The 55,349-nt window shown below is 71.5% G+C and carries 49 protein-coding genes; 23 read left to right on the top strand and 26 right to left on the bottom strand.

What is annotated here, in order from left to right; genetic code table 11:
- Positions 1-136: 136 nt before the first annotated feature.
- Positions 137-1,609, bottom strand: a complete 1,473-nt coding sequence (locus tag ACZ4SW_RS24455; protein WP_468249379.1) for a vanadium-dependent haloperoxidase — start codon at positions 1,607-1,609, stop codon at positions 137-139.
- A gap of 120 nt (positions 1,610-1,729) precedes the next feature.
- A complete protein-coding gene (locus ACZ4SW_RS24450; RefSeq protein WP_468249376.1) occupies positions 1,730-2,254 on the bottom strand; it encodes an NUDIX domain-containing protein in 525 nt (174 codons plus the stop codon).
- 226 nt (positions 2,255-2,480) lie between these two features.
- Between ACZ4SW_RS24450 and ACZ4SW_RS24445 the strand changes: the two genes are divergently transcribed.
- A complete protein-coding gene (locus ACZ4SW_RS24445; protein WP_468249373.1) occupies positions 2,481-2,978 on the top strand; it encodes a hypothetical protein in 498 nt (165 codons plus the stop codon).
- A gap of 116 nt (positions 2,979-3,094) precedes the next feature.
- Here ACZ4SW_RS24445 and ACZ4SW_RS24440 read toward each other — a convergent pair whose 3' ends face one another.
- Positions 3,095-4,165, bottom strand: a complete 1,071-nt coding sequence (locus ACZ4SW_RS24440) for an ADP-ribosylglycohydrolase family protein (RefSeq protein ID WP_468249370.1) — start codon at positions 4,163-4,165, stop codon at positions 3,095-3,097.
- Positions 4,166-4,319: 154 nt separating this feature from the next.
- Here ACZ4SW_RS24440 and ACZ4SW_RS24435 point away from each other — a divergent pair, with 154 nt between their 5' ends.
- Complete coding sequence (locus ACZ4SW_RS24435; RefSeq protein ID WP_468249365.1) at positions 4,320-5,480, top strand: glycerate kinase; 1,161 nt, start codon at positions 4,320-4,322, stop codon at positions 5,478-5,480.
- Between the two features lie 441 nt (positions 5,481-5,921).
- On the opposite strand, the gene pssA is transcribed toward ACZ4SW_RS24435, so the two are convergent.
- The 9 genes from pssA to ACZ4SW_RS24390 form a co-directional block, all read right to left on the bottom strand.
- Positions 5,922-6,743: a CDP-diacylglycerol--serine O-phosphatidyltransferase gene (gene pssA, locus ACZ4SW_RS24430; protein WP_366027545.1), complete on the bottom strand. Its 822-nt coding sequence runs from the start codon at positions 6,741-6,743 to the stop codon at positions 5,922-5,924.
- 22 nt (positions 6,744-6,765) lie between these two features.
- Entirely contained in the window at positions 6,766-7,413 is a 648-nt protein-coding gene (locus ACZ4SW_RS24425) for a phosphatidylserine decarboxylase (RefSeq protein ID WP_468249361.1), read from the bottom strand.
- Positions 7,414-7,584: 171 nt separating this feature from the next.
- Entirely contained in the window at positions 7,585-8,790 is a 1,206-nt protein-coding gene (locus tag ACZ4SW_RS24420; protein WP_468249357.1) for an acyl-CoA dehydrogenase family protein, read from the bottom strand.
- 3 nt (positions 8,791-8,793) lie between these two features.
- A complete protein-coding gene (locus ACZ4SW_RS24415; protein ID WP_365244883.1) occupies positions 8,794-9,306 on the bottom strand; it encodes a MaoC family dehydratase in 513 nt (170 codons plus the stop codon).
- A gap of 5 nt (positions 9,307-9,311) precedes the next feature.
- The gene (locus ACZ4SW_RS24410) at positions 9,312-10,277 is read right to left on the bottom strand and encodes an HpcH/HpaI aldolase/citrate lyase family protein (protein WP_388572816.1); all 966 of its coding nucleotides are present in this window, start codon (positions 10,275-10,277) and stop codon (positions 9,312-9,314) included.
- Positions 10,274-12,301 carry a protein meaA gene (locus ACZ4SW_RS24405; RefSeq protein ID WP_468249348.1) on the bottom strand — a complete coding sequence of 676 codons (2,028 nt, stop codon included), beginning with the start codon at positions 12,299-12,301 and terminating at the stop codon, positions 10,274-10,276. The genes ACZ4SW_RS24410 and ACZ4SW_RS24405 overlap by 4 nt, the downstream gene beginning before the upstream one ends.
- Before the next feature lie 9 nt (positions 12,302-12,310).
- The gene (gene ccrA / locus ACZ4SW_RS24400) at positions 12,311-13,648 is read right to left on the bottom strand and encodes a crotonyl-CoA carboxylase/reductase (RefSeq protein WP_468249343.1); all 1,338 of its coding nucleotides are present in this window, start codon (positions 13,646-13,648) and stop codon (positions 12,311-12,313) included.
- Positions 13,649-14,049: 401 nt separating this feature from the next.
- Complete coding sequence (locus ACZ4SW_RS24395; protein ID WP_468249339.1) at positions 14,050-14,862, bottom strand: TetR family transcriptional regulator; 813 nt, start codon at positions 14,860-14,862, stop codon at positions 14,050-14,052.
- A gap of 136 nt (positions 14,863-14,998) precedes the next feature.
- Positions 14,999-16,804: a 3-hydroxyacyl-CoA dehydrogenase family protein gene (locus ACZ4SW_RS24390; RefSeq protein ID WP_468249336.1), complete on the bottom strand. Its 1,806-nt coding sequence runs from the start codon at positions 16,802-16,804 to the stop codon at positions 14,999-15,001.
- A gap of 361 nt (positions 16,805-17,165) precedes the next feature.
- Between ACZ4SW_RS24390 and ACZ4SW_RS24385 the strand changes: the two genes are divergently transcribed.
- A complete protein-coding gene (locus tag ACZ4SW_RS24385; RefSeq protein ID WP_468249332.1) occupies positions 17,166-17,741 on the top strand; it encodes an adenylosuccinate lyase in 576 nt (191 codons plus the stop codon).
- Between the two features lie 36 nt (positions 17,742-17,777).
- Here ACZ4SW_RS24385 and ACZ4SW_RS24380 read toward each other — a convergent pair whose 3' ends face one another.
- From ACZ4SW_RS24380 to ACZ4SW_RS24370, 3 genes are all read right to left on the bottom strand, one after another.
- Positions 17,778-18,176, bottom strand: coding sequence for a RidA family protein (locus ACZ4SW_RS24380; RefSeq protein ID WP_468249326.1), 399 nt, complete (start codon positions 18,174-18,176; stop codon positions 17,778-17,780).
- A gap of 70 nt (positions 18,177-18,246) precedes the next feature.
- Positions 18,247-19,836, bottom strand: coding sequence for an alpha/beta hydrolase (locus tag ACZ4SW_RS24375; protein WP_468249321.1), 1,590 nt, complete (start codon positions 19,834-19,836; stop codon positions 18,247-18,249).
- 140 nt (positions 19,837-19,976) lie between these two features.
- Positions 19,977-21,023, bottom strand: a complete 1,047-nt coding sequence (locus ACZ4SW_RS24370) for an Rv2578c family radical SAM protein (RefSeq protein WP_468249316.1) — start codon at positions 21,021-21,023, stop codon at positions 19,977-19,979.
- Positions 21,024-21,220: 197 nt separating this feature from the next.
- Between ACZ4SW_RS24370 and ACZ4SW_RS24365 the strand changes: the two genes are divergently transcribed.
- The 3 genes from ACZ4SW_RS24365 to ACZ4SW_RS24355 all read left to right on the top strand — a co-directional run bounded on the left by ACZ4SW_RS24365 (position 21,221) and on the right by ACZ4SW_RS24355 (position 25,341).
- On the top strand, positions 21,221-22,099 hold the full coding sequence (locus tag ACZ4SW_RS24365) for an alpha/beta hydrolase (protein WP_468249311.1): 879 nt from the start codon (positions 21,221-21,223) through the stop codon (positions 22,097-22,099).
- Positions 22,100-22,192: 93 nt separating this feature from the next.
- Positions 22,193-22,636, top strand: coding sequence for an SRPBCC family protein (locus tag ACZ4SW_RS24360; RefSeq protein WP_468249305.1), 444 nt, complete (start codon positions 22,193-22,195; stop codon positions 22,634-22,636).
- 299 nt (positions 22,637-22,935) lie between these two features.
- Entirely contained in the window at positions 22,936-25,341 is a 2,406-nt protein-coding gene (locus ACZ4SW_RS24355) for an MFS transporter (RefSeq protein WP_468249299.1), read from the top strand.
- A gap of 176 nt (positions 25,342-25,517) precedes the next feature.
- Here the strand turns inward: ACZ4SW_RS24355 and ACZ4SW_RS24350 are convergent, their stop codons facing one another.
- On the bottom strand, positions 25,518-26,675 hold the full coding sequence (locus ACZ4SW_RS24350) for an FAD-dependent monooxygenase (RefSeq protein WP_468249295.1): 1,158 nt from the start codon (positions 26,673-26,675) through the stop codon (positions 25,518-25,520).
- A 75-nt stretch (positions 26,676-26,750) separates the two neighbouring features.
- Between ACZ4SW_RS24350 and ACZ4SW_RS24345 the strand changes: the two genes are divergently transcribed.
- Positions 26,751-27,335: a TetR/AcrR family transcriptional regulator gene (locus ACZ4SW_RS24345; protein WP_468249288.1), complete on the top strand. Its 585-nt coding sequence runs from the start codon at positions 26,751-26,753 to the stop codon at positions 27,333-27,335.
- Positions 27,336-27,441: 106 nt separating this feature from the next.
- Positions 27,442-29,892 carry an ATP-binding SpoIIE family protein phosphatase gene (locus ACZ4SW_RS24340; protein ID WP_468249282.1) on the top strand — a complete coding sequence of 817 codons (2,451 nt, stop codon included), beginning with the start codon at positions 27,442-27,444 and terminating at the stop codon, positions 29,890-29,892.
- Between the two features lie 30 nt (positions 29,893-29,922).
- Here the strand turns inward: ACZ4SW_RS24340 and ACZ4SW_RS24335 are convergent, their stop codons facing one another.
- Positions 29,923-30,924, bottom strand: coding sequence for a LacI family DNA-binding transcriptional regulator (locus tag ACZ4SW_RS24335; RefSeq protein ID WP_468249275.1), 1,002 nt, complete (start codon positions 30,922-30,924; stop codon positions 29,923-29,925).
- 110 nt (positions 30,925-31,034) lie between these two features.
- Between ACZ4SW_RS24335 and ACZ4SW_RS24330 the strand changes: the two genes are divergently transcribed.
- Complete coding sequence (locus tag ACZ4SW_RS24330; protein ID WP_468249268.1) at positions 31,035-32,189, top strand: Gfo/Idh/MocA family protein; 1,155 nt, start codon at positions 31,035-31,037, stop codon at positions 32,187-32,189.
- 67 nt (positions 32,190-32,256) lie between these two features.
- Positions 32,257-32,463, top strand: coding sequence for a hypothetical protein (locus ACZ4SW_RS24325; RefSeq protein WP_468249263.1), 207 nt, complete (start codon positions 32,257-32,259; stop codon positions 32,461-32,463).
- Here the strand turns inward: ACZ4SW_RS24325 and ACZ4SW_RS24320 are convergent, their stop codons facing one another.
- The 6 genes from ACZ4SW_RS24320 to iolC form a co-directional block, all read right to left on the bottom strand.
- Positions 32,464-33,264, bottom strand: a complete 801-nt coding sequence (locus ACZ4SW_RS24320; protein ID WP_468249254.1) for a GntR family transcriptional regulator — start codon at positions 33,262-33,264, stop codon at positions 32,464-32,466.
- A 78-nt stretch (positions 33,265-33,342) separates the two neighbouring features.
- Positions 33,343-34,836 carry a CoA-acylating methylmalonate-semialdehyde dehydrogenase gene (locus ACZ4SW_RS24315; RefSeq protein WP_468249249.1) on the bottom strand — a complete coding sequence of 498 codons (1,494 nt, stop codon included), beginning with the start codon at positions 34,834-34,836 and terminating at the stop codon, positions 33,343-33,345.
- 34 nt (positions 34,837-34,870) lie between these two features.
- Complete coding sequence (iolD, locus tag ACZ4SW_RS24310) at positions 34,871-36,745, bottom strand: 3D-(3,5/4)-trihydroxycyclohexane-1,2-dione acylhydrolase (decyclizing) (RefSeq protein ID WP_468249244.1); 1,875 nt, start codon at positions 36,743-36,745, stop codon at positions 34,871-34,873.
- Positions 36,745-37,629, bottom strand: coding sequence for a 5-deoxy-glucuronate isomerase (gene iolB / locus ACZ4SW_RS24305; protein ID WP_468249240.1), 885 nt, complete (start codon positions 37,627-37,629; stop codon positions 36,745-36,747). Before iolB ends, iolD begins: the two co-directional genes overlap by 1 nt.
- A gap of 70 nt (positions 37,630-37,699) precedes the next feature.
- Positions 37,700-38,578, bottom strand: a complete 879-nt coding sequence (locus tag ACZ4SW_RS24300; RefSeq protein WP_468249235.1) for a Cgl0159 family (beta/alpha)8-fold protein — start codon at positions 38,576-38,578, stop codon at positions 37,700-37,702.
- 61 nt (positions 38,579-38,639) lie between these two features.
- Positions 38,640-39,596 (bottom strand): 5-dehydro-2-deoxygluconokinase, encoded by a 957-nt coding sequence (gene iolC, locus ACZ4SW_RS24295; protein ID WP_468249231.1) that lies wholly within the window; start codon positions 39,594-39,596, stop codon positions 38,640-38,642.
- Between the two features lie 314 nt (positions 39,597-39,910).
- Between iolC and ACZ4SW_RS24290 the strand changes: the two genes are divergently transcribed.
- The 5 genes from ACZ4SW_RS24290 to ACZ4SW_RS24270 are packed head-to-tail and all read left to right on the top strand — an operon-like array spanning position 39,911 to position 44,871.
- Positions 39,911-40,933, top strand: coding sequence for a sugar ABC transporter substrate-binding protein (locus ACZ4SW_RS24290; RefSeq protein WP_468249227.1), 1,023 nt, complete (start codon positions 39,911-39,913; stop codon positions 40,931-40,933).
- 4 nt (positions 40,934-40,937) lie between these two features.
- Positions 40,938-42,008, top strand: coding sequence for an ABC transporter permease (locus ACZ4SW_RS24285; protein ID WP_468249222.1), 1,071 nt, complete (start codon positions 40,938-40,940; stop codon positions 42,006-42,008).
- A gap of 5 nt (positions 42,009-42,013) precedes the next feature.
- The gene (locus tag ACZ4SW_RS24280) at positions 42,014-42,916 is read left to right on the top strand and encodes an ATP-binding cassette domain-containing protein (RefSeq protein ID WP_468249218.1); all 903 of its coding nucleotides are present in this window, start codon (positions 42,014-42,016) and stop codon (positions 42,914-42,916) included.
- Position 42,917: 1 nt separating this feature from the next.
- Positions 42,918-43,826: a sugar phosphate isomerase/epimerase family protein gene (locus tag ACZ4SW_RS24275; protein ID WP_468249212.1), complete on the top strand. Its 909-nt coding sequence runs from the start codon at positions 42,918-42,920 to the stop codon at positions 43,824-43,826.
- Positions 43,827-43,851: 25 nt separating this feature from the next.
- The gene (locus tag ACZ4SW_RS24270) at positions 43,852-44,871 is read left to right on the top strand and encodes a Gfo/Idh/MocA family protein (protein WP_468249208.1); all 1,020 of its coding nucleotides are present in this window, start codon (positions 43,852-43,854) and stop codon (positions 44,869-44,871) included.
- 114 nt (positions 44,872-44,985) lie between these two features.
- Here ACZ4SW_RS24270 and ACZ4SW_RS24265 read toward each other — a convergent pair whose 3' ends face one another.
- On the bottom strand, positions 44,986-45,222 hold the full coding sequence (locus tag ACZ4SW_RS24265; protein WP_468249204.1) for a hypothetical protein: 237 nt from the start codon (positions 45,220-45,222) through the stop codon (positions 44,986-44,988).
- Between the two features lie 203 nt (positions 45,223-45,425).
- On the opposite strand from ACZ4SW_RS24265, the gene ACZ4SW_RS24260 reads away from it, so the two are divergent.
- The 6 genes from ACZ4SW_RS24260 to ACZ4SW_RS24235 all read left to right on the top strand — a co-directional run bounded on the left by ACZ4SW_RS24260 (position 45,426) and on the right by ACZ4SW_RS24235 (position 51,342).
- Positions 45,426-46,259, top strand: coding sequence for a M55 family metallopeptidase (locus ACZ4SW_RS24260; protein WP_468249199.1), 834 nt, complete (start codon positions 45,426-45,428; stop codon positions 46,257-46,259).
- The gene (locus ACZ4SW_RS24255) at positions 46,252-47,556 is read left to right on the top strand and encodes a M20/M25/M40 family metallo-hydrolase (RefSeq protein WP_468249194.1); all 1,305 of its coding nucleotides are present in this window, start codon (positions 46,252-46,254) and stop codon (positions 47,554-47,556) included. Before ACZ4SW_RS24260 ends, ACZ4SW_RS24255 begins: the two co-directional genes overlap by 8 nt.
- 14 nt (positions 47,557-47,570) lie before the next feature.
- Entirely contained in the window at positions 47,571-49,535 is a 1,965-nt protein-coding gene (locus tag ACZ4SW_RS24250; protein ID WP_468249190.1) for a prolyl oligopeptidase family serine peptidase, read from the top strand.
- Positions 49,532-50,455 (top strand): S66 peptidase family protein, encoded by a 924-nt coding sequence (locus tag ACZ4SW_RS24245; RefSeq protein ID WP_468249186.1) that lies wholly within the window; start codon positions 49,532-49,534, stop codon positions 50,453-50,455. The genes ACZ4SW_RS24250 and ACZ4SW_RS24245 overlap by 4 nt, the downstream gene beginning before the upstream one ends.
- 65 nt (positions 50,456-50,520) lie before the next feature.
- Positions 50,521-50,772, top strand: a complete 252-nt coding sequence (locus ACZ4SW_RS24240) for a LapA family protein (protein WP_468249182.1) — start codon at positions 50,521-50,523, stop codon at positions 50,770-50,772.
- A 24-nt stretch (positions 50,773-50,796) separates the two neighbouring features.
- Entirely contained in the window at positions 50,797-51,342 is a 546-nt protein-coding gene (locus ACZ4SW_RS24235) for a GNAT family N-acetyltransferase (protein WP_468249177.1), read from the top strand.
- A 35-nt stretch (positions 51,343-51,377) separates the two neighbouring features.
- On the opposite strand, the gene ACZ4SW_RS24230 is transcribed toward ACZ4SW_RS24235, so the two are convergent.
- Both ACZ4SW_RS24230 and ACZ4SW_RS24225 read right to left on the bottom strand, forming a co-directional pair.
- On the bottom strand, positions 51,378-53,072 hold the full coding sequence (locus tag ACZ4SW_RS24230; protein ID WP_468249173.1) for a purine-cytosine permease family protein: 1,695 nt from the start codon (positions 53,070-53,072) through the stop codon (positions 51,378-51,380).
- Positions 53,073-53,194: 122 nt separating this feature from the next.
- Positions 53,195-53,548: a VOC family protein gene (locus ACZ4SW_RS24225; protein WP_468249168.1), complete on the bottom strand. Its 354-nt coding sequence runs from the start codon at positions 53,546-53,548 to the stop codon at positions 53,195-53,197.
- Between the two features lie 104 nt (positions 53,549-53,652).
- On the opposite strand from ACZ4SW_RS24225, the gene ACZ4SW_RS24220 reads away from it, so the two are divergent.
- Both ACZ4SW_RS24220 and ACZ4SW_RS24215 read left to right on the top strand, forming a co-directional pair.
- A complete protein-coding gene (locus ACZ4SW_RS24220; RefSeq protein ID WP_468249163.1) occupies positions 53,653-54,132 on the top strand; it encodes a phage holin family protein in 480 nt (159 codons plus the stop codon).
- A gap of 6 nt (positions 54,133-54,138) precedes the next feature.
- A complete protein-coding gene (locus ACZ4SW_RS24215) occupies positions 54,139-55,173 on the top strand; it encodes an SDR family oxidoreductase (protein ID WP_468249159.1) in 1,035 nt (344 codons plus the stop codon).
- Positions 55,174-55,349 lie beyond the last annotated feature (176 nt).

Below are 55,349 nucleotides of genomic sequence, written 5' to 3'. Positions count from 1 at the left end.
GGGGTTTTCTCTGGGGGGCGGAGCTCGTCAACGGGGTTCCAAACCGTACTGCCCGGCACTCCGCAGAGGTACAGGAGATCTTCCCGGGACCGCGCCGCGGTCCCGGGAAGCTCTCCGGCAGCGAGGTGTGCGCCGCTCACCGCCGCGGCGGACGGCCGGAGCCGGTCGGCAGCATCGTGTGGGCGACCAGGTAGTCGGCGACGTCGCCGCCGACTGCGAGCCCGTCGGCGATGTCCCAGCGGTAGTGCACGCCCAGCCAGAGCCGGCTCAGCGCCTCCTCGCGGGCGGCCTGGCTGAAGCCGGCGTACGACCGGGTCGTCATGAGTGCGTGCGGATCCTCGGTGTGCGCGGTGAACGAGACGCTGTCACGGCCGAAGAAGTGCCGCATGGCTCCCGCCCACGCGGCCGCGAGGCCGGCGTGCCCGGACGCCCAGGAGGGGAAGCACGGCGTGAACGGCGCCCCCGAGCGGTCGGCGCTGAGAGGCTGCCAGGCCGTGTTCGCGCCGCCCAGGGCGTGGATCGCGGTCACCGGCCGCCACAGCTTGATCGGGGTGTCGTACTTGGTGTCCCACACCGCGATCACGGCATCCGCCATCGCCAGGGACACCAGGGCGTACAAGCGGGCGGTCTCGTACGTGTCGAGCCGGAGCTTTCCGGCGACGATCCCGGTGAGCTCGAGCAGTTGTCCCGGGGGTTTGTAGGTGCCGTCCAGGTCGTTGGCCCAGAACCAGGCTGCGGCCGTTTGGTCGGGGGTGCGCTCGGTGGAGTCCACGGCACCGAGCCGTCGTACCTCGTCGACCTGGGCCGGGTAGTCCCGGCGGGCCAGCACATCGGCGTAGGTGGCGCCCAGGGGGGCGGGCCGGAACTGCGAGCCCCGCCGCAGCACGAACGGCCTGACCATGCCCCAGTAAGGGGTGACCGCGTCGCTCGGCTGCCGGCAGCTTCCGCCGGTCGGTCGCCAGGCGCCGGGGGTGGTGGTGTCGCCGTTGTAGACCTGCGTGTTGTCCGAGCCGTCGCCGGCGCGGGCTTCGTTGATCTGCTCGACCACCGGGTCGACCACGAGTCGGTCGAGGATGTCGAAGGAACCGGGCGCGGAGCCGGTCCGGGCGGTGAACCGGGCGTCGATGTAGGCCTGGTCGCCCGGGAAGAGCTGCGAGATCATCCGGTACGCCGTGCGGTCGATCAGCCGCTCCTCCTCGTCCGGACGCCGCTGCGGCGGCCGATCCGCATACCTCAGCGGCCGGTCGAGGTACGGCTGGTACTTCATGGTTCCGTACGTGTACTGGTACGCGCTCTCCGCGTTGTAGATCGCCGCGTGCACCATCGCGGCGGCCCTGGTGAGCTTCCCGGGCGAGGCGTCCATGCCCCGGGCGTCACGGAAGGTCTGGAGCAGGACGTCGTCCCAGTACCGCGTCGGATCGTCGTTGCTGTTCGGCGCCGCGGCAGCCGCCGGCTGCGCACCGGAGGCCGCCGGACTCAGCCCGGCGAGCAGGCAACCGGCCACGACGGCGGTCCCCAGCCGTCCCAGGCGCCTGCCGACAGGGGACTTCACGCGTGCGGGCTCGGACTGCGCCGCCGACCGCTGACTGTACTCGGGCTCAAGGGGCACGACATTTCCTCTCCACGTCGGTGATCACCAACGGGAGCGTAATGTCGGGCAGATAGGTAGAAAGTGGGACACGCCATAACGACTGGCGCATCATCCTTTGATGTGATCTTTATATGAACGTCACCGTGCCCGCGCGTCGGCCGGGTCACCGGGTCGGCCGACGCGGTGGCCGTTCTCCAGCTCCGCCGTGCCCGAGCCGTCCGTCAGCACGTCGAGCGCGGCGAGCACACGGCGGCCGAGGGCGCCCGGCAGGTAGTCCGTGAGTTCCTCGCGCGGCACCAGTCGCCAGGAGAGCAGCTCCTCCTCCTGGAGCCGGATCGCCTTCAGGTCGTCCTCGCGGAGGACCCCGCCGTCGTAGAGGTAGGCGACCAGGGGCGGGCGTCCCGTCCCGTGCACCCAGTCGACCGCCAGCAACCGGCCCAACTCGCGATCGAGGCCGATCTCCTCCAGCGTCTCCCGGTGGGCGCCCTGACGCGGGGTCTCCCCGTCGTCCGACTCGATCGTGCCGCCCGGAAGCGCCCAGCCCTCCCGGTAGTTGGGCTCGACGAGCAGCACCCGGCCGTCGGCGTCGCGGAAAAGGGCGGCCGCGCCGGACAGGACGCGGGGGAGGGACGCGATGTATGCGGCGAAGTCTGGAGTGGTCATCCAGGAAGCGTAACCAGTGCCCGTCGGCAGACGGCGGACGTCAGGCGCCACCGCGGCCACCCGTCGGTCACCTGCGGCACATCGGCACATCAGGCACATGAGGTGTGGAGACACCTCCCGCAGGTCACGCGTCACTGACGAAATTCCCAACAACGCGCAAAGCGCGGGGAGTTGCGGAGGGGCGGGGTCCGGGAGAGGATCTGTGGTCACCATGCTCATCAGGAGCATGCCAAGGTCTCAGACCGAGACCAAGACCAAGACCACGGACATGGGGGATCACGTGCCGAACATCAAGGCGCGCCTGGCAGCGATGGCGGGGGCCGCTGCGCTCACCGCCGGCCTGCTGGCGGCGGGGGCAGGACCGGCCTCGGCCGCGGAGGACAGCTTCCACTTCGAGCTCCAGCACGTGGGGAGCGACACCTACGTCAACGTCTTCAACGACTCCATGGAGGGCCGGCTGGCGGGGTGGGGCGGCTGGTGGGCCGACCCGGGCACGGGCGGTGAACCCGGGGACACCCTGGTGGCGTACGACAATCTGGCGGACGGCTACGGCATCGAGGCTCACCTGAGTACGGGACGGACCGCGACCACCCGTGGCCACAGCGCCAAGTACCAGGACACGACTTCCGGCAACCTTCCCGAGGGCAACCACTACCTCCTGTGGGCCTGCGTGGTGAAGGGCTCGTGGTCGAAGTGCTCCGGGAAGGAAGACGTCTGGGCGTGAGGGGTTGCCGGCCTCGCGGCTGCACGGGTCGCCGATGAAGCCGATCTGACGACCAGTGCCGCCACGCGGATCAACGGCCCCGGCTTCCCTGGGAGCCGGGGCCGCTGCCGACGGGATCAGCCGGCCTCCGCTGCCGCGAGCCGCAGGGTCCGTTCCGCCAGTTCGCTGATGCGGATGCCGTCGAAGCCGAAGACCGCGCTGCGGACCGTGTCCCGCAGAGGGTCCTTCCAGCGCGCCGGGATCGCCTCCGCGCCGGTGAGGACGCCCGCGACCGAGCCGGCGGTCGCCCCGTTGGAGTCGGTGTCCAGGCCGCCGCGCACGGTCAGCGTGACGGTGCGGGTGAAGTCGCCGTCGCCGTACAGCAGCCCGGCCGTGAGGACGGCGGCGTTCGGCACGGTGTGGATCCAGCCGAGCCCTGCGGTTTCCTCCGAGACCGCCTCGAGCGTCTCCTCCCAGCTCAGCCCGGTCTCGTGCAGCGAGCTCACCCGGCGTACGGTGCGGGCGAGGCGGCTGCTCGCCGGGATCACCGTCAGCGCGGTGTCGAGGGCGTCCCGCACGGTCGGCGCGGTGAAGGCCGCCGAGATCAGAGCCGCCGCCCACATGGCCCCGTACACCCCGTTGCCGGTGTGCGACAGGACCGCGTCCCGGCGGGCCAGCAGGGCGGCGCGGCGCGGGACGCCCGGGCAGGTCCAGCCGTAGATGTCGGCGCGGATCAGGGCGCCGATCCACTCCTGGTACGGGTTGTCGTAGGTGGCCGTGAGCGGGGGTTTGAGGCCTTGGGTGAGATTGCGGTACGCGGCCCGCTCGGCCGTGAAGGTCTGCAGGTACGGCAGTCTGAGCAGCCACAGGTCGCCGACCTGCTCCGTGCTGAAGCCGAAGCCGTGCGTCTCCAGCAGGTCCAGGCCCAGGACGGCGTAGTCGACGTCGTCGTCGCGGCAACTGCCGTGGATGCGGCCGCGCACGCACTGGCGCCACTCGGGGCGCAGGTCGAGGGCGTCGCTCTCGGTGGCCGGCTCGGGCAGGTAGTCCGTGAGCGGCAGCGCCGAGGCCTGCCGCAGATAGCGGTCGATGCGCTCCCGCGTCCACACATCGCCCCGCTCGACCGGCTTGCCGAGCATGTTGCCGGCGATCCGGCCCAGCCAGCCGCCGAAGACGCGGTCCGCGAGATCGGTGCCCACAGGGGTCATGGCTGAAGGTCTACCCGATTCCGGCGGCGCTCGCGCGTATTCCGGGGGCCGGACGGAGCATGACGGGCCAGGCGCGCTGCGGCTAGGGTCACAGCGGCGCGACCGCCCCGGCGCGTTCGGCGTGCGCGGGGCTCGGAGAGCGAGGGGATTGCAGGTGGCGGACGCTGCAGTGGACGACACGCGAACGGCACAGCGGGTGCTCATCGCCGCGGACAAGTTCAAGGGATCGCTGACGGCCGTTCAGGTCGCGGAGCGGGTCACCGCGGGGCTGCGCAGAGTCGTGCCGGGCCTCCAGGTGGAGGCGCTGCCCGTGGCCGACGGCGGTGACGGGACGGTGGCCGCGGCGGTCGCGGCCGGGTTCGAACGGCGTGAGGTGCGGGTCGCCGGGCCGCTCGGGCACGAGGTGACGGCGGCGTTCGCGCTGCGCGGCGACACGGCGGTCGTGGAGATGGCGGAGGCGAGCGGGCTGCAGCGGCTGCCGGCCGGGGTCTTCGCGCCGCTGACGGCGTCCACGTACGGGTCCGGGGAGCTGCTGCGGGCCGCGCTGGACGCGGGGGCGCGGACGATCGTGTTCGGGGTGGGCGGAAGCGCGACGACGGACGGGGGCGCGGGCATGCTGACCGCGCTCGGGGCGCGGTTCCTGGATGCGGAGGGGGAGCCGGTGACGCCGGGCGGCGGGGGGCTGGCGGAGCTCGCTCGTGCGGACCTCTCGGACCTGGACCCGCGCCTGGCCTCGGTCGATCTGGTCCTGGCGAGCGACGTGGACAACCCGCTGACGGGTCCGAAGGGGGCACCGGCGGTCTACGGCCCCCAGAAGGGGGCCTCGCCGGACGACGTGGAGACGCTGGACGCGGCGCTCGCGCACTACGCGAAGGTGCTGGCGGAGACGATCGGATCCCGGGCCGCGGAGCACGCTCTGGCGCCGGGCGCGGGGGCCGCCGGCGGCATCGGGTACGGGGCCCTGCTGCTCGGCGCGCGGTTCCGGCCCGGGATCGAGGTCATGCTCGACGTGCTGGGCTTCGCGCCCGCGCTGGAGCGGGCGACGCTCGTGATCACGGGCGAGGGGTCCCTGGACGAGCAGACGCTGCACGGCAAGGCGCCGGCCGGGGTCGCGGCTGCGGCGCGCGCGGCGGGCAAGGAGGTCGTCGCCGTGTGCGGTCGCCTCCTGCTGCCGCCCCGGGAGCTGGAGCGGGCCGGGATCAGCCGGGCCTACGCCCTGACCGAGGTCGAGCCGGACGTGGTGCGGTGCATCGCGGAGGCGGGGCCCCTTCTCGAACGGGTCGGGGAGAGGATCGCGCGGGACGCGTTGATCTGAGGCGCGGCCCGGCGTGTGGAGCGCCGGACCCGGTCGGTCGCCCGGGGCCCGGCGCCGTGGCGGCTCAGCAGTGGCTCTGGGCCGTGCGGCCGGCGAACCGGTCGCCGAGCCAGGAGACGACGTCGCCGACGCGTCCCTTCGCAACAGGCGATGTCATCGAGGTGTCCGACGCCAGAAGCGACGCGGAGGTCACTGATAGTCACCGGCGGCGCACGTTCGCCGCCGTATCTGTGCGCGGGCGACAAAGGGGCCGCGCACCGCGGGGGGCCACGGGCCCGGAGCGGCTCCGGGGCCGCCCCGGTGGTCGTACGCCGTCCGCGGGTGGTCCGTGGCCGGTCGTGCAGTTCCCCGCGCGCCTTACGGGACGGGGGCCTGGCGCCCATGCGAAAGGGCCCCGAACCAACCCGGTTCGGGGCCCTCGGCCGAGTACGGCGCCGCGCGCTACGGCAGTTGCGCCGCCCGCGCCTCGCGCCGGTTGTCACGGAAGTTGTTCACCCGGCGTGCCGTGGCGAACAGCGGGATCACCGCGCCCATGACCAGTTGCAGCGCGCACCCCGTCTGGAGCAGCAGCTGGCCGCTCGGGGCGTCGAAGGCCCACGCCGCCAGCAGGCCCATCGACAGGACGATCCACGACAGCATCGCCACCGCCAGACGGCCCCGCGGCTTCGGGTACTCCACCCGGCTCACCATCAGCCACGCCGTCCCCAGGATCGCCAGCAGCGTCGCGAAGAACGGCAGCTCGAGCAGCACGATCGAGACCACCGTCAGCGCGCCGAACGGCGACGGCATCCCCTGGAACATCCCGTCCTTCATCGTCACGCACGAGAAGCGGGCCAGTCTCAGCACCACCGCCAGCAGCACCACGATCGCGCCGACCGCCGCCACCCGCTGGTGCGCGTCGTCCGCCACCATGCCGTAGACCAGGACGAAGTACGCCGGCGCCAGACCGAAGCTGATCAGGTCCGAGAGGTTGTCGAGCTCGGCGCCCATCGGGGACGACCGCAGCTTCCTCGCCACCAGGCCGTCGAACAGGTCGAAGACCGCCGCGCAGAGCATGAGGATGACGGCCGTGGCGGCGCTGTGGCGCGCCATGCCCGCCGATTCGTCGTTGCCCGTCAGGTGCGGGATGAGGATCCCGGTGGTGGTGAAGTACACCGCCATGAACCCGCACGTGGCGTTGCCGAGGGTGAGGGTGTCCGCTATTGAGAGGCGGAGCGAGAGCGGCATCTCCTCCTCGTCGTCCACCTCGTCGGCCTCCGGCACCCAGCCGGACTGGGTATCGGGATCAATCACGGTCAAGGCGCGTCACCCCAGCCACGGTCTTCTGGCCGACCTCCACCGCGATCTCGACACCCTCGGGGAGGTAGACGTCGACACGCGAGCCGAAGCGGATCAGGCCGATGCGGTCGCCCTGCTCCACCTTCGTGCCCTGCGGGACGTAGGGCACGATGCGACGGGCCACCGCGCCGGCGATCTGGATCATCTCGATGTCGCCGAGCTCGGTGTCGAAGTGCCAGACGACGCGCTCGTTGTTCTCGCTCTCCTTGTTGAAAGCGGGAACGAAACCGCCCGGGATGTGCTCGACCGACGTGACCGTGCCGGACAGCGGCGCGCGGTTCACGTGGACGTTCAGCGGGCTCATGAAGATCGCGACGCGGGTGCGGCCGTCCTTCCACGGCATGATGCTCTGCACCACACCGTCGGCGGGCGAGATGACCCGGCCCTGGGTGATCTCGCGCTCGGGGTCGCGGAAGAACCACAGCATGCCCGCCGCGAGTGCGGTGGCGGGCACGGCCACGGCCTTGGCGGCGCCGGAGCGGCGCGCCCGGGCCAGGCTGAGGGCTGCGGTGGCAACGGTCGGGAGAAGCCACGGCGATGCTCCGCGCGCGAGGCGGACCCGGCCGCGTGGTGCAGAGGTTTGGCTGTGGGGCATGGATGACCTTCGTAGCGGATGATGCCGCGCTTCAACGGGGGGACGGCGGCTTTCCGGCGATCGTACCGGTCGCAGGCCGCAACTGGGCAAGCGAGAGGCCCGAGTCGACGGCCGAAGAGTGTTGACGGGGTGTGATCTTCTTCGCGAAGAAAACACCCCGTACCCGGACATCTAGCCCTGGAGCCGATACTCTTCGAGCAGTCGGCGACCGATGATCATTTTCTGGATTTCGGCGGTACCTTCACCGATCAGCAGCATCGGGGCCTCACGGTAGAGGCGCTCGATCTCGTACTCCTTGGAGAAGCCGTAGCCGCCGTGGATCCGGAAGGCGTCCTCCACGACCTCCTTGCAGTACTCGGAGGCGAGGTACTTCGCCATCCCTGCCTCAAGGTCGTTTCGTTCCCCGGAGTCCTTTTTGCGTGCCGCATTCACCATCATGGCATGCGCCGCCTCGACCTTGGTGGCCATTTCCGCCAGTTTGAACTGGATGGCCTGGTGCTGGGCGATCGGCTTGCCGAAGGTGTGCCGCTGCTGCGCGTACGACACGCCGAGCTCGAAGGCACGCTGGGCGACGCCGCAGCCACGCGCGGCGACGTTCACCCGGCCGACCTCGACGCCGTCCATCATCTGGTAGAAGCCCCGGCCGGTGACCCCGCCGAGCACCCGATCGGCCGGAATGCGCAGGCCGTCCATGATGAGCTCGGTGGTGTCGACCCCCTTGTAGCCCATCTTGTCGATCTTCCCGGGGATGGTGAGGCCGGGGCGGACCTCGCCGAAACCGGGCTCCTTCTCCACGAGGAAGGTCGTCATCGACTTGTGGGGCGCGGTGCCCTCGGGGTGTCCTTCGTCACTTCGCACGAGCACGGCGACGAGGGACGACGTGCCGCCGTTCGTCAGCCACATCTTCTGGCCGGTCAGGACGTACTCGTCGCCGTCCTTGACCGCCTTCGAGGTGATCGCCGACACATCGGAGCCGAGGCCCGGCTCCGACATCGAGAAGGCGCCGCGGATGTCGCCGGCCGCCATCCTCGGCAGGAAGTGGTCCTTCTGCTCCTGCGTGCCGTGCTGCTTGAGCATGTACGCCACGATGAAGTGCGTGTTGATGATGCCGGAGACCGACATCCAGCCCCGGGCGATCTCCTCCACGCACAGCGCGTAGGTCAGCAGCGACTCGCCCAGGCCCCCGTACTCCTCGGGGATCATCAGACCGAACAGGCCCAGCTCCTTCAGGCCGTCCACGATCTGCTGCGGGTACTCGTCGCGGTGCTCCAGCTCGGTCGCGACCGGGATGATCTCTTTGTCGACAAAGTCCCGGACGGTGGAGATGATCTCCTGCTGGACGTCCGTCAGACCGGCGGTCTGGGCGAGTCGGGCCATGGCCTACTTCTCCTGCTGCTTCAGTTCCGGGCGGCCGGGCTGCTCGCCGCCGCGCTCCTTGATGTACGTCTCGGTCGGCACCATCACCTTGCGGCGGAACACGCACACCAGCGTGCCGTCCTGCTTGTAGCCCTTTGTCTCGACGTGGACGATCCCGCGGTCGTTCTTCGACTTCGACGGCCACTTGTCGAGCACGGTCGTCTCGCCGTAGATCGTGTCGCCGTGGAAGGTCGGCGCCACGTGCTTGAGCGACTCGATCTCCAGGTTGGCGATCGCCTTGCCGGAGACGTCCGGCACCGACATGCCGAGCAGCAGCGAGTAGATGTAGTTGCCCACGACGACGTTCTTGCCGAAGTCCGTCGTCTTCTCCGCATAGTTCGCGTCCATGTGGAGCGGGTGGTGGTTCATGGTGAGGAGACAGAACAGGTGGTCGTCGTACTCGGTGACCGTCTTGCCCGGCCAGTGCTTGTACGTCGCCCCGACCTCGAACTCCTCGTAGGTCCGTCCGAACTGCATGCCGCTCACGCCTCCGGGATCTCGAACTTGCTGGTGCGCTGCATGCCGGCGGCGCGTCCCTTGCCCGCGATGACCAGGGCCATCTTGCGGCTGGCCTCGTCGATCATCTCGTCGCCGAGCATCGCGGAGCCCTTCTTGCCGCCCGCCTCCGACGTGTAGTACTCGTACGCGTCCAGGATCAGCTCGGCGTGGTCGTAGTCCTCCTGGGACGGCGAGAACACCTCGTTGGCGGCGTCCACCTGACCCGGGTGGAGCACCCACTTGCCGTCGAAGCCGAGCGCGGCGGCGCGTCCGGCGACCTCGCGGAAGCCGTCGACGTTGCGGATCTGCAGGTAGGGGCCGTCGATCGCCTGGAGGTTGTTGGCGCGGGCGGCCATCAGGATCTTCATCAGGATGTAGTGGTAGGCGTCCGCCGGGTAGCCGGGCGGCTGCTCGCCCACGACGAGCGACTTCATGTTGATGGACGCCATGAAGTCGGCGGGGCCGAAGATGATCGTCTCGATGCGCGGGGACGCCTGGGCGATGGCGTTGACGTTGTTGAGGCCCTGGGCGTTCTCGATCTGCGCCTCGATGCCGATGCGGCCGACCTCGAAGCCCATCGTCTTCTCGATCTGCGTCAGCAGCAGGTCCAGGGCGACGATCTGCTCGGCGCTCTGCACCTTCGGCAGCATGATGCAGTCGAGGTTGGGGCCCGCGCCCTCGACGACGGTCACGACGTCCCGGTACGTCCACTCGGTCGTCCAGTCGTTGACCCGGACCACCCTGGTCTTGCCCGTCCAGTCGCCCTCGTTGAGGAACTTGACGATGGTGTGCCGCGCCTCCGGCTTGGCGAGCGGCGCGCACGCGTCCTCCAGGTCCAGGAAGACCTGGTCGGCGGGGAGGCCCTGCGCCTTCTCCAGGAAGCGCGGGTTCGAGCCCGGTACGGCCAGGCAGGAGCGCCGCGGGCGGAGGCGGTTGACGGGCGTGGTCATGCGGGGACCTCCAGGGGGTCGAGCTTGTTCGCTTTCCGGATCTCGTCGACGATACGGCCGATGATCCCGGTGATGTCGAAGTCCTTCGGGGTGAAGACCGCGGCCACTCCAGCGGCCCTGAGCTGCTCGGCGTCGCCGTTCGGGATGATCCCGCCGGCGATCACCGGTATGTCGGCCGCGCCGGCCTCGCGCAGCCGCTCCAGCACGTCCGGCACCAACTGGGCGTGCGAGCCGGAGAGGATGGACAGGCCGACCGCGTGCACGTCCTCGGCGAGGGCCGCGTCCACGATCTGCTCGGGGGTGAGCCGGATGCCCTGGTAGACCACCTCGAACCCGGCGTCACGGGCCCGCACGGCGATCTGCTCGGCGCCGTTGGAGTGCCCGTCCAGGCCCGGCTTGCCCACCAGGAAGCGCAGCTTGCCGACGCCCAGGTCGCGGGCGGTGGCGTCCACCCTGCGGCGGACCTCGGCCAGCTTGGTGCCCTCCTCGGCGGCCACGGCGACGGGTGCGGAGGACACGCCGGTCGGGGCGCGGAACTCGCCGAACACCTCGCGCAGGGCTCCGGCCCACTCGCCGGTCGTGACCCCGGCGCGGGCGCACTCCAGGGTGGCCTCCATGAGGTTCTCGGTGCCCTTCGCGGCCTCCTTCAGCCGCTCCAGCGCCTTGCACGGGCGCGGGTGGTTGAACGGAGGCTGGTAGCGGGTGTCGCGCCAGCGCTGGAGGGACTCGATGACACGGGCCTCCACCGCCGGGTCCACCGTCTGGATCGCCGTGTCCAGGTCGGCCGTCAGCGGGTTCGGCTCGGTCCCCTCGAATATGTTGACGCCGACGATCTTCTCCTGGCCCGACTCGATACGGGCCCGGCGTGCCGCGTGCGAGGCGACGAGCTGTGACTTGAGGTAGCCGGACTCGACGGCCGCCATCGCGCCGCCCATCTCCTGGATGTGCTCGATCTCGGCGAACGCCGCCTCGACCAGCTCGTCCACCTTCGCCTCGATCACCTTCGAGCCCTCGAAGATGTCGCCGTACTCCAGCAGGTCGCTCTCGTAGGCGAGCACCTGCTGGATGCGCAGCGACCACTGCTGGTCCCAGGGGCGGGGCAGGCCCAGCGCCTCGTTCCAGGCCGGGAGCTGCACGGCACGCGCGCGTGCGTCCTTGGAGAGGGTGACCGCCAGCATCTCCAGCACGATCCGCTGGACGTTGTTCTCCGGCTGGGCCTCGGTCAGTCCGAGGGAGTTGACCTGGACGCCGTAGCGGAAGCGCCGGTGCTTGGGGTCCTGGATGCCGTACCGCTCACGCGTGATGCGGTCCCAGATGCGCCCGAACGCCCGCATCTTGCACATCTCCTCGATGAAGCGGACGCCCGCGTTCACGAAGAAGGAGATGCGGCCGACGACGTCGCCCATGCGCTCCTGCGGCACCTGGCCGCTGTCGCGCACGGCGTCCAGGACGGCGATCGCGGTGGACATCGCGTACGCGATCTCCTGCACCGGCGTGGCGCCCGCCTCCTGCAGGTGGTAGCTGCAGATGTTGATCGGGTTCCACTTGGGGATGTGGGAGACCGTGTACGCGATCATGTCCGTCGTCAGGCGGAGCGACGGCCCCGGCGGGAAGACGTGCGTCCCGCGGGACAGGTACTCCTTGACGATGTCGTTCTGGGTCGTCCCCTGGAGCTTGGTGATGTCCGCGCCCTGCTCCTCCGCGACGACCTGGTAGAGCGCCAGCAGCCACATGGCCGTGGCGTTGATGGTCATCGAGGTGTTCATCTGCTCCAGGGGGATGTCCTGGAACAGCCGGCGCATGTCACCGAGGTGCGCGATCGGGACGCCGACCCGGCCGACCTCGCCGCGGGCGAGGATGTGGTCGGGGTCGTAGCCGGTCTGCGTCGGCAGGTCGAACGCCACCGACAGACCCGTCTGCCCCTTGGCGAGGTTGCGCCGGTACAGCTCGTTGGACGCCTCGGCCGTGGAGTGACCGGCGTAGGTCCGCATCAGCCACGGCCGGTCCTTCTGACGCTCGCTCATGTGCGCCTCTCAGACGTTCCGGAAGCGGTTGATGGCGTCGAGGTGCTTGGCGCGCATCTCCTGGTCGCGCACGCCCAGGCCCTCCTCGGGCGCGAGGCACAGCACGCCGACCTTGCCCTGGTGGACGTTGCGGTGGACGTCGTGGGCGGCCTGGCCGGTCTCCTCCAGCGGGTAGACCTTCGACAGCGTCGGGTGGATCTTGCCCTTGGCGATGAGCCGGTTGGCCTCGTACGCCTCGCGGTAGTTGGCGAAGTGCGAGCCGATGATCCGCTTCAGCGACATCCACAGGTAGCGGTTGTCGTACTGGTGCATGTAGCCGGAGGTCGAGGCGCAGGTGACGATCGTGCCGCCCTTGCGGGTGACGTAGACCGAGGCGCCGAAGGTCTCGCGGCCCGGGTGCTCGAAGACGATGTCCACGTCCTCGCCGCCGGTGAGCTCGCGGATGCGCTTGCCGAAGCGCTTCCACTCCTTGGGGTCCTGGGTGTTCTCGTCCTTCCAGAACCGGTAGTCCTCGGCGTTGCGGTCGATGATCAGCTCGGCGCCCATCTTCCGGCAGATCTCCGCCTTCTGCGGCGAGGAGACGACACAGATCGGGGTGGCGCCGCCGGCCAGCGCGAACTGGGTGGCGTACGAGCCGAGGCCGCCGCTCGCACCCCAGATCAGGACGTTGTCGCCCTGCTTCATCTGGGCGCCGTTGCGGGAGACGAGCTGCCGGTACGCGGTGGAGTTGACCAGGCCCGGGGCCGCGGCCTCCTCCCAGCTCAGGTGGTCCGGCTTGGGCATGAGCTGGTTGGACTTCACCAGGGCGATCTCCGCGAGACCGCCGAAGTTGGTCTCGAAGCCCCAGATGCGCTGCTCCGGGTCGAGCATGGTGTCGTCGTGGCCGTCCGGGGACTCCAGTTCGACGCTCAGGCAGTGCGCGACGACCTCGTCACCGGGCTTCCAGGCGTTCACGCCCGGGCCGGTGCGCAGCACGACGCCCGCCAGGTCGGAGCCGATGATGTGGTACGGCAGGTCGTGCCGCTTGGTCAGCGGCGACAGCTTGCCGTAGCGCTCCAGGAAGCCGAACGTCGACAGCGGCTCGAAGATCGACGTCCAGACCGAGTTGTAGTTGACCGAGGAGGCCATGACGGCCACCAGGGCCTCGCCCGGGCCGAGCTCGGGCAGCGGGACCTCGTCCACGTGCAGTGACTTGCGGGGGTCCTTGTCGCGGGTGGGCATGCCCGCGAACATCTCCGTCTCGTCCTTGTGCACGGTGACCGCGCGGTAGGACTCGGGGAGGGGGAGGGCGGCGAAGTCGGCGGACGTGGCGGTCCCCGACTGAATGGCGTCCAGGATGTCCTTCACGATGGTGCCTCCGGCGAATGGCGTCTTGAGGGGAGACGCTGAGGGTTACGTCGGTGCTGCTGCTGGTGAGAGGGGTGCCGTCGGTTCGGCGGAGGTGGTGCTCGGCAGCGCTTGGTGGCGCGGAAGTTGCCTGTGACGCAGGCGTCCGGGCGCGCTCGCCCAGGGGGCTTGCGGGGACAGCCGGCGTACGAAGGGTCTCTGCACGCCGGCCGCCCGGACCCCTTCACCGTATGGCACCCCGTGTCACCCCGCAAGGCACTGGGTGCCAGAAAGTCCACTCAGATGAAATCTTTACGTAACAAATGAGCGATGATCGATCAAAGCTACCGCCGGGTAGAGACAAGCGAACGGGCCGGTGGCGGCATCAGTGCCGCCACCGGCCCGTCGCCGGCCGCGAAGAGTTACGACCGTTCCTTCAGCGCCTGCTCGATGGTCCGCATCACCTCGTCCAGCGGCGCGTCGGTCCGCGCCACCGTCACCAGGACCTCCCCCTGCGAGGCCACGGAGGCCCGGGGTGTCCGGGGAGCGGCCTTGCGCCCCGCCCCGATCCCCGTGCCGAACGTCTTGCGGACGATCGCGAAGGCGTGGTCCAGCTGGGCCTCGACGTCCCCCTGGCCGCCCGCCCGCAGCCAGCGCCGCAGCACGTGGTTGTGCGCGGTGACCACCGCGGAGGCGGCGACCTCGGCGAGCAGCGGGTCGTCGTTCGCGTCGTCGTCGTGCGCGTGCTCGTCGAAGTGGCCGAGGAGGTAGCGGGTGAAGAGGCGCTCGTAGCGGGCGACCGAGGCGATCTCCGCCTCGCGCAGCGTCGGCACCTCGCGGGTCAGCTTGTAGCGCTGCACGGAGATCTCCGGCCGGGCCGCGTACATCTTCATGACTTCCTTGATGCCGCGGCACACCGTGTCGAGCGGATGCTCGTGCGCGGGCGCGGCGTTGAGCACCGCCTCGGCCCGGATGAGGGTGTCGTCGTGATCCGGGAAGATCGCCTCCTCCTTGGAGCGGAAGTGGCGGAAGAAGGTGCGCCGGGCGACCCCCGCGGCTGCCGCGATCTCGTCGACGGTGGTCGCTTCGTACCCTTTCGTGGCGAACAGCTCCATCGCCGCGGCCGCCAGCTCCCGGCGCATCTTGAGCCGCTGGGCGGCGGCGCGAGAGCCTGCGGCGCTCTCGGGCGCGTCGGGCGTAGCTGGGGTACGTGAGGACTTGGCGGGCTGGGACATGACCCGAACGTACTGCATCTGCGCAGGATGGTGCGCAGGTCCCGGGTTCCCCCCGCCCCGGGAGGGCGGGGGGTGGCCGGCCGGGTCGAGCAGTCCGCCCCAGTCGGCGCCGCCGTGGAGCCGGTCGCCGCGCCGGTCAGCGCTTGGCATATTCGCGGAAGCCGCGGCCGGTCTTGCGGCCGAGGCAGCCCGCGGCCACCAGGTGTTCCAGAAGCGGTGCCGGGGCCAGGCCGGGGTCGCGGAACTCCCGGTGCAGCACCTTCTCGATGGCCAGCGAGACGTCGAGACCGACCACGTCGAGCAGTTCGAACGGGCCCATCGGGTAGCCGCCGCCCAGCTTCATCGCCGCGTCGATGTCGTCCAGGGACGCGTAGTGCTCCTGGACCATCTTGACCGCGTTGTTCAGGTACGGGAACAGCAGCGCGTTGACGATGAATCCGGCCCGGTCACCGCAGTCCACCGGGTGCTTCCTGATCGACCCGCACAGCGTGCGCACGGTCGAGTGGACGTCGTCGGCGGTCAGCACCGTGCGGACCACCTCGACCAGCTTCATGGCCGGCGCCGGGTTGAAGAAGTGCATGCCGATCACGTCCTGCGGGCGCGAGGTGGCGCGTGCGCAGGCGACGACGGGGAGTGAGGAGGTGGTGGTGGCGAGGATCGCGCCGGGCTTGCAGACCTTGTCGAACGTGGCGAACAGCTGCCGCTTGACCTCCAGGTCCTCGGCGACGGCCTCCAGGGCCAGGTCGACGTCGGCGAAGTCGTCGTAGGAGCCCGACGGCCGGATCCGGTCCAGCGTCTGCGCGGCGGCCTCCGTGGTCATCCGGCCCTTGTCGACCGAGCGCGCCAGCGACTTGCCGATCCGGGCCTTCGCGGCCCGGGCCTTCTCCTCGGTGCGGGCGGCGAGCACGACCTCGTACCCGGCCTTGGCGAAGACCTCGGCGATCCCGGAGGCCATCGTGCCCGAGCCCGCCACACCCACCGAGCGGACCGTACGACCCGGAACCAGGGTGTCCCCCTCCAGCGGGGTCAGCGCGTCGCGCACCACGACCGGGCTGCCGGGCGCCTCGTAGGTGTAGAAGCCGCGGCCCGCCTTGCGGCCGGTCAGGCCCGCCTCGCTGAGCTGCTTGAGGATCGGCGCGGGGGCGTGCAGACGGTCGCGGGAGGCGGCGTACATGGCCTCCAGGACCGTACGGGCCGTGTCGACGCCGATCAGGTCGAGCAGCGCGAGCGGGCCCATGGGCAGCCCGCAGCCCAGCTTCATCGCGGCGTCGATGTCCTCGCGCGAGGCGTACTTCGACTCGTACATCGCGGCGGCCTGGTTGAGGTAGCCGAACAGCAGGCCGTCGGCCACGAAACCGGGCCGGTCGCCCACCGCGACGGGCTCCTTGCCGAGGTCGAGGGCGAGGTTGGTGACCGCGGTGACGGCCGCCGGCGCGGTCAGCACGGACGAGACGATCTCGACCAGCCGCATCGCCGGTGCCGGGTTGAAGAAGTGCAGCCCGAGGACGCGCTCGGGGTGGGCCGAGTCGGCGGCCAGCCGGGTCACGGACAGGGCGTTGGTGCCGGTGGCGAGGATGGTGTCCGGGCGCACGATGCCGTCGAGCGCCTGGAAGACCTGCTGCTTGAGTTCGTACGACTCCGGGACCACCTCGATCACCAGGTCGGCGTCGGCGGCGGCCCGCAGGTCGGTGAAGGTGCGGAAGCGGGCGAGGACGTTGTCGCGTTCCCGCTCGGTCATACGGCCGCGGCCGACGGCGCGGGCGGTGGCGGTCTCCAGGGTGGCGACGGCCTTCGAGGCGGCGGCCTCGCTGATGTCGATGCCGACGACCTCGCGGCCGGCCCGGGCGAGCACCTCGGCGATGCCGGTGCCCATGGTGCCGAGGCCGACGACGGCAACGGTCTTGAGCGGGGACAGGGGGGTGTCGGAGAGGGGAGTGGCCATCGCGGGACTCCAGATGAGGGTGACGACTGAGGGAGCGCGCCTGGGTGCGCCGAGGGCGCACCACAGGGCGGAGAGTGCGGGTGCTTGCCGGGCTGACGAGCGCACACGCCCGGCGCCGTGTCACGGACGTGTACACGCCCGGAACGGCGATACCGACCGGCCCTGTCCCGGGGCCGAGTCGTACTGAGGTACGCGATGTACCGAACCGACCAGCACTCACGACGGCTGCGTCACCAGGCCGCCGAGAGTCTCGCGAGGGGTGTCTCGCTCGTCTGAGCTTAACCCGTGGGTAACGAGCGCGCCAGCCCCCGGCTTTGTGATCTGGGTCCCCGCGCGGTGCTCGCGCGCCTACGCTCGACGTATGGACGAAGCGTTGCGATCACTCACCGAGCGTGTACGGGCCGAGAGCGGTGGTTCCCCGGTCTGCGAGCGGCTGGCGGCCACCGGTGATCTCGACGAGCTGGCCGCCGTGCTGACCGAGCCGGGGCAGCCGCTGTGGGCGCGCGAACTGGCCGCCTTCCGGCTCGGCGTCGCGGGCGACCGGCGGTCCTTCGAAACGCTCGTCCTGCTGCTCAACCACCGCGATCCGCAGCGCTGCGCGTCGGCCGCCCACGCCCTGGCCCGGCTCGGCGACCCGCGCACCGCCCGAGCGGCGGCCGCCCTGGCCACCAACGAGCTCCGCGTCGCCTACGCCCTCCACCCCGTACGCCTGCTCGTCGAGCTGCGCGCCCCCGAGGCCGTGCCCGCGCTGATCACCACGTTGCAGCGCCGGCTCCGCCCGCACGATCCGTACCGCAAGGTGGCGCTCGCCTGCGTGGAGGGACTGGGCACGCTCGGCGACCCCCGCGCCAGACCCGTGCTGAACGAGGCCCTCGCCCATCCCTCCCTGGCCGAGGCGGCGGTCCACGCGCTGGCCCGCATGCCCGGCGGCCGGTGACCACCGCGCGGGACCGCGGGCCGGCGGAGCCGCGGATCAGCCCGGCAGGACCGCGTACGCCTCGATCTCCATCAGGAACTCCGGGCGCACCAGGGCCGCCACCTGCACCGCCGACGACGCGGGCAGGCGGTCGTCGGGTATGTGCGCGGCGCGGGCCTCGCGGATCGCGGGCATGTGCGCCATGTCCGTGACGAAGTAGGTGAGTTTGACGACGTCGTCGAACGTGGCTCCGGCGGCGGCCAGACAGCGGCGCAGATTCTCGAACACCTGCCGGGCCTGGGCGGCCGGGTCGTCCGCGCCGACCGGCCTGCCGTGCTCGTCCAGGGCGAGCTGACCGGAGACCGCGACGAAGCGGCCGGCGCCCATGACGACATGGGAGTACGGGGCGGCGGGGGCGACCCCGTCGGGGGCGGGAATCCTGGTCAGCTCACTCATGGGTCCCATGGTGGCCCACGGGTCCGACAGTGGCTTCGACGCCCCCGACGGGCGGCGCCCGCCCCGCCGCTCAGCCGTGGAAGCCCAGCAGCCCGTGCAGCGTCGAACCGCGCCCCGCGCCGGACGCCGCCGGGGACGCGTCCTGGCCGGTCAGCGGCTTGGGCTCGGGCAGCTTCTGGCACACCGCGTCGATGTCGCCGCCGCCGCGCGGCACCGTCCCGTCGGTGAGGTACGCCGCCAGGTACCGGTCGAGGCAGGCGTTCCCGCTCAGGGTGATGCCGTGGTTCCCGCCGCCCTGTTCGACCACCAGACGCGAACCGCGCAGCAGGTGATGCACCGTCAGCCCGCCCTGGTACGGCGTGGCGGCGTCGTCGGTCGCCTGGAACAGCAGCGTCGGCGGCAGCGCGTCGTTGGCCACGTCCACCGGCCGCAGCGATCCCGTCGGCCAGAACGCGCACGGCGCGTTGTACCAGGCGTTGCTCCAGGTCATGAACGGCGCCTTGGCGTACACCGCCCACATGTCCGAGCGCCACCGCGCCCAGTCGCGCGGCCAGGAGACGTCACGGCACTGCACCGCGGAGTAGACGGCGTAGTTGTTGTCCCCGGAGGCGCCCACCGCGCCGAAGCGTTCGTAGGCCTCGACCAGCGGATGCGGGTCCCTGTCGTTCACATAGGCGGCGAACGCCTCGGCGAGGTGGGGCCAGTAGCCGTCGTAGTAGCCGCCCGGCATGAAGGTGTCCTCCAGTTCGGCGGCACCCACCTTCTGCTCGGCCGGGTTCCTGACCAGTGCCGCCCGCATCGCGTACCACTTGGCCTCGACGGCGGCCGGATCGGTGCCCAGCCCGTACACCGTGTCGTGCCGCGCCACCCACGCCAGGAAGGCCCGGTGACGGTCGTTGAAGGCGTAGTCCTGCTGGATGTTGTTCTCGTACCACACCCCCTGGGGGTCGACGATCGAGTCGAGCACCAGACGGCGCACGCGCTGCGGGAAGAGCTTCGCGTAGACGGCGCCCAGGTAGGTGCCGTACGAGTAGCCGAAGTAGCTGATCTTCTGGACCCCCAGCGCCTGCCGGATCAGGTCCAGGTCGCGCGCGGTGCTCACCGTGTCGATGTACGGCAGCAGGTCCGCGTACTTGGCGGCGCAGGCCCGGGCGAAGGAGGCGACGCGGGCCAGGTTCCTCTTCTCCCGGGAAGGGGTGCGGGGCGTCGTGTCCGGGCGCACCGGGGAGAAGTAGCCGGGCGCGCAGTTCAGGGCGGGCGTGCTCTTTCCCACGCCCCGCGGGTCGAAGCCGATCACGTCGTACTGCGCCGCCACGGCCTTGGGCAGCGACGAGGCCACGTATCCGGCGAGGTTGAGACCGGTGCCGCCGGGCCCGCCGGGGTTGACCAGCAGCGGTCCCTGATACGTCTGCGCGGTGTGGGGGACGCGGGACAGCGCCAGTGTGATCTGCTGTCCGCGGGGGTTGGCGTGGTCCAGCGGCACCGTGACGGTCGCGCACTGGAGCGTCGGGTACTTGGTGCTGCCGCATTTCTTCCAGGTGAGTTGGGCCGCCGGTGCGGTGTCCGTGCTGCGCGGTGCGCTCGCCTGGGCCGGGGCGGTGGTGAGCATCCCGGCCACCACCAGGGCGGCGCCGCACAGCACGGCTGCGCGGTGTGTCATGTCGGACCTCCCAGGACGGAGGGGTTCGGACCGCGAGTGCCGGGTCCTCGCCGATCGTCCCGGAAAGGTCGTCCGGAAGAACGCTGTTCAGTCCGGAGTTGACCCGATTGGGCCGGGTAAGGCGCTCGTATGCGCGTCGATCACAGGAGCGAGAGCTGTGTCGGCCCGGTCGCCGTGGGCTCCGCCGTCACCGCTTCGGGCTCGGACTGCGGGAGCCTGCGCGGCATCCCGGGGCGCGTCGGGCCGATGCCGTACTCCTGGGCCAGTTCGTGCACCTGGCCGGTGATCCGGCGCTGGTACCACTTCGGGGCGTAGGCGCCGTCCGCGTACAGCCGTTCGTACCGGCGGACGAGGTACGGATGCCGGCGCTCCAGCCAGGCCATGAACCATTCGCGCGCGCCCGGGCGCAGATGCAGCACCAGCGGGGTCACCGAGGTCGCCCCGGAGGCGGCGATCGCCCGTACGGTGGCGCGCAGTTGGGCCGGATGGTCGCTCAGGAAGGGGATCACGGGGGCCATCAGGACGCCGCAGCCGATGCCGTGCTCGCCCAGCGTGCGCACCACGTCCAGCCGGCGCTCCGGGGCGGGCGTGCCCGGTTCGACGGTGCGCCACAGGTCCTGGTCGGTGAAGCCCACGGAGACGGAGATGCCGACGTCGGTGACCGCGGCGGCCTGCTTCAGCAGGTCGAGGTCGCGCAGGATCAGGGTGCCCTTGGTGAGGATCGAGAAGGGGTTCGCGTGGTCGCGCAGCGCCGCGATGATGCCCGGCATCAGCCGGTAGCGGCCCTCGGCCCGCTGGTAGCAGTCGACGTTGGTGCCCATCGCGATGTGCTCGCCGTGCCAGCGGGGCGAACCGAGGTGGGCGCGCAGCAGTTCGGGTGCGTTGACCTTCACCACGATCTGGGTGTCGAAGCCGAGACCCGTGTCGAGGTCCAGGTAGCTGTGCGTCTTCCTGGCGAAGCAGTACACGCACGCGTGCGTGCAGCCACGGTAGGGGTTGACCGTCCACTCGAACGGCATACGGGAGGCGCCCGGCACCCGGTTCACGATCGAACGGGCCCGGACCTCGTGGAAGGTGACGCCGCGGAACTCGGGGCTGTCGAAGGTACGCGTGGTCACCGCATCCGCGTCGAACAGGGCGGCGCCCCGGGTCGTGGCGGGGTTCTCGGCCAGATGATCCCAGCGCATGGGCGCCTCCTCGGTAGCACTGCGCCACAGAATAGAACACACGTTCCCTTGATCGCGATGTTCATTCGATTACAAGTTCGAATGAACGCGTCTCCCTCACGGAGCTGCGGCTTTACGGGTCACGCGCTCGCAGGTCGGCCGTGGGAGGTCGGCGCGCCCCTCGCCCCCCGCGGTGCCCTCTGCGTCATAACTGAGAGATGCAGCAGCCGAGACCGCCGGGAACCCTCTCCGCAGGCGTCAGTCCCCTCGCCCTGGACGCCGCGGGCGTCCCCCTGTCCTGCCTGCTCGCCGAGGAGCCGGACGGCGAGCCGCGCGCCACCGTCGTCGCCCTGCACGGCGGCGGCATGACCGCCGGCTACTTCGACGGGCAGGCCCACCCCGACCTGTCCCTCCTCACGCTCGGCGCACGCCTCGGCTTCACGGTGCTCGCGGTGGACCGGCCCGGCTACGGCCTGTCGGCCGGCCCGCTGCCCGACGGACAGTCCCTGGCCGAGCAGGCCGAGATGCTCGAGGCGGCCCTGGAGGCGTTCGCGGCGCGGTACGCCACCGGAGCGGGCTTCTTCCTGCTGGCGCACTCCTACGGCGGCAAACTCGCCCTCGTCACGGCCGCGCGCACCTCCGGGCTGCTCGGCCTCGACCTCTCCGGCTGCGGCCACCGCTACGACGTCGAGCCCGCCGACCTGCTCGAGATCGGGCGCGGCGCGCACCGGGGGCGCCACTGGGGCCCGCTCTGGCTGTATCCGCCCGAGACGTTCCGTCGCATCGGCTCGCTCCTCGCTCCCATGCCGGCCCGCGAGATCGCCGAAGCCGCCCACTGGCCCAAGACGTTCGAGGAGCTGGCGCCGCGCGTCCGCGTCCCCGTACGGCTGACCTTCGCCGAACACGAGGCGTGGTGGCGGCACGGGGAGCAGGACCTCGCCGACCTCACCGCCCAGCTCGCCGCGGCACCGGTCGTCCGCGTCGATCGCCAGCCGGCCGCGGGCCACAACATCAGCCTGGGCTGGGCGGCCCGCGCGTACCACCTGCGCGCGCTCGCGTTCTTCGAGGAGTGCCTGACCGCTGTCCGCCGAGGATGAGCGGCAGTTGACGGCACGGGGGCGGTCCGGGGCCGTCCCCCGCGTGTGATGGGATGGCGCACACCCCATCACACGTACAGGAAGAGGAAGGTCATGGCGCAGGTCGAGGCCACCACGGAGCGGACCATCGCGGCGGACCCGGAGACGGTGTTCGACGCGCTCGCCGACTACAGCGGCACCCGCGCGCGGCTGCTGCCCGAGCAGTTCAGCGAGTACGAGGTGCGCGAGGGCGGCGACGGCGAGGGCACCCTCGTGCACTGGAAACTCCAGGCCACCAGCAAGCGCGTCCGTGACTGCCTGCTGGAGGTCGGCGAGCCCACCGACGGCGAACTCGTCGAGAAGGACCGCAACTCCTCCATGGTCACCACCTGGCGCGTCACCCCGGCCGGCGAGGGCAGGTCCCGGGTCGTCGTGACCACCACCTGGAAGGGGGCCGGCGGCATCGGCGGCTTCTTCGAGAAGACCTTCGCGCCCAAGGGTCTCGCCCGGATCTACGACGCGATCCTCGCGAAACTCGCCGCCGACGTGGAGAAGTGACGCCGCGCAGGACATCGGGAGCGGCCGGCGGCCATCCGTTCGCGCCGCTGTGACTCCCCGTGCGCTCCGGGGGGCTCGGGGCCGGTGTTCCGCCCCCCGGAGCGCGCGCCGTCAGTCCACGGGCTGATTCTCGCGCTCACCGTTTCGAGTGGTTTTCCGCGGGGCGCGGCGATGCGCCACAGCGCTCCGACCGGCGCATACCTCCCGCCGCCCGCCTCACGGGCGACTCGTCGCGCTTGATCGCTGTTGTCGCGCAATGCGAGAAATGGGCGGCGCGGACGCGACGAGGGGAGCGCTAGGTGGTCGGGACGACTGCGGTGGACGTGGACGACGAGCGGGCCCTGGCGTCCGTGCTCCCGGACGCGCACCGGGAGCCGGCCGGCACCGGACCCGCGGAACAGCCCGCGGCGCTCAGCCCCCGCCGGGTCCGCCTGGTGTTCGTCGGGCTCATGCTCGCCCTGCTGCTCGCCGCCCTCGACCAGATGATCGTGGCCACCGCGCTCCCCAAGGTCGTCGGCGAGCTGCACGGCCTGGACCGGATGTCCTGGGCCATCACCGCCTACCTGCTGACCTCCACCGTCGGCCTTCCGGTCTACGGCAAGTGCGGTGACCTCTTCGGCCGCAAGGGCGTCTTCCAGTTCGCGATCGGCGTCTTCGTCGTCGGCTCCGCGCTCGCCGGCCGGGCCGCGACCATGGACCAGCTGATCGCCTTCCGCGCGATCCAGGGCGTCGGCGCCGGCGGCCTCATGATCGGTGTGCAGGCGATCATCGCGGACATCGTCCCGCCCCGCGAACGCGGCCGCTACATGGGCCTCATCGGCGCCGCGTTCGGTCTCGCCTCCGTCGCCGGGCCCCTGCTGGGCGGCTACTTCACGGACCACCTCTCCTGGCGCTGGTGCTTCTACGTCAACGTGCCCTTCGGCCTGGTCACCTTCGCCGTCGTCACGGCCGTGCTGAAACTGCCGAAGCCCATCGCCAGGGCCCGCCTCGACGTCCTCGGCACCCTGCTGCTGGCCGCGACGTCGACCTGCCTGGTGCTGTTGACGAGTTGGGGCGGCACCGAGTACGCGTGGGACTCGCGGGTCATCCTGGGGCTCGGCGCCGGGGCCGCCCTCGGATGCGTCCTCTTCCTGGTCGTGGAGCGCTTCGCCGTCGAACCCCTCATCCCGCTGCGGCTGCTGAGGGACCCCGTCTTCAACGTCACCGCACTGGTGGGTCTCGTCATCGGCGTCGCCCTGTTCGGCGCCGCCAGCTACCTGCCCACCCTCCTGCAGATGGTCGACGGGGCGAGCGCCACCGAGTCCGGGCTGCTGATGCTGCCGATGATGGCCGGAATCGTCGGGGCCTCCATCCTCAGCGGACAGCTCATCAGCCACACCGGCCGCTACAAGGCGTTCCCGCTCCTCGGCAGCGTCCTCGCGGCGATCGGCATGTGGCTGCTGTCCCGGCTCGACGTGGACACGCCCCGGCTGCAGTACAGCGTGTGGATGGCCGTCCTCGGCGCAGGCATCGGCCTGGTGATGCCGGTGCTGGTCCTCGCCGTGCAGAACTCCGTCCGCCCCGCCGACCTCGGCGCCGCGACCAGCGCCAACAACTACTTCCGGCAGATCGGCGGCAGCGTCGGCGCCGCGGTCTTCGGCACCCTGTTCGCCCACCGGCTCGCGGACGCGCTCCGGGAACGCCTCCCGGCCGACGCGGGCGCCCGTCTGCCCGACCCCGAGTCCATCACCCCGCAACTCGTCCACACACTGCCGCCGACGCTGCGGAACGCGTACATCGAGGCGTACGCCGAGGCCATGCCGCGGATCTTCCTCTATCTCGTCCCGGTGATCGTCCTCGGCCTGCTCATCGCCTTCTTCCTCAAGGAGAAACCACTGGTGTCCCACAACGCCCCAGCCGACTGCCCGCCCGCCGCCCAGGTCCCCCAGGCGCGCGCGCCGTACGCCGCCGGCGTGCCCGTGTGCGGCACGGTCCAGCACCCCGACGGCACCGTCGTGCCCCGCGCGGCGCTCACCCTCATCGACGTCGCGGGCGTGCAGATCGGGCGGGGCGCCAGCGGCGAGGACGGGCGGTACGCGCTGTCCACGCCCGGATCCGGGTCCTACGTCCTCATCGCCGCGGCCGGCGGCCACCAGCCGCAGGCCGTCTCGGTGACCGTCGGGGAACGCCCGGTCGAACTGGACGTCGTGCTCGGCGGCGCGGGACGGCTGGCGGGCAGCGTGCTCACGGCCGACGGCACCCCGGTGCGCGACGCCGCCGTCACGCTCACCAACGTGCACGGAGAGGTGGTCGCGAGCACCCGCAGCGGGCGCGAGGGAAGCTACGTCATCACCGAGCTGGTGGCCGGGGAGTACACCCTCGCCGCCAGCGCCCCCGCGTTCCGCCCGGCCGCGCTGCCCGTCACCGTGCAGGCCTCGCGCGAGACCCGGCAGGACGTCGAACTCGCGGGCGGCGCGGTGCTGCGCGGCACCGTCCGCGCGGGGGACGGGCGGCCGGTCGAGGACGCGCGGGTGACGCTGCTCGACGCGGCGGGCAACGTCGTCGACACGCTGACCACCGGGGCCGACGGGACGTATCGGTTCGTCGATCTGTCGTCGGGGGAGTACACGGTGATCGCGGCCGGTTACCCGCCGGTGGCCACGGTGTTGCAGGTCGCCGGGGGCGGGCGGACCGAGCGGGATCTGCAGTTGGGGCACGAGGACTGAGGAACCCCGAACGGAACGGCTCCTCGATGCCGGTGCTGTGACGCGTCGGGGTGTGCGGGTGTCCGCGCGCCGGACGTGCGGCCCGTGCCGGGCTGTCGCCGCGGCGCATGCCGGTCTGGAGCACGCCGAGTCGGCGAAGGGCTGTGCGGTGGTGGGTCGGCGGGGCGCCGGTCGGGTCAGCCCAGCCGGGGTGGGACCCAGCCGTGGTGCCTGAGGATCACGCGCACCGTGGTGCGGGAGGGCGTCAGGCGCATCGCCGTGTTGCGCAGGGCGACGGCCAGGGGGTGGGAGAGCTGCTGGCCCATCCGCCCGGCCTGCCGGGCGGCCCGGGCGACGGCCTGACTGCGCGGACGGCGTTCGGCGTCGTACCGGGCCAGCGCCGCCTCGACGGTGGGCTCGGCAGCGAGCGCCGCGGCCAGGGTGACGGCGTCCTCCAGCGCCTGGCAGGCACCCTGTCCGAGGTTGGGGGTCATGGCGTGCGCCGCGTCGCCGAGCAGTGCGATCCGGCCGACCGTGTACGAGGGGAGCGGCGTGCGGAGTTCGTGGACGTCGTGGTGCAGCACGGCGTCGGACCGGGTCGCGTCGAGGAGGGCGGGTATCGGGTCGTGCCAGTCGCGGAACCGGCGGCGCAGTTCGGCCAGGGGGTCGGCGAACCGCGTCCCGGCGGGAAGGCTGAGCACCGCGTGCCACTCGGCCCGCCCGTCGCGGAAGGCGATGTGCCCGAACTCGGCCCCCTGCCCCCAGGTCAGCTCGAAGTCGGTGCGCAGTTCGACCGCCTGCTCGGTGATGGCGCGCAGCACCGTCGATCCGCTGTGGACCGGGCCGGGGTGGGCCGGAAAGAGACGGCCGCGGACCTTGCTGCCGACGCCGTCGGCCGCAACCACCAGATCGGCATCCAGGACCCTGTCGCCGCAGCCGACTCGAACCGTCCCGGGGCCGATCTGCTCGAGCCGGCCGGCCTCGCAGCCGATCAGCAGCGTCCCGGCGGGCAGGGACTCGCGCAGCAGACGGTGCAAGGTCGCACGGGGGATCCCCATGATCGGCGTGCCGACCGCCTCTTCCAGCGCCGTGCCGTCCATCCGGGACAGCCACCGGCCCTCCGGCGTGCGGGTGCCCCCGCTGTACTGGCCCCGTGAGGCCTCCCGGACCGCCCTGCCCGGTCCGAGTTCGTCCAGTGCGCGAAGGCCGTTGGCGGCCAGCGAGATGCCCGCGCCCGCGTCGTCCGGTACGGCCGCGCGCTCGACGACCGTCACGTCCCAGCCGACGCGGCGCAGACCGATCGCCGCGGCCAGTCCGCCGATGCCCCCGCCGATGACCACTGCCGTGTCGCCCATGGCGTGCCCCCCATGCCTTCTACACCTGTAGAAGGACGACCTTATCCGAAGTGCTACAGGTGTAGAAAAGGAGCCATGGCTACGGATCGGCGCACCCTCCTCGCGGACGCGGCTCTCGACGTACTCGCCGAGGAAGGGATCCGCGGCCTGACCCACCGCGCCGTCGACCGCAAGGCGGGCATGCCGACCGGCACCACCTCGGCGTACTTCCGCACCCGGGCCGCGCTGCTCACCGGACTCGTCACCCGCTTGGTCCAGCTCGACCAGGCGGAACTGCACACGACGGCCGGGCAACTGCCGCCCCTTCGCACCGCCGAGGAACTGGTGGACGGCATGGCGCTGCTCATCCGTCGACGACTCACCGGCGAGGGCCGGCGCCGCTCGCTCGCCCGCCACGCCTGCGCCGTCGAGAGCGTGCGCGACCCGGAGCTGCGCGAGATCCTCGTACCCCGCGAGAACGCCGGCCGCCAGGCCGTCCGGCTGTTCCTCGCCGAGCACGGCGTAACGGACGTCGAGAGCCGCACGCACACCCTGCTGACCTGCATCGACGGGCTGGTCTTCGACCGGCTGGTGAGCGGGGGTGAAGTGCCGCGCGAGGCCCTCGAAGGCCTCGTGGCCGCCGCTCTGCGTCCGTCCGGGCCGCCCGCGGCTCCGCACTGAGCGACGTCTGCGACCAATTCGCGTAATGCCACACATCGCGACCGGGCGGGGCCGTACCGTGTTCGTGAGGCACGGATCTTGCACGTGGGGAGAAAGGGCCTGGGCCATGGACGACGGCACCGAGACGGGCGCCTCGGCCGGGCACGGCGTGGCCGGACGCATCCCGCTGGCCGTGGTCGTGGTGGACCGTGAGGGCCTGGTCTCGCACTGGAGCCGGGGCGCGCGAAGGTTGTTCGGCGTTCCCAGGGAGGACGCGCTCGGCCGCCCTGCCGTCGATCTGCTGCCCGTCTCCGGTGCCCTGCCGGAGGGGGACGACACCGGCCCCTACGGGGCGCCCGCCTGCGACGGGCTCGGCCCCGACCTGGAGTCCTCGCTCGACGGGCGGTTGTCCTACCCGGCGGCGGGGCGTGCCCGCCTGTCCGTACCCGACAGGGACCGCGTGGACGTGCTGTGGTGGGCGTACCCCCTGGTGGGACCCGGTCCGGAGCGGCTGCTGGTGCTGGCCGCCGACGCCGGCGCGCTGCACCGTCGCGACGACGGCATGTCCGTCGAGCGCATCGCGCCCGGCTTCGCCCTGCACACCGACTTCCCCGGCGCGGACGAACTCGCCCGCAGGCTGCCGGAGATCCTGCCCAGCATGAGCGTCGGCGAGAGCGCCCGCATCGTCTCGCAGGTCCTCGAACTGGGCTATCCGATCCTGGAGTTCAGCCAGAACGACCGGGTGCCCGTCACCCCCGACTGGGGCGTGCCCCGGCGCGCGGAGCGCAGGGCGCGCCGAGAGCGTGCGGCGCGCGCCGTCGCGGCCGGACGGCCCGTGCCCCAGGACCTCGGGGACGAGGGCGAGGACCTGGAGTACGCCGCGGTGCGCGAGCGGCTGGAGTTCCTCAACGAGGTCAGCGGCAAGATCGGCACCTCCCTCGACCTGGCGCAGACCATCATCGAGGTCAGTAAGGCCGTGGTGCCCCGCTTCACGGACGTGGCCTGCACGTATCTGCGGGAACAGGTCGTCGCCGGCGAGGGGTTCCCCGACGGCGTGCCCGACACCACCACCATGTGGCACCGGGTCGCCCTGGAGCACACCGACGAGCCGGGCCGCTGGGAGGACGTCGTACCGGTCGGCGAGGCCATGCCGTTTCCGGCTCAGACGCCGTTCTTCCAGTGCATGACCACCGGCGAGCCCGTCGTCATCCCGCGCATCACCGAGGAGATGGGGCACGCCATCGCCTCCCAGTTCGACAAGCGCGACATCCGGCCCCTGATCACGCACCGGTCCATGCTGATCGTGCCTCTGAAGGCGCGCCAGGTGGTCCTCGGCTTCATGGCCCTGATGCGCCATCCGGAGCGGCCCGAGTTCAACGACATGGACCGCGTCACCGGCGCCGAACTCGCCGCCCGTGCCGCCCTCGTGCTGGACAACGCGCGCATGTACACGTACCAGGAGAACGTCGCGGAGACCCTCCAGGACAGCATGCTCCCGCACATCGCACCGCGCATGGCGGGCTGCGACATCGCCACCCGCTACCTCCCGGGCACCCTGCTCGGCCGCGTCGGCGGCGACTGGTTCGACTCCGTGAAACTGCCCGGCGCCCGTACCGCCCTCGTCGTCGGCGACGTCATGGGGCACGGCCTCAACTCCGCCGCGATGATGGGCCAGTTGCGTACGGCCGTGCAGACCATGGCCGCGCTCGACCTGCCGCCCGCCCAACTGCTGCGCAACCTCGACGACCTCGCGCAGCGGCTCGGCGACACCTACCTCGCGACGTGCCTGTACGCCGTCTACGACCCGATCGCGGGCGAACTGCACCTCGCCAACGCCGGCCACATCCCACCCGTGATCGTCCGCGCGGAGGACGGGCGCAGCGAGCTGCTCGACCTGCCCACGGGTGCGCCGATCGGCGTCGGCGGAGTCCCGTTCGAGTCGGTTCGGGTGCGGGTGGCGCCCGGTGACCGGCTGGTGATGTGCACCGACGGACTGGTCGAGGTGCGCGGTGAGGACATCGGTGCCGGGCTCGCCACGCTGTGCGAGTCCGCCGCGCACCCGGCGGCCTCCATGGACGACGCCTGCGACACGATCATCCGCGCCCTCGCCGCGACGTTTTCGGAGGCGGGCCGCGGCGGCCGCAAGGACGACGTGGCGCTGCTGATGGCCCGGCTCAACGGCATCGAACCCGAGGACGTCACCGTCCGACGGCTCGCCCTCGACCCCGTGGAGGCGGGCCGGGCGCGCGCCGTGGTCCGCGAACAGCTCCACGAGTGGGGCCTTGGCACGCTGGCGTGCAACGCGGAGCTGATGGTCAGCGAGCTGGTCACCAACGCCGTACGGCACGCCCGCAGCGGGCGGATCGAACTGCGGCTGGTGCGCGGCGACACCCTGCTGTGCGAGGTGGACGACGACGATCCCACCCTGCCCACGCTGCTCAGCGCGGGACCCGGTGACGAGGCGGGTCGCGGACTGCGCGTGGTGAGCACGCTGGCCCGCGAGTGGGGGACCAGCCGGACGAGCGCCGGCAAGACGGTCTGGTTCGAACTGACGCTGCCGCGCGCTGCGCAACGCTGACCGGCCCGCCGCCACGCCCGAGGGCCTGGCTCAGGCCGACGGCGCGCCCGTCGTCCCCCTCACCTCCAGGGCCGGTGTCGTGAGCACCAGTTCGGCGGGGCGGGCCGGGTCGGCGATGCGGTCCAGAAGGCGCCCGGCGGCGCGGCGGCCCACGTCGTGGCTGCCGTTGTCCACCGTGGTGAGCCACAGATGCCGCAGGCGCGCGAGGTAGGTGTTGTCGTAGCCGACGAGGGAGAGGTCGCGTGGCACCTGGAGCCCCAGCTCCTCCGCCGCCGACAGGGCGCCCACGCACGCGATGTCGTTGAAGGCGAAGACGGCCGTGGGGCGTTCGCGGGTGCCGAGCAGGCGGACCGCGGCCCGGTAGCCGCCCTCCTCCGTCAGGTCGCCCTGTTCCACGATCGCCGTGTCCGCGAGTCCGTGCTCACGCATCACGGTCTCGAAACTGCGCCGCCGCAGTTCCCCGACCACTCCCTGCCCGGCGATGTGGGCGATGCGACGGTGGCCGAGGCCGATGAGGTGCTCGGTGGCGAGGCGGGCGCCGTGCTCGTCGTCGTTGGCCACGATGTCGACGGCGGGCAGTTCCGGCTCGCGGGCCCCGGCGACGACGGTGGGGATGTGGGCGGCGGCCTGGCGCAGGGCCTCGGAGGGCGGCAGGGTGCCGACGGCGATCAGCCCGTCGACCCGCAGGTCCGTGAAGGTGCGGGTGAGGTCCTCGCCCAGGCGCCGGTTGAGGTGGCCGTCGGCCAGCAGCATGCGCAGACCGGCGTCGTGCAGCCGTGAGTTCAGGCCGTCGAGCAGCTCCACGAACCAGGGGTTGCGCATGTCGTTCAGCAGGACGCCGACCGTGCGGGTGCGGCGCTCGCTCAGGCTCCGCGCGGCGGCGTTGGGCCGGTACCCCAGCTCCTCGACGGCGGCCAGCACCGCCGCCCGCTTCTCGGGGCGCACCTGGTCGGAGCCGCGCAGCACCAGGGAGACCAGCGACTTCGACACCCCGGCCCGTTCGGCCACATCGCGGATCGTCGGCGGTCTCATGTGTGGACCGTTCCATACGGTGGGAGCACTTGTCAAAAGGATTGACAAGTGCAGTTATGCCCTCCAGTGTGGGCGACGCACATTCTGGAACGGTCCAAAGAAGGGCAGTCATGGTCAGTACGCTCGGCGTCGCCGTCGTGGGATTCGGCTGGATGGGCCGGGTGCACACCCAGGCCTACGTTCGTCTGCCGCACCACTTCCCGCAGCTGCCCCTGCGCGCCGAACTGGTCGCCGTCGCCGACGACGTACCCGGCCGGGCCGAGGAGGCCGCCGCACGGTACGGCTTCGCCACCGCCGTCCGGGACTGGCGGGAGATCGCCGCCGATCCCCGGGTACGGGCGGTGAGCATCGCCGCCCCGAACTTCCTGCACCGCGAGATCGGCGTCGCCATGGCCGAGGCGGGCAAGCACATCTGGATCGAGAAGCCGGTCGGCCTGACCGCCGACGACGCCCGCGCGGTCGCGGACGCCGTCGCCAAGGCCGGTGTGCAGGGCACGGTCGGCTTCAACTACCGGGGCGCACCGGCCGTCGCCACCGCCCGCGAGCTGATCGCCTCCGGTGAGATCGGCACCGTCACGCACGTCCGCATCCGCCTGTTCAGCGACTACGCCGCCCACCCCGAATCCGCCCTGACCTGGCGGTACGAGCGGGAGCGCGGCGGCAGCGGAGTCCTCGGCGACCTCGCCTCGCACGGCGTGGACCTGGCCCGCTTCCTGCTCGGTGAGATCGAGTCGCTGGCCGCCGACACCGCCGTCTTCATCCCCGAGCGCGCCCGCCCCACCGGCGCCACCGCCGGCCACACCCGCGCGACCGGCGGCGAGCCGGGCGCCGTCGAGAACGAGGACTACGTGAGCTGCCTGCTGCGCTTCGCCTCGGGCGCCCGCGGCGTCCTGGAGGCGAGCCGGGTCTCGGTCGGCGAACAGAACAACTACGGCTTCGAGGTCCACGGCACCAAGGGCGCCCTCTTCTGGGACTTCCGGCGCATGGGCGAACTCGGTGTCAGCCGCGGCACGGCCTACCAGGACCAGCCCGTCAGCACCCTCTACGTCGGCCCCGGCCACGGCGAGTACGCCGCCTTCCAGCCCGGCTCGGCCAACGCCATGGGCTACGACGACCTGAAGGTCATCGAGGCCTACCACTTCCTGCGCTCCGTCGCGGAGGGCACCGCCCACGGCCCGACCCTCGACGACGCCGTGCGCAGCGCCGCCGCCCTGGACGCCATGAGCCGCTCCGCGGAGCGGCGCGGCTGGGTGGACGTGCTATGAGCGGGACTGCCTCCGTGTCGTACGGGAGGAGCGGCGGGCCGACGGAGGACTGGTCTCGCTCGGTTTCATGCGCCGCTTCGACCCCGGCCATGCGGAACTGAAGGCGGCCGTCGCCTCGGGTGCCTGCGGGGCTCCGTTGCTGCTGCACTGCGTCAGCCGGGGCGTCTCGTCCGCGCCCGGTGCCACCGGCGAGTTCGGCGTCACCGGGTCGGCCATCCATGAGTTCGACACCGTGCCCTGGCTGCTGGACTCCCCGGTCACCGAGGTCAGTTGATCACGACCGGACCAGGAGCTGGAAGTCGAAGGAGTACCGCGAGGCGCGGTAGATGTGGGTGCCGTACTCGACGGCGCGGCCGGTGTCGTCGTACGCCGTGCGCTGCATGGTCAGCAGCGCCGCGCCCTCCGGCTCGCCCAGCCGCTCGGCCTCCTCCGCGGTGGCGCAGCGGGCGCCGACGGTCTGCCGGGCGCTGTGCAGGGTGATGCCGGCGTTGCGCATCATCCGGTACAGGCCGGTCGCCCGGAGCCGGTCGGTGTCGAGGTCCAGCAGGCCCGCCGGCACGTAGTTGGACAGGAACGCCATCGGCTCCCCGTGGGCGAGGCGCAGGCGCTCCAGGTGGTGGACCTCGCCGCCCTCGGCGATCCCGAGCGCGGCCGCGACCTCGGCGGACGCCCGCACCACCTCGTTGTGCACCACCTGGGTCGCGGGCTTCTGCCCCGCGGCCTCCAGGTCGTCGTAGAGACTGCTCAGCTCCAGCGGGCGCTTGACCTGGCTGTGCACCACCTGCGTGCCCACGCCCCGGCGGCGGACCAGCAGGCCCTTGTCGACCAGCGACTGGATGGCCTGGCGCACCGTGGGCCGGGACAGGCCCAGCCGCCCGGCGAGCTCGATCTCGTTGCCGAGCAGGCTGCCCGGGCCCAGCACCCCGTGCTCGATCGCCGCCTCAAGCTGCTGTGCGAGCTGGTAGTAGAGGGGGACCGGGCTGCTGCGGTCGAGGGCGAAATCGAGGGCGTCGGGTGCGGAAGTGGTCACAGGGGGAGAATATGCCGCCGACCGGTTGACCGGAACACTTGTCATCATTTTGTCCTGACAATGCCGGAGATGGGGCCGGTGCGGGAGGCCACACGCCCGCTCCCGCACCGGCCGCCACTCTCATCAGGAGTTGCTGGGGAACCCGAGGTTGATGCCACCGTCGGCCGGGTCCGGCCAGCGCGTGGTGATCACCTTGCCCTGGGTGTAGAAGGCGACGCCGTCGTTGCCGTAGATGTGCAGGTCGCCGAAGAGCGAGTCCTTCCAGCCACCGAAGGAGTGGTAGCCGACCGGCACCGGGATCGGCACGTTGACGCCGACCATGCCCGCCTGGACCTCGAGCTGGAAGCGGCGGGCCGCGCCGCCGTCCCGGGTGAAGATCGCGGTGCCGTTGCCCCAGCGGGAGCTGTTGATCAGCTTGATCGCGTCGTCGTACGTCTCCGCGCGCACCACGCACAGGACGGGACCGAAGATCTCGTCCCGGTACGCGTCCGCCGTCACCGGAACCCTGTCCAGCAGCGACACGCCGATGAAGAAGCCGTCCTCGTGTCCCTCGACCGAGTAGCCGGTGCCGTCGACCACGACCTCCGCGCCCTGCTCGGCTGCCGACGTCACGTACGACGCCACCTTGTCGCGGTGCTCGCGCGTGATCAGCGGGCCCATCTCGCTCGCCGGGTCGTTCCCGGGGCCGATGCGCAGGTTCTTCGCGCGCTCGGCGATCTTCGCCACCAGTTCGTCGCCGGTGTCGCCCACCGCCACGACCACGGACACCGCCATGCAGCGCTCGCCCGCCGAGCCGTACGCGGCGTTGATCGCCTGGTCGGCGGCGAAGTCCAGGTCGGCGTCCGGCAGGACCAGCATGTGGTTCTTGGCGCCGCCGAGGGCCTGCACCCGCTTGTCGTGCTCGACCGCCTTGAGCTGGATGTACTTGGCGATCGGGGTGGAGCCGACGAAGGAGACGGCGGCGACGTCCGGGTGCTCCAGCAGACGGTCGACGGCCACCTTGTCGCCCTGCACGATGTTGAACACACCGTCCGGCAGACCCGCCTCGGCCAGCAGCTCGGCGAGGCGGTGGGAGGCCGAGGGGTCCTTCTCGCTCGGCTTGAGCACGAAGGTGTTGCCGGTCGCGATGGCGATCGGGAACATCCACATCGGGACCATCGCCGGGAAGTTGAACGGCGTGATGCCGGCGACGACGCCGAGCGGCTGGCGGATCGAGGCGACGTCGACCCGGGTGGAGACCTGGGTGGACAGCTCGCCCTTCAGCTTCTCGGAGATGCCGCAGGCCAGCTCCACGATCTCCAGGCCGCGCGCGACCTCGCCGAGCGCGTCGGAGTGGACCTTGCCGTGCTCCGCGGTGATCAGCTCGGCGATCTCGTCGCGGTGCGCGTCCAGCAGCTCGCGGAACTTGAAGAGGATCGCCGTGCGCTTGGCGAGCGAGCTCTGTCCCCAGCTCTCGAACGCGGCCTTGGCGGTGGCGACCGCGGCGTCGACCTCGTCCACCGTGGCGAACGCGATCTGCTTCTCCTGGGCGCCGGTGGCCGGGTTGTAGACCGGGCCGAAGCGGCCCGAGGTGCCCTCGACGGGCTTGCCGCCGATCCAGTGCGTGATGGTCTTCATGGTGCGGTGCGGGACCTTTCGTTCAGCGGGGGAGTCAGAGGTGGCGCCGGCGGCCGGCGACGTGGCGGTCGTAGCGCTCGCGGGCGGACACGGCGGCCTCGCGGGAGGCGACCTCGGCGACCGGCACGTCCCACCAGGCCTCGGCGGGCGGCGCGGTGGGCGTCGGGTCCGTCTCGACGTACACGCAGGTCGGCCGGTCGGAGGCGCGTGCTGCGGCCAGGGCGTCGCGCAGTTCCCGTACGGTCTTGGCGCGCAGCACGTCCATGCCGAGGCTGGCGGCGTTGGCGGCCAGGTCCACCGGGAGCGGCGCCCCGGTGAAGGTGCCGTCGGCGGCCCGGTAGCGGTAGGCGGTGCCGAACCGCTCACCGCCGGTCTCCTCCGACAGGCCGCCGATGGAGGCGTAGCCGTGGTTCTGGATCAGGACCAGGTTGACCGGCAGGCCCTCCTGGACCGCGGTCACGATCTCCGTCGGCATCATCAGATAGGTGCCGTCGCCGACCAGCGACCACACCGCCGTGCCGGGCGCGGCCTGCTGGACACCGATGCCGGCCGGGATCTCGTAGCCCATGCAGGAGTAGCCGTACTCCAGGTGATACTGGCGCGGCGAGCGGGCCCGCCACAGCTTGTGCAGGTCGCCGGGGAGCGAGCCGGCCGCGTTGATCACCACGTCGTCGTCGCCCACGACCGCGTCCAGGGCGCCGAGGACCTGCGTCTGGGTCGGCACGGAGTTCTCGTCGTCGGCTCGGTAGGCGGCCTCGACGATCTGCTCCCAGCGCTCCTTGCCCGCGCGGTACTCGGCCTCGTACGCCTCGCCGACCCGGTGGCCGGCCAAGCCCTCGGCGAGTGCCGTGAGGCCCGCCCGGGCGTCCGCGACCAGGGTGAGGGCCGCGAGCTTGTGGGCGTCGAAGGCGGTGATGTTGAGGTTGACGAACCGTACGCCGGGGTTCTGGAACAGCGTGTTCGACGCGGTGGTGAAGTCGCTGTAGCGGGTGCCGACGCCGATGACCAGATCGGCGGTGCGGGCGATGTCGTCGCAGACGGCCGTGCCGGTGTGGCCGATTCCGCCCAGGTCCGCGGGGTGGTCGTGGCGCAGTGAGCCCTTTCCGGCCTGGGTCGAGGCCACCGGGATGCCGGTCGCGTCCACCAGCGCCTTCAGGGCCTGCTCGGCCTCGCTGTGGTGCACACCGCCGCCCGCCACGATCAGCGGCCGCTCGGCGGCACGGATCGCGCGGACCGCCTCCGCCAGCTCCACGGGGTCGGGCGCCGGACGGCGTACGTGCCACACGCGTTCGGCGAAGAACTCCTCGGGCCAGTCGTACGCCTCCGCCTGCACGTCCTGCGGCATCGCGAGGGTGACCGCGCCGGTCTCCGCCGGGTCGGCGAGGACCCGCATGGCGTTCAGCGCGGACGGGATCAGCATCTCGGGACGGGTGATCCGGTCGAAGTAGCGGGAGACCGGGCGCAGGGTGTCGTTGACCGACACATCGGCCTCCACCGGGTGCTCGAGCTGCTGGAGCAGCGGGTCGGCGGCGCGCGTGGCGAAGTAGTCGCCGGGCAGCAGCAGCACCGGGAGGCGGTTGATCGTGGCCAGGGCCGCGCCGGTGACCAGGTTGGTGGCGCCCGGGCCGATGGAGGTGGTGACCGCCTGTGCGGAGAGCCGGTTGAGCTGGCGGGCGTAGCCGACGGCGGCGTGCACCATGGCCTGTTCGTTGCGGCCCTGGTGGAAGGGCATGGTGTCCTCGCCGGCCTCGAGCAGCGCCTGGCCGAGGCCGGCGACGTTGCCATGGCCGAAGATGCCCCAGGTGCCGGCGATGAGCCGGTGGCGTACCCCGTCGCGCTCGGTGTACTGCACGGACAGGAACCGCACCAGCGCCTGGGCGACGGTCAGACGGCGGGTAGTGGTGCTCATCAGGGCTTCTCCGGTGCCGTGTAGAGGGGGAGACGGGGGTCGACCGGCTGGTCCGGCCAGGTGCCGCGGATCCACGCGTGGTCGGGGTGGTCGCAGATCAGCCAGGCGCGGTCGGGGTCCGGGCCCGCCATGACGTTCAGGTAGTACATGTCGTGGCCGGGCACCGCCATGGACGGTCCGTGCCAGCCGTCCGGGATGAGCACGACGTCACCGTCGCGCACCTCGGCCAGCACATCGGTGCCGGTGCCGTGGCCGGAGGGGGAGACCCGCTGGTAGCCGAGTCCGGGGGTGCCCTCATGGGCGGCGAACTCGAAGTAGTAGATCTCCTCCAGCTCCGACTCCTCGCCGGGGCGGTGCTCGTCGTGCTTGTGCGGCGGGAAGGACGACCAGTTGCCTCCCGGGGTGATCACCTCGACGGCGATCAGCTTGTCGCACTCGAAGACGCCGGCGGCACCGAAGTTGTTGACCTGGCGGGAGCAGTTGCCGGTGCCGCGCAGCTCGACCGGGACGGACGAGGCGGGCCCGTAGCGGGCGGGCAGCCGGCGCTCGCAGCGGGCGCCGGTCAGCGCGAAGCGGCCGCCGTCCCGGGACGCGATCGAGACCTGCGCGTCGCGCGGCGCGTACGCGAAGTCGCTGACGCCGCTGAAGACGCTCTCGCGGCCGTTCAGGCGAAACGTGTCACCGCCGACGGCGACGGTGCAGGAGCCCGACAGCGGGAGCACGATCCACTCGCTGTCGCCGGTGTCGAAGGAGTGCCAGCCGCCGGACGGCAGTTCGAGCACCTTCAGGCTGGAGTAGCCCCAGCCGGCCGACTCGGGGGTGACGTCGACCGCGTAGGCGCCGGTTGCGGCCTTGCCTGCGGGGAGGTGGTGCGCGGTGGTCATGATGCCCTTCTCCGTGGCGTTCGTGACGTTCGTGGCGTCCTGGCGTTCGGTGCGGTGGCTTCGGGCGGTGTCACAGCAGTCCGACCGCCGTGTCCACCGCGGTCTCCACGCTGCCTTCCGCCGGGTACAGCAGGGACCGGCCGACGACCATGCCCTGCACGGTGGGCAGGCGCAGCGCCTTGCGCCACTTCTCGTAGGCGCCCTCCTGGTCCTTGCCGACCTCCCCGCCCAGGAGCACGGCGGGCAGCGTCGAGGCCTCCAGCGCCTCGGCCATGTCGTCGGGGTCGTCGGTGACGGGCAGTTTCAGCCAGGTGTAGGCGGAGGTGCCGCCGAGGCCGGAGGCGATGGCGATGGACCGGGTGACGGCCTCGGCGCTCAGGTCGTTGCGCACCCGGCCGTCGACACGCCGGGATATGAACGGCTCGATGAACAGCGGCAGCCGGCGCGCGGCCATGTCGTCCACGGCTCTGGCCGTGGACTCCAGGGTCTTCAGGGAGCCCGGGTCGTCGTAGTCGATGCGCAGCAGCAGCTTGCCCGCGTCGAAACGGAGCCGTTCGATGTCCTCGGCGCGGTGCCCGGTGAAGCGGTCGTCCATCTCGAAGGACGCGCCCGCCAGGCCGCCGCGGTTCATGGAGCCCATGACAACCTTGTCGTCCAGGACGCCGAGCAGCAGCAGATCCTCCAGGATGTCGGCGGTGGCCAGCACCCCGTCCACGCCCGGCCGGGACAGCGCGATGCACAGGCGTTCCAGCAGATCGGCACGGTTGGCCATGGCCAGCTGGTGGTCGCCGACACCGAGGGCACCGCGGGCCGGATGGTCGGCGGCCACGATCATGAGGCGGCCGCTGTCGCCGATCAGCGGGCGGCGCACCCGGCGGGCGGCGGCCTCGGCGATGGCCTCCGGGTGCCGGGCACGGACCGTGGCGAGGTCGGGGATGCTGATGCTCAAGTCAGGCTCCGTTCAGGGGTGGCGGCCGTGGGGCCGCGTGCGAGAGGCCTCGAGGCGACGGTCAGCCGCGGGCGACGAGGTCGGCGACCTCGGCCTCGGTCGGCATCGCGGAGGAGCAGGCGAGACGGGAGGCGACGAGCGCGCCGGCCGCGTTGGCGTACCGCATGGTCTTCTCCAGCGGCCAGCCGGCGAGCAGCCCGTGGCACAGGGAGCCGCCGAAGGCGTCCCCGGCGCCGAGCCCGTTGACGACCTCGACCGGCACGGGCGGCACCTCGGCCGTCGACCCGTCGCGGTGCACGGCGAGCACGCCCTTGGGACCCTGCTTGACGACCGCGAGCTCCACACCGGCCTCCAGCAACGCTTCGGCGCACGCCCGCGGTTCGCGTACGCCGGTGGCGATCTCGCACTCGTCGAGGTTGCCGACGGCCACGGTGGCGTGGCGCAGCGCCTCTCGGTAGTACGGGCGCGCGGCCTCCGGGTCCGTCCAGAACATGGGGCGCCAGTCCAGGTCGAACACCGTGGTGCCGGACTTGTCGCGGGCCTTGAGGGCGGCGAGCGTCGCCGAGCGGCTGGGCTCCTCGCTCAGGCCGGTGCCGGTGATCCAGAAGATCCGGGCCGAGCGGATGGCGAAGAAGTCCAGCTCGTCGGTGTGGATCTCCAGGTCCGGGGCCTTGGGCCGGCGGTAGAAGTACAGGGGGAAGTCGTCCGGCGGGAAGATCTCGCAGAACGTGATCGGGGTCGGGTACGCGTCCACGGGGGTGACGAACCGGTCGTCGACGCCGAACTCCTTCAGCTCCTGGTGCAGATAGGCGCCGAAGGGGTCGTTCCCGGTCCGGGTGATCACCGCCGTGTTGCGGCCGAGCCGTGCCGCGGCCACCGCCACGTTCGCCGCCGAGCCGCCGAGGAACTTTCCGAAGGTCTCGACCTGGGGCAGCGGCACACCGGTCTGCAGCGGGTAGAGATCGACCCCGATGCGGCCCATGGTGATGAGATCGAAATGTTCGGCGGGCTCAGTCATGTGCGACGCTCCTCATGCGGGGGATGCGGGCGACCGGGCGCGGGAGGGTGGGCATCCGGCCCCGGGTGCCTCACAGGTGTAGGCCGCGCGAGGAGTGTCTGTCAAGGCTTTGTACTTACATTCGGACCTGCTTCTGAAATGATGTCTTAACAAAGTATTGACAGCCGGGTGCGACAGGGGTTTGTATCCCGTGCCAGCGAAACCGCCGGATTCACCGGCACACGACCCGGATGTCCGTCCGGGCCCCGAGCGGGGTCCCGTCCGGCGCCGGCCCTCCCCCTCCCCTCGGTCGCACAGTGAGGTGCAGGTAAAAGATGGACCGCACGTTTCACCCTCGCCGCTCCCACAGAGTCGCCCCGCTCGTCGCGCTGGCCGCCGCCTCCGCGCTGCTCGTCGCCGGCTGCTCCAGCAGCTCGGGCGGAAAGAAGGCGGAGGACGCGAGCTCCGGCGTCTCCGCCGGCAAGGCCGGCACGCCCCGTATGACGGTCGCGCTGGTGACCCACCAGGCACCGGGCGACACCTTCTGGGACATCGTCCGCAAGGGAGCCGAGGCGGCGGCGGCCAAGGACAACATCAAGCTCGTCTACTCCAGCGACCCCAACGCGGGCAACCAGGCCAACCTGGTGCAGAACGCGATCGACCAGAAGGTCGACGGCATCGCGGTCACCCTCGCCAAGCCGGACGCGATGAAGGACGTCATCGGCAAGGCCACCCAGGCGAAGATACCCGTGGTCGGCCTGAACTCCGGTCTGAGCGACTGGAAGAAACTGGGCCTGATGGAGTTCTTCGGGCAGGACGAGACGGTCGCGGGCGAGGCGTTCGGCAAGCGGCTCAACGAGCTGGGCGCCAAGAACACCGTGTGCGTGATCCAGGAGCAGGGGAACGTCGGCCTCACCCAGCGCTGCGACGGCCTGAAGAAGACGTTCACCGGCAAGACGCAGATCCTGTACGTCAACGGCACCGACATGCCGTCCGTGAAGTCGACGATCAGCGCGAAGCTCAAGCAGGACAGCTCCATCGACTACGTGGCCACGCTGGGCGCGCCGTACGCCCTGACCGCGGTGCAGTCGGTCTCCGACGCCGGCAGCAAGGCGAAGGTCGCCACGTTCGACCTCAACAAGGACCTGACCAACGCCGTCAAGAAGGGCGACATCCAGTTCGCCGTCGACCAGCAGCCCTACCTGCAGGGCTACCTGGCGATCGACTCCCTGTGGCTCTACAAGAACAACGGCAACTACAGCGGCGGCGGTGAGCAGCCGGTGCTGACGGGCCCGGCCTTCGTCGACAAGTCCAACGTCGACACCATCGCGACGTTCGCCGCCAAGGGCACGAGGTGATCCCATGACTCAGCAGGCTGTGCCGGCGGTGGCCTCACCGCCGGCCTCCGGCCCCAAGGAACGCGACGGCCGGACCGCGCAGCGCTCCCTCGTGGTGCGACTGCTCGCCCGGCCGGAGGTCGGCGTCTTCCTCGGCGCCGTCGCCGTGTTCGTCTTCTTCTTCGCCATGGCCCCCACCTTCCGCACGGGCAGCGCCATGGCCACCGTCCTCTACCAGTCGTCCACCATCGGGATCATGGCGCTGCCCGTGGCCCTGCTGATGATCGGCGGCGAGTTCGACCTGTCGGCCGGTGTCGCGGTGATCACCTCGGCGCTGACCGCGGCCATGGTCAGCTTCCAGCTCACGATGAACGTCTGGGTCGGCGTGGTCGTCGCCCTCGTGGTCTCGCTCGCGATCGGCGCGTTCAACGGCTGGATGATGGTGCGCACCGGACTGCCCAGCTTCCTGGTCACCCTCGGCACCTTCCTCGGCCTGCAGGGCATCAACCTCGCGGTCACCAAGCTGGTCACCGGCAACGTGGCGACCGACGACATCAGCGACATGGACGGCTTCAACCAGGCCAAGGCGGTCTTCTCGTCCAGCTTCACCGTCGGCGGCGTCCAGTTCAAGATCACCGTCCTGTGGTGGCTGTTCTTCGCGGCCCTGGCGACCTGGGTGCTGCTGCGCACCAAGTACGGCAACTGGATCTTCGCGGTCGGCGGCAACAAGGACAGCGCCCGGGCCGTCGGCGTCCCGGTGAAGTTCACCAAGATCTCGCTGTTCATGCTGGTCGGCTTCGGCGCCTGGTTCGTCGGCATGCACCAGCTCTTCGCCTTCAACACCGTGCAGTCCGGCGAGGGCGTCGGCCAGGAGCTGATCTACATCGCCGCGGCGGTGATCGGCGGCTGCCTGCTCACCGGCGGCTACGGTTCGGCGATCGGCCCGGTCTTCGGCGCCTTCATGTTCGGCATGGTCAGCCAGGGCATCGTCTACGCCGGCTGGAACCCGGACTGGTTCAAGGCCTTCCTCGGCGTGATGCTCCTCGGCGCCACGCTCATCAATCTGTGGGTCCAGAAGTCCGCGACCCGGAGGTGACCACCATGACGACCGCTGACCACGACCAGACCAACGGCACGGCCACCCCGGCGGACCGGGCCCCCATCGTGGAACTGCGCGGCGCCGGCAAGTCCTACGGCAACATCCGGGCCCTGCACGGCGTCGACCTCGCCGTCCACCCCGGCAGGGTCACCTGCGTCCTCGGTGACAACGGCGCGGGCAAGTCCACCCTCATCAAGATCATCTCGGGGCTGCACCAGCACACCGAGGGCGAGTTCCTCGTCGACGGCGCACCCGTGAAGTTCACCAGCCCCCGCGAAGCCCTCGACAAGGGCATCGCCACCGTCTACCAGGACCTGGCCACCGTGCCGCTGATGCCGGTGTGGCGCAACTTCTTCCTGGGCTCGGAGATGACCAAGGGTCCCTGGCCCTTCCGCCGCCTCGACATCGCCCGCATGAAGAAGACCGCGGACGAGGAACTGCGCAACATGGGCATCGTCCTGGACGACCTGGAGCAGCCCATCGGCACCCTCTCCGGCGGCCAGCGCCAGTGCGTGGCCATCGCCCGCGCCGTCTACTTCGGCGCCCGCGTCCTCATCCTGGACGAGCCCACCGCCGCCCTCGGCGTCAAGCAGTCCGGAGTGGTCCTGAAGTACGTCGCCGCCGCCCGCGACCGCGGCCTCGGCGTCATCTTCATCACCCACAACCCGCACCACGCCTACATGGTCGGCGACCACTTCAGCGTCCTGCGCCTCGGCACCATGGAGCTGAACGCCTCCCGCGACGAGGTCAGCCTCGAGGAACTGACCAACCACATGGCAGGCGGCGCCGAACTCGCCGCACTCAAGCACGAACTTGCGCAGGTCAGCGGCGTGGACGTCGAGGAGCTCCCGGACGCGAAGGACCTCCAGGCACCCGTGGCGGCATCACCCGAAGGGAACTCCTGACATGACCACCGTCCCCTCCCTGGACCGCATCCGGGTGGGCTCCGCCCCGGACTCCTGGGGCGTCTGGTTCCCCGACGACCCGCAGCAGGTGCCCTGGGACCGCTTCCTGGACGAGGTGTCCGAGGCCGGCTACTCCTGGATCGAGCTCGGCCCATACGGCTACCTGCCCACCGACCCGGCACGGCTCACCGACGAGGTGAACAAGCGGAACCTGAAGGTGTCGGCCGGCACGGTCTTCACCTCCCTGCACCGCGGGCCGTCCGTGTGGGAGTCCACCTGGGAGCACGTCAGCCAGGTCGCGGCCCTCACCCAGGCCATGGACGCGAAGCACCTCGTGGTCATCCCCTCCTTCTGGCGGGACGACAAGACCGCCGAGATCCTGGAGCCCTCCGAGCTCACCGGCGAGCAGTGGGCGCACCTGACCAAGGGCATGGAGCGGCTCGGCCACGAGGTCAAGGAGAGGTACGGCCTCGACATCGTCGTCCACCCGCACGCCGACACCCACATCGACACCGAGGAGCACGTCGAGCGCTTCCTCGACTCCACCGACTCCGACCTCGTCAACCTCTGCCTGGACACCGGGCACTACGCCTACTGCGGCGGCGACAGCGTCAAGCTGATCGAGACCTACGGCGAGCGCATCGGCTATCTGCACCTCAAGCAGGTGGACCCCGCGATTCTCGCCGACGTCGTCAGCAACGGGGTTCCGTTCGGGCCCGCCGTGCAGCGCGGCGTGATGTGCGAGCCCCCGGCCGGCGTGCCGGCGCTGGAGCCGGTCCTGGCCGCCGCGCAGGGCCTCGGCGTCGACCTGTTCGCCATCGTCGAGCAGGACATGTACCCCTGCGAGCCGGACAAGCCGCTGCCCATCGCCGTGCGCACCCGCAAGTTCCTCCGCTCTTGCGGCGCCTGACCTTCCGAAGGGACCACCAACCACCATGACTCAGCGTGGAACGCTCGGAGTCGCCGTCATCGGAACCGGGCGGATGGGCGCCGACCACGTCCGCCGCATCAACGAGGTGATCAGCGGGGCGCGGGTGGCCGCCGTCGTCGACGTCGACGCGGAACGGGCCAAGTCCGTCGCCGCGGGCGTCGAGGGCTGCACCGCCTACACCGAACCGGCCGCCGCGATGGCCGCCGCCGACGTCGACGCCGTACTGATCGCCTCGCCCGGCCCCGCACACGAGGCCGCACTGCTCACCGCCTTCGAGCACGACCTGCCGGTGCTGTGCGAGAAGCCCCTCACCCCCGACGCGGCCTCCGCGTTGCGGATCCTGCAGGCCGAGCAGAAGCTGGGTCACCGGCGCGTCCAGGTCGGCTTCATGCGGCGCTACGACGCCGAGTACATCAAGCTGAAGGCGCTGCTGGACAGCGGCCAGCTCGGCCGGCCGCTGATGCTGCACAACCGGCACCGCAACGCGGGCAGTCCGCCCGGCTTCACCGACGCCATGCTCATCAACGACTCCGTCGTGCACGAGATGGACGTCACCCGCTGGCTGCTCGGCCAGGAGATCACGGCGGTGACGGTGCTGCGCCCGGCACCGTCGGGGAACGCTCCCGAGGGCCTGTCGGACCCGCAGTTCGTCGTCTTCGAGACCGACGGCGGCGCGCTCGTCGACGTCGAGATCTTCGTCAACTGCGGCTTCGGCTACCAGGTGCAGGCCGAGGTGGTCTGCGAGTCGGGCACCGCCCGGATCGGCGACGGGCACGCCATGGTCACCAACATGGCGGGCCGCTGGGGCGGCACCATCGCCCCGGACTTCGTGGAGCGCTTCGCCGAGGCCTACGACCGCGAGGTGCAGGCCTGGGTGGACGCCACCCGGCGCGGCGAGGTCACCGGCCCGAGCGTCTGGGACGGCTACGCGGCGGCGGCCGTCTGCGAGGCGGGCGTCCGCGCCCAGGCCGAGGGGCGGCGCACGGAGGTGGAACTGATCGAGCGTCCGGCGCTCTACCGCTGAGCGGACGGCGTCGCCGGTCCGCGTCGCCGGTCCGGGCGTCCTGGGACGGGTTCCCACCCCCAGGACGCCCGGTCGGGTCCGGACGGTCCCGGCGTCCCGCTCCGGAGCGATCAGTCAGCCGGTCTTGGCGCAGATCGCGTAGACGGAGGCCGTGTAGTGCGGCTCGTAACCGCCGTTGAGGAACACGGCGGTCCAGCCGACGGGCGTGGTGCCGGACAGGACCGGGTTCGAGTGCAGCGCCGGGCCGTACGCCGAGGCGGCCCCGTCGGGCAGGTACCGGCCGCCCCCGGTGGCGTCACAACCATCGCACGTACACCACACGTTGACGATGTACGGACGGAGGATGGGCATACCCGGTCACGGCGATCCCCTGCGGGCGTGATCGAGCGGTTGCCGGGAACGCGACGGGCCCGGATGTCCCGCCTTCGTGGCCGCCTTCCTCCCGGGCGCGTAACGTGACCGAGCATGGAGATCTCCGTCACCGCTGCACGCCGTAGCACGCCGCCGTCACCAGCCGGACGACAAGCCTCCGACCTGCGTGGGGACGGCTCGGCATGAAGATCCTCATCAGCGCCGACATGGAAGGCGCCACCGGTGTCACCTGGCCGGCCGACGTGATTCCCGGGACCCCGCAGTGGGAGCGGTGCCGGGCCATGTTCACCTCCGACGTGAACGCCGCCGTGCTCGGCTTCCTCGACGGCGGTGCCGACGAGGTGCTCGTCAACGAGGCGCACTCGACCATGCGCAATCTGCTCCTCGAACAGTTGGATGAGAGGGCGCAGATGCTCACCGGACGGCACAAGTCGCTCTCCATGGTGGAGGGCGTGCAGCACGGCGACGTGGACGGCATCGCGTTCGTCGGCTACCACGCCGGGGCGGGCATGGAGGGCGTGCTCGCCCACACGTATCTCGCCAACTCCATCACCGGGGTGTGGCTCAACGACGTCCGCGCCAGCGAGGGCCTGCTGAACGCGCACGTCGTCGCCGAGTACGGCGTGCCCGTCGTCCTCGTCACCGGCGACGACGTGGCCTGCGAGGACGCGCTCGGGTACGCGCCCGAGGCGCTGAAAGTCGCCGTCAAGGACCATGTGTCACGGTACGCGGCGGTGTGCCGCACCCCGGCCAGGACCGCCGCCGACATCCGCGCCGCGGCCAAGGAGGCCGCCTCCCTGGCGGTGCGTCACAAGCCCGTCGACAACGGCCCGTTCACCATCGCCCTCGAGTTCGACGCCGAGCAGCTCGCGATGGCCGCCACCGTCGTACCCGGCGTGGACCGGATCGGCGAGCGCAAGGTGGCGTACACGAGCGGGACCATGTACGAGGGCATCCGCACCTTCAAGGCGGTCACCACGATCGTCTCGGCCGCGTTGGAGGAGCAGTATGGCTGACCGGCAGGCACTCGAGGAGGTCGTGCGGTTCACCTCCGACCTCATCCGCGTCGACACCACCAACCGCGGCGGCGGCGACTGCCGGGAGCGGCCCGCCGCCGAGTACGCGGCCGAGCGGCTGGCCGAGGCGGGGCTCGAGCCCGCACTGCTGGAGCGCACCCCGGGCCGGACGAACGTCGTCGCCCGCATCGAGGGCACCGACCCCTCCGCCGACGCGCTGCTCGTCCACGGCCATCTCGACGTGGTGCCCGCCGAGGCCGCGGACTGGAGCGTCCACCCGTTCTCCGGCGAGGTGCGCGACGGCGTCGTGTGGGGCCGGGGCGCGGTCGACATGAAGAACATGGACGCGATGATCCTCGCCGTCGTACGGCACTGGGCGCGCTCGGGAGCAAGGCCCCGGCGTGACCTCGTCATCGCCTTCACCGCCGACGAGGAGGCCAGCGCCGAGGACGGCGCCGGGTTCCTCGCGGACCGGCACGCGGACCTCTTCGAGGGGTGCACGGAAGGCGTCGGCGAGTCGGGGGCCTTCACCTTCCACGCCGGCGACGGACGGCAGATCTACCCCGTCGCGGCCGGTGAGCGCGGCACCGCATGGCTGAGGCTGACCGCGCGCGGCCGGGCGGGCCACGGCTCCAAGGTCAACCACAGCAACGCGGTCACCCGGCTCGCCGCCGCCGTCACCCGCATCGGCAACCACGAATGGCCGGTCCGGCTCACCCCCACCGTGCGCGCCGCGCTCACCGAACTCGCCGCGCTCCACGGGCTTCAGGCCGACCTCGACGACGTGGACGGCCTGATGAAGAAGCTCGGCCCGGCCGCCGCGCTCGTCGAGGCGACCGTCCGCAACAGCACCAACCCGACCATGCTGAGCGGCGGTTACAAGGTCAACGTGATCCCGGGCGAGGCCGTCGCCCACATCGACGGACGCTGTCTGCCCGGCACCGAGGACGAGTTCCGCACGACACTGGACGAACTCACCGGGCCGGACGTGGACTGGGAGTTCCACCACCGGACGGCCGCCCTCCAGGCCCCCGTGGACTCGCCGACGTTCGCGCGGATGCGGGCGGCAGTGGAGGAGTTCGCCCCCGAGGGCCACGTGGTGCCGTACTGCATGTCGGGCGGCACGGACGCCAAGCAGTTCTCCCGCCTCGGCATCACCGGCTACGGGTTCACGCCGTTGAAGCTGCCCGAGGGCTACGACTACCAGGCGATGTTCCACGGTGTCGACGAACGCGTGCCCGTGGAGGCGCTGCACTTCGGCGTCCGCGTCCTCGACCGCTTTCTGCGCACGGCCTAGGAGGGACGGGGGAGATGGTGCGGATCCTGCCGTACGGGGCATGGCCCTCGCCCGTCGACGCGGCGCTCGCCGCCGCGCACGGCGGGCAGCCGGAGGCGGTTGGCTTCGTGGGGGAGGAGGCGTGGTGGACCGAGCCGCGCCCCGCCGAGGGCGGCCGGCGCACCCTCGTCAGGCGCACGGCGGACGGCCGGGAGGTCTCGGTGCTGCCCCCGCCGTGGAACGTGCGCAGCCGGGTCATGGAGTACGGCGGCCGGCCCTGGGCCGGGGTGATGCGCCCCGAAGGGCCGCTGGTGGTGTTCGTGCACTTCGCGGACCAGCGGCTGTACGCCTACGAGCCCACAGCGCCGGGCAGCCGACCGCGACCGCTCACCCCGCTGTCGCCGGTGGGCGGCGGGCTGCGCTGGGTCGACCCCCGGCTGCACGTGGAGCGCGGTGAGGTGTGGTGCGTACTGGAGGAGTTCACCGGTGACGGGCCGACGGACGTGCGGCGGGTGCCGGCCGCCGTACCGCTGGACGGCTCGGCGGCCGAGGACCGGGACGGGGTACGCGAACTGGCGGAAGCACGTCACCGGTTCGTCACCGGCCCCCGCCTCTCACCGGACGGGCGGCAAGCGGCCTGGCTCGCCTGGGACCATCCGCGCATGCCGTGGGACGGCACCGAGTTGCTTCTCGCCGAGGTCACCGGCGAGGGCACGCTCCGCGAGCCGCGTACGGTCGCCGGCGGCCCCGAGGAGTCGATCGCCCAGGCCGAGTGGGCGCCCGACGGCTCCCTGCTGTACGCGAGCGACCGCACCGGCTGGTGGAACCTCTACCGGGACGGCGCGCCGTTGTGTCCCCGCGAGGAGGAGTTCGGCGGGCCGCTGTGGAAGGTGGGACTGCAGTGGTTCGCGCCCCTGGACGACGGCACGGTCGCCGTCGTGCACGGCAGGGGAGCGGGCCGGCTCGGGATCCTCGACCCGGTCGGCCGCCAGGTCGTCGACGTGCCCGGGCCCTGGACCGAGTTCGCCGCCACGCTCGCCGTGCACGGCAGCCGTGTCGTCGCCGTGGGAGCCGGCCCGCACACCGCGTACGAGGTCGTCGAGCTCGACACCGCCACCGGCCACGCCCGCGTGATCGGCGCCGCGCACGAGGACCCGGTCGACCCCGCCTACTACCCGGAGCCCCGGATCCGCACCTTCGCCGGGCCCGGAGGCCGGGAGATCCACGCGCACGTGTACCCGCCGCGCCACCCCGAGTGCGCCGCGCCCGACGGCGAGCTGCCGCCGTACGTCGTGTGGGCGCACGGCGGGCCGACCGGCCGTGCCCCCCTCGTCCTCGATCTGGAGATCGCCTACTTCACCTCGCGCGGCATCGGCGTCGCCGAGGTGAACTACGGCGGCTCCACCGGCCACGGACGCGCGTACCGCAACCGGCTGCGCGGGCAGTGGGGCGTCGTCGACGTCGAGGACTGCGCGGCCGTCGCGCTCGCCCTCGCCCAGGAGGGCACCGCCGACCGGAACCGGCTCGCCGTGCGCGGCGGCAGCGCCGGCGGCTGGACCGCGGCCGTGTCCCTGACGTCGACCGACGTGTACGCCTGCGGCACGATCGTCTACCCGGTCCTGGACCTGGCGAGCTGGGGCTCGGGGGAGACCCACGACTTCGAGTCGCGGTACCTGGAGACGCTGGTCGGACCGTACGCCGAGGTGCCCGGCCGGTACGCCGAGCGGTCGCCCGTGGAGCACGCCGACCGGATCACCGTCCCCTTCCTGCTGTTGCAGGGGCTCGAGGACCCGATCTGCCCGCCCGCGCAGTGCGAGCGGTTCCTGGCCCGGCTCCGGGGGCGGCGGATCCCGCACGCCTACCTCGCCTTCGAGGGCGAGGGGCACGGCTTCCGGCGGGCTGAGACCATGGTGCGTGCCCTGGAGGCCGAGCTGTCCCTGTACGCGCAGGTCTTCGGGCTCAACCCGCCCGGCATCCCCACCCTGGAGCTCACCGAGTGACCCCCCTCACCAGGCCGCCCCGGCTCGCCCCCGGCGCCCGCGTGGCCGTCGTCGCGCCCAGCGGGCCCGTGATCGAGGAGCGGCTCGCCGCCGGCCTCGACATCCTCCGCGGCTGGGACCTCGACCCGGTCGTGGCCCCGCACGTGCTCGACCGGCACCCCGACTTCCCCTACCTCGCGGGCACGGACGCCGACCGGGCCGCCGACTTCCAGACCGCCTGGTGCGACCCGGAGGTGTCCGCGGTGCTCTGCGCCCGCGGCGGGTACGGGGTGCAGCGCATGATGGACCTGCTCGACTGGGACGCGCTGCGCGCCGCCGGGCCCAAGGTGCTGGTCGGCTACAGCGACATCACCGCGCTCCACGAGGCGTTCGCGGCCCGCCTCGGCCTGGTCACGCTGCACGGGCCGATGGTGTCCGCCGCCGACTTCCTCAAGAACACGCGCACGCAGGACCACCTGCGGGCCACCCTCTTCGAGCCGGAGTCCGTGACGACCATCGCCTCCTCCGGCACCGCGCTCGTGCCCGGCCGCGCCCGGGGCGTCACCTCCGGCGGATGCCTGGCCCTGCTCGCGGCCGAACGGGGCACGCCGCACGCCCGCTCCCCGGAGACGGGCGGGCTGCTGCTGCTCGAGGACATCGGCGAGGGGGCCTACCGCGTCGACCGGCTCCTCACCCAGCTCCTGCGCTCCGGCCGGTTCGAGAAGGTCACCGGGATCGCCCTCGGCTCCTGGGAGGAGTGCGGCCCGTACGAACTGCTGCGCGCCGTCTTCGGCGACCGGCTCGGCGGGCTCGGGGTACCGGTCGTGGAGCGGTTCGGGTTCGGCCACGGTGAGGGCGCCCCGACGATGCCGCTCGGCGTCGCCGCGGAACTGGACGCGGACGCCGGGACGCTCACGCTGGAGGTCCCGGCGCTGGCGTGAGGGGGATTCACCCGTCCGCCGCACCCGCCGAGCGGCGCCGTGCCGTGCCCGTCCATCCTGGGCCCATGAGGGCGAAGACCTCCCGAGCGGCGGGCGCGAGCGGCGCGGCGCACCACGGACGGCCGTGGGCGACACCGCGCGGGACCGCCGTCCTGGTGCTGGCCGCGCTCGTGCTGGTCCTCGTCTTCGAGAACACCCAGCGCACCCGGATCCGGCTGTTCGTGCCGCTGGTGACGATGCCGCTGTGGCTGGCGCTGCTGGGTACGGGGGTGATCGGGGCGCTGTGCGGCGCGCTTCTCGTCAGCCGACGCCGGTGACGGCGGATCACGTACGGTGGCGCCGTGTCCGACACCCGTGAATACCTCGCCGAAGGGCCCCGCGTGGGCATACGCCCCTTCACCCATGACGACGCGGCCGAGTTCACCGCCCGGGCCCGGGAGAGCAGGGAACTGCACCGCCCGTGGCTGTTCCCGCCGACGACCCGCGAGGCGTACGCCGCCTACGCGGGGCGGCTCATCGAGGACCCGACGAGGGCGGGGTTCCTGGTCTGCGAGAAGGAGACCGGGGCCATCGCCGGGTACATCAACATCAACAACATCGTCCGGGGCGGCTTCCAGAGCGGGGCACTCGGCTACGGCGCCTTCGCGCACGCCGCCGGGCGCGGGCTGATGACGGAGGCGCTGAACCTCGTGGTGCGGTACGCCTTCGGGCCGCTGGGGCTGCACCGGCTGGAGATCAACGCACAGCCCCGCAACACCGGGTCGATCGGCCTCGCCCGGCGCTGCGGCTTCCGCCTGGAGGGCTTCTCACCGGACATGATCTTCGTCGACGGGGCCTGGCGGGACCACGAGCGCTGGGCCATCACCGCGGAGATGGTCCGCACCTGAGGGGTGCTTCAGCGGTGATGGCTCCCGTACGGCCGTCAGCCCGCCGACCGCACGGTGGGCGTCGCGAGGCTCACCGGCCCGCTGCGCCTGCCGCTCTTGCAGGCGTCGTGACAGTCCTTCTCCAGGCTGCAGCACAGCGAGCAGACAGCCCCGGAGTGGAACGGGCAGCCCGCCATGTCGGGGCGCTCGAAGGTGTCCGCGCACACCGAGCAGGTCAGCGTCGCCGCCGAGGGCAGCCCCCGCTCGTCGAGCAGCGGCTCGTCGAGGGCGTCGACGCGGGCGATGTAGTACCTGCCCTTGGTGGCCACCGCGAACAGCGGCGAGAGCACCATGGCCAGCAACAGGGCGATGAAGGGCGAGTACGCCTTGCCGTAGGCGCCGAACGCCTCGAAGTACGCGGCGATGGACACCGCCGAGGCGATCAGCATCGAGCCGAAGCCGACCGGGTTGAAGTTGTACAGGTGCGCCCGCTTGAACTCGATGTACGACGGGCTGAGCCCCAGCGGCTTGTTGATCACCAGGTCGGCCACGACCGCGCCGATCCACGCGATGGCCACGTTCGAGTAGAAGCCCAGCACCGTGTTGAGGAACCCGAACACGCCGCCTTCCATCAGCGCGAGCGCGATGCCGACGTTGAGGAAGATGTAGACGACGCGCCCCGGGTGACGGTGCGTCAGCCGGGAGAAGAAGTTCGACCAGGACAGCGAACCGGAGTACGCGTTCGTCGAGTTGATCTTGATCTGGGAGAGGATCACGAAGAACGTCGCCAGCCCCAGGGCGACCGGCGCCGCGAACGTCCTGAACCCGTGCACGTACTGCTGGATGGGCTCGTTCGCCTTCGCCAGCCCCACGCTTCCGGCGATGTAGAAGGCCAGGAACGCCCCGCCGATCTGCTTCGCCGCGCCCAGCACCACCCAGCCCGGACCGGCGGACAGCACCGCGCCCCACCACTGCCCGGCGTTCTCGGGCGTCTTGTCCGGCATGAAGCGCAGATAGTCGACCTGCTCACCGATCTGCGCGATCAGCGACAGCGCCACACCTGCGCCCGCGCCGACACCGAGCATGCTGATGCCCGACCCGGTGGGCGAGTCGCCCGCGAAGTGGGTGAACTCCGAGAACTTCCCCGGCTCCTGGATCGCGATGGACACGAACGGCGCGACCATCAGGACCAGCCAGATCGGCTGGGTCCACACCTGCATCTTCGACAGTGCGGTCATGCCGTAGACCACCAGCGGCAGAATGATCAGGGAACAGACGATGTATCCGATCGCGAGCGGTATGTGCAGGCCGAGTTCCAGGGCCTGCGCCATGATCGAGCCCTCGAGGGCGAAGAAGATGAAGGTGAAGCTGGCGTAGATGACCGAGGTCAGGGTCGAGCCCAGATAGCCGAAGCCGGCGCCCCGGGTCAGCAGATCCATGTCGATGGAGTACTTCGCCGAGTAGTACGAGACCGGGATGCCGGTGAGGAAGATGACCACCGCCGCGGTCAGGATCGCCACCATGGCGCTGGAGAAGCCGTTGGAGATCGCGATCGACCCGCCGATGGCGAAGTCCGCGAGGTAGGCGATGCCGCCCAGGGCCGTGGTGGCCACCACGTACGGCGTCCAGCGGCGGAAGGACTTCGGCGCGTACCGCAGCGAGTAGTCCTCGAGCGTGTCGTTCCGCGTCCAGCCGTTGTACGTCCGGCTCGTGGTGTCCGGCGGCGTCTGCCTGTCGACGGTGTCCGTCATGAACCTTCCCTCTTCCGCGAGCTCGAGTCACCTCCCCGGCGCCCGGGGCAGTGCTGTTGCACGGAAGAGTCCCGCCGCGTTGTTTCCCGGCCGTTTCGATGGCTTTACGACGGTGGAGTGCGTCATTCCGCCTGGCGGCGGTCCACGTACTCGTACACCGAACCGTCCGGATGCACGGCGATGAGGTTGCGGCCGACCGGGGTCGGGACCGGACCCGCGACGATACGCGCGCCGAGGTCCGTCAGTACCCGGTGGGCCTCCTCGACGTCCTTCACCGCGATCGTCGCCGCCACCTTGCGCAGGATCTCCAGCTCGGACTCGGGCCCGCTCATCAGCAGGAAGAAGCCGACCGCGGCCACCGAGACCCCGCCGCGCTCGAAGCGCAGCGCGCGGGTGCCCGTCAGTCTCTCGTAGAAGGGGACCGAAGCCTCCAGGTCGTCGACGCAGATCCGCAGCGTGGCTCCCAGAATCTCCATGCCCACGAGACTAGTTGGGGCCGGCCGAGAAGGAGATCGTTTCCCTCCGGTTCCCGGGCGCGCACCTGCCGTTACGCGTGCCCTGGCACGGGTACCCGGCGGACATGAACCGCTTGGATCACCTGGAACATCTGGACAGGCATCTGGTCGACGAGCTGGCGCAGGTGGCCCGGGAAGCCGTGCGGGACGAGCTGCGCGAGCAGACCCGCAAGCAGCGCCGCACGGCCGCGCTCTACGCCGCCTCCGGCGCCACCGGACTGTACGCGGGTGCCGCGCTGGCGCTCGCCCTCGGTCTGGCGCTGTCGCTGGGGTTGCCCGGCTGGGCCGCCGCGCTGATCACGGCGGGGGTGCTGGGCGTGGCCGCCTATCTGCTGCGCGGCGCCGCCCGCGCCGGCGGGCACGGAGCCCTCTCCCACCACGGCGCCCCCGGCCGCGACGCCGACGGCACGCCGTCGGGCGGCGTCGGGACGCCGTACCCGCCGATGCCGCACACCCCGCCCACGCCGGGCGTGACCGATCCGGCCGCGCCGGGTTCCGCGGGCCCCGGAGCGGACCCCGAGACGCCGCGTCGTCGGGGCCGGTGAGCCGCCATGGCCAGGGCATGGTCGGGAGCCCTGCCGAAGCGCCGCAGGGCGGTCGTGGTGACCGGGGCCAGCGGCGGCGTGGGCCGGGCCGCGGCCGTGGCCTTCGCCGCCCGGGGCGACCGGGTGGCGTTGCTCGCCCGGGGGCGTGAGGGCCTCGCGGCGGCCGCGGAGGAGGTGCGGCGCGCCGGGGGTGAGGCGCTCGTCGTCCCCGTCGACGTGTCGGACGCGCGGGCGGTCGAGGACGCGGCGGAACAGGTCGTGGAGGAGTTCGGACGGATCGACGTCTGGGTCAACAACGCCTTCACCGGAGTCTTCGCACGGTTCACGGACATCACGCCGGACGAGTTCCGCCGGGTCACCGAGGTGACGTACCTGGGCTATGTGTTCGGCACCCGGGCGGCGCTGCGGCACATGCTCCCCGCGAACCACGGGACGATCGTCCAGGTCGGTTCCGCGCTGGCCTACCGGGGCATTCCGCTGCAGTCGGCGTACTGCGGGGCCAAGCACGCCATCCAGGGCTTCAACGAGTCGCTGCGGTGCGAACTGCTCCACGAGGGCTCGAAGGTGCGCACCACGATGGTGCAGATGCCGGCGCTCAACACCCCGCAGTTCGACTGGGTGCTCAGCCGGATACCGGGGCGGGCACGGCCGGTCGCGCCGGTCTACCAGCCGGAGGTCGCCGCGCGCGCGATCGTGCACGCGGCCGGGCATCCGCGACGGCGGGAGTACTGGGTGGGCGGGTCCACGGCGGCCACGCTCATCGCCAACGCCGTGGTCCCCGGGCTGCTGGACCGCTACCTGGCGCGTACGGGGTTCGACGCGCAGCGCGACGAGGGCGAGCACGGCACCGCGGGCAACCTGTGGTCCCCGGCGGACGGACCCCACGGCCACGACTACGGGGCCCACGGCCGCTTCGACGCGGAGTCCCGCCCGGACAGCGTGGAGGAGTGGCTGTCCCGCAACCGGACGCGCATCGGCGCGGGGATCCTGGCCGGAGGCGTGGGCGCCGCGGTCACGGCCGGGCTGCGCCGCCGCGGCTGAAACGGGCGGAAACGACGAAAACTGCGAAACGAAACGACGAGAGGACGGCAGAGGACGGTGGGGGGGGGGGGGGGGGGGGGGGGGGGGGGCCCCCCCCCCCCCCCCCCCCCCTCCCCCAAGGGACGGATGGGGAGAGAGAAAAAAAAGACAGGGAAAACGTAATTTATTTTCCCTCT

The organism is Streptomyces sp. NPDC028331 (assembly GCF_055565775.1).
The sequence above is the reverse complement of the archived record's forward strand: the minus strand, read 5'-3'. Positions and strand labels throughout refer to the sequence as shown.

Excerpts from the sequence above, each read along its gene's own strand:
- ACZ4SW_RS24450 (WP_468249376.1), bottom strand. The coding sequence starts at position 2,254 with ATGACCACTCCAGACTTCGCCGCATACATCGCGTCCCTCCCCCGCGTC.
- ACZ4SW_RS24445 (WP_468249373.1), top strand. The coding sequence starts at position 2,481 with ATGCCAAGGTCTCAGACCGAGACCAAGACCAAGACCACGGACATGGGG.
- ACZ4SW_RS24440 (WP_468249370.1), bottom strand. The coding sequence starts at position 4,165 with ATGACCCCTGTGGGCACCGATCTCGCGGACCGCGTCTTCGGCGGCTGG.
- ACZ4SW_RS24425 (WP_468249361.1), bottom strand. The coding sequence starts at position 7,413 with ATGCCCCACAGCCAAACCTCTGCACCACGCGGCCGGGTCCGCCTCGCG.
- ACZ4SW_RS24420 (WP_468249357.1), bottom strand. The coding sequence starts at position 8,790 with ATGGCCCGACTCGCCCAGACCGCCGGTCTGACGGACGTCCAGCAGGAG.
- ACZ4SW_RS24415 (WP_365244883.1), bottom strand. The coding sequence starts at position 9,306 with ATGCAGTTCGGACGGACCTACGAGGAGTTCGAGGTCGGGGCGACGTAC.
- ACZ4SW_RS24410 (WP_388572816.1), bottom strand. The coding sequence starts at position 10,277 with ATGACCACGCCCGTCAACCGCCTCCGCCCGCGGCGCTCCTGCCTGGCC.
- ACZ4SW_RS24405 (WP_468249348.1), bottom strand. The coding sequence starts at position 12,301 with ATGAGCGAGCGTCAGAAGGACCGGCCGTGGCTGATGCGGACCTACGCC.
- ACZ4SW_RS24395 (WP_468249339.1), bottom strand. The coding sequence starts at position 14,862 with ATGTCCCAGCCCGCCAAGTCCTCACGTACCCCAGCTACGCCCGACGCG.
- ACZ4SW_RS24390 (WP_468249336.1), bottom strand. The coding sequence starts at position 16,804 with ATGGCCACTCCCCTCTCCGACACCCCCCTGTCCCCGCTCAAGACCGTT.
- ACZ4SW_RS24385 (WP_468249332.1), top strand. The coding sequence starts at position 17,166 with ATGGACGAAGCGTTGCGATCACTCACCGAGCGTGTACGGGCCGAGAGC.
- ACZ4SW_RS24380 (WP_468249326.1), bottom strand. The coding sequence starts at position 18,176 with ATGAGTGAGCTGACCAGGATTCCCGCCCCCGACGGGGTCGCCCCCGCC.
- ACZ4SW_RS24375 (WP_468249321.1), bottom strand. The coding sequence starts at position 19,836 with ATGACACACCGCGCAGCCGTGCTGTGCGGCGCCGCCCTGGTGGTGGCC.
- ACZ4SW_RS24370 (WP_468249316.1), bottom strand. The coding sequence starts at position 21,023 with ATGCGCTGGGATCATCTGGCCGAGAACCCCGCCACGACCCGGGGCGCC.
- ACZ4SW_RS24365 (WP_468249311.1), top strand. The coding sequence starts at position 21,221 with ATGCAGCAGCCGAGACCGCCGGGAACCCTCTCCGCAGGCGTCAGTCCC.
- ACZ4SW_RS24360 (WP_468249305.1), top strand. The coding sequence starts at position 22,193 with ATGGCGCAGGTCGAGGCCACCACGGAGCGGACCATCGCGGCGGACCCG.
- ACZ4SW_RS24350 (WP_468249295.1), bottom strand. The coding sequence starts at position 26,675 with ATGGGCGACACGGCAGTGGTCATCGGCGGGGGCATCGGCGGACTGGCC.
- ACZ4SW_RS24345 (WP_468249288.1), top strand. The coding sequence starts at position 26,751 with ATGGCTACGGATCGGCGCACCCTCCTCGCGGACGCGGCTCTCGACGTA.
- ACZ4SW_RS24340 (WP_468249282.1), top strand. The coding sequence starts at position 27,442 with ATGGACGACGGCACCGAGACGGGCGCCTCGGCCGGGCACGGCGTGGCC.
- ACZ4SW_RS24335 (WP_468249275.1), bottom strand. The coding sequence starts at position 30,924 with ATGAGACCGCCGACGATCCGCGATGTGGCCGAACGGGCCGGGGTGTCG.
- ACZ4SW_RS24330 (WP_468249268.1), top strand. The coding sequence starts at position 31,035 with ATGGTCAGTACGCTCGGCGTCGCCGTCGTGGGATTCGGCTGGATGGGC.
- ACZ4SW_RS24325 (WP_468249263.1), top strand. The coding sequence starts at position 32,257 with ATGCGCCGCTTCGACCCCGGCCATGCGGAACTGAAGGCGGCCGTCGCC.
- ACZ4SW_RS24320 (WP_468249254.1), bottom strand. The coding sequence starts at position 33,264 with ATGACAAGTGTTCCGGTCAACCGGTCGGCGGCATATTCTCCCCCTGTG.
- ACZ4SW_RS24315 (WP_468249249.1), bottom strand. The coding sequence starts at position 34,836 with ATGAAGACCATCACGCACTGGATCGGCGGCAAGCCCGTCGAGGGCACC.
- iolD (WP_468249244.1), bottom strand. The coding sequence starts at position 36,745 with ATGAGCACCACTACCCGCCGTCTGACCGTCGCCCAGGCGCTGGTGCGG.
- iolB (WP_468249240.1), bottom strand. The coding sequence starts at position 37,629 with ATGACCACCGCGCACCACCTCCCCGCAGGCAAGGCCGCAACCGGCGCC.
- iolC (WP_468249231.1), bottom strand. The coding sequence starts at position 39,596 with ATGACTGAGCCCGCCGAACATTTCGATCTCATCACCATGGGCCGCATC.
- ACZ4SW_RS24290 (WP_468249227.1), top strand. The coding sequence starts at position 39,911 with ATGGACCGCACGTTTCACCCTCGCCGCTCCCACAGAGTCGCCCCGCTC.
- ACZ4SW_RS24285 (WP_468249222.1), top strand. The coding sequence starts at position 40,938 with ATGACTCAGCAGGCTGTGCCGGCGGTGGCCTCACCGCCGGCCTCCGGC.
- ACZ4SW_RS24280 (WP_468249218.1), top strand. The coding sequence starts at position 42,014 with ATGACGACCGCTGACCACGACCAGACCAACGGCACGGCCACCCCGGCG.
- ACZ4SW_RS24275 (WP_468249212.1), top strand. The coding sequence starts at position 42,918 with ATGACCACCGTCCCCTCCCTGGACCGCATCCGGGTGGGCTCCGCCCCG.
- ACZ4SW_RS24270 (WP_468249208.1), top strand. The coding sequence starts at position 43,852 with ATGACTCAGCGTGGAACGCTCGGAGTCGCCGTCATCGGAACCGGGCGG.
- ACZ4SW_RS24265 (WP_468249204.1), bottom strand. The coding sequence starts at position 45,222 with ATGCCCATCCTCCGTCCGTACATCGTCAACGTGTGGTGTACGTGCGAT.
- ACZ4SW_RS24260 (WP_468249199.1), top strand. The coding sequence starts at position 45,426 with ATGAAGATCCTCATCAGCGCCGACATGGAAGGCGCCACCGGTGTCACC.
- ACZ4SW_RS24255 (WP_468249194.1), top strand. The coding sequence starts at position 46,252 with ATGGCTGACCGGCAGGCACTCGAGGAGGTCGTGCGGTTCACCTCCGAC.
- ACZ4SW_RS24250 (WP_468249190.1), top strand. The coding sequence starts at position 47,571 with ATGGTGCGGATCCTGCCGTACGGGGCATGGCCCTCGCCCGTCGACGCG.
- ACZ4SW_RS24240 (WP_468249182.1), top strand. The coding sequence starts at position 50,521 with ATGAGGGCGAAGACCTCCCGAGCGGCGGGCGCGAGCGGCGCGGCGCAC.
- ACZ4SW_RS24230 (WP_468249173.1), bottom strand. The coding sequence starts at position 53,072 with ATGACGGACACCGTCGACAGGCAGACGCCGCCGGACACCACGAGCCGG.
- ACZ4SW_RS24225 (WP_468249168.1), bottom strand. The coding sequence starts at position 53,548 with ATGGAGATTCTGGGAGCCACGCTGCGGATCTGCGTCGACGACCTGGAG.
- ACZ4SW_RS24220 (WP_468249163.1), top strand. The coding sequence starts at position 53,653 with ATGAACCGCTTGGATCACCTGGAACATCTGGACAGGCATCTGGTCGAC.
- ACZ4SW_RS24215 (WP_468249159.1), top strand. The coding sequence starts at position 54,139 with ATGGCCAGGGCATGGTCGGGAGCCCTGCCGAAGCGCCGCAGGGCGGTC.